At 38.4% G+C, this 57,671-nt stretch carries 53 protein-coding genes (2 of these 53 cut by a window edge); 12 read left to right on the top strand and 41 right to left on the bottom strand.

What is annotated here, in order from left to right; translation table 11 throughout:
- From RE409_RS07645 to RE409_RS07580, 14 genes are all read right to left on the bottom strand, one after another.
- Positions 1 to 100: the beginning of a quinone oxidoreductase family protein gene (locus tag RE409_RS07645; RefSeq protein WP_201221549.1), read on the bottom strand. Its footprint begins 878 nt before the window's first position; only the first 100 of its 978 coding nucleotides appear in the window; it begins with the start codon at positions 98 to 100; the stop codon falls past the left edge of the window.
- Between the two features lie 15 nt (positions 101 to 115).
- Positions 116 to 895: an enoyl-CoA hydratase/isomerase family protein gene (locus tag RE409_RS07640; RefSeq protein ID WP_201181663.1), complete on the bottom strand. Its 780-nt coding sequence runs from the start codon at positions 893 to 895 to the stop codon at positions 116 to 118.
- A gap of 16 nt (positions 896 to 911) precedes the next feature.
- Positions 912 to 1,691 carry an SDR family NAD(P)-dependent oxidoreductase gene (locus tag RE409_RS07635; protein WP_053345118.1) on the bottom strand — a complete coding sequence of 260 codons (780 nt, stop codon included), beginning with the start codon at positions 1,689 to 1,691 and terminating at the stop codon, positions 912 to 914.
- Positions 1,692 to 1,727: 36 nt separating this feature from the next.
- Entirely contained in the window at positions 1,728 to 2,486 is a 759-nt protein-coding gene (locus RE409_RS07630) for a 2-phosphosulfolactate phosphatase (RefSeq protein WP_207196294.1), read from the bottom strand.
- Between the two features lie 4 nt (positions 2,487 to 2,490).
- The gene (locus tag RE409_RS07625; protein ID WP_201221551.1) at positions 2,491 to 3,552 is read right to left on the bottom strand and encodes a phosphotransferase family protein; all 1,062 of its coding nucleotides are present in this window, start codon (positions 3,550 to 3,552) and stop codon (positions 2,491 to 2,493) included.
- Between the two features lie 30 nt (positions 3,553 to 3,582).
- Positions 3,583 to 3,984, bottom strand: a complete 402-nt coding sequence (locus RE409_RS07620; protein WP_201181666.1) for an acyl-CoA thioesterase — start codon at positions 3,982 to 3,984, stop codon at positions 3,583 to 3,585.
- Between the two features lie 16 nt (positions 3,985 to 4,000).
- A complete protein-coding gene (locus RE409_RS07615; RefSeq protein WP_116821739.1) occupies positions 4,001 to 4,780 on the bottom strand; it encodes an enoyl-CoA hydratase/isomerase family protein in 780 nt (259 codons plus the stop codon).
- On the bottom strand, positions 4,777 to 5,661 hold the full coding sequence (locus RE409_RS07610) for a 3-hydroxyacyl-CoA dehydrogenase family protein (protein WP_201181667.1): 885 nt from the start codon (positions 5,659 to 5,661) through the stop codon (positions 4,777 to 4,779). Before RE409_RS07610 ends, RE409_RS07615 begins: the two co-directional genes overlap by 4 nt.
- A gap of 39 nt (positions 5,662 to 5,700) precedes the next feature.
- Entirely contained in the window at positions 5,701 to 6,270 is a 570-nt protein-coding gene (locus RE409_RS07605) for a TetR/AcrR family transcriptional regulator (protein WP_201181668.1), read from the bottom strand.
- A gap of 72 nt (positions 6,271 to 6,342) precedes the next feature.
- Positions 6,343 to 7,953 (bottom strand): long-chain-fatty-acid--CoA ligase, encoded by a 1,611-nt coding sequence (locus tag RE409_RS07600; protein WP_274606932.1) that lies wholly within the window; start codon positions 7,951 to 7,953, stop codon positions 6,343 to 6,345.
- Positions 7,954 to 7,990: 37 nt separating this feature from the next.
- On the bottom strand, positions 7,991 to 8,764 hold the full coding sequence (locus RE409_RS07595; protein ID WP_201181671.1) for an SDR family oxidoreductase: 774 nt from the start codon (positions 8,762 to 8,764) through the stop codon (positions 7,991 to 7,993).
- Positions 8,761 to 9,987, bottom strand: a complete 1,227-nt coding sequence (locus tag RE409_RS07590; protein ID WP_057213375.1) for an acyl-CoA dehydrogenase — start codon at positions 9,985 to 9,987, stop codon at positions 8,761 to 8,763. Before RE409_RS07590 ends, RE409_RS07595 begins: the two co-directional genes overlap by 4 nt.
- A 97-nt stretch (positions 9,988 to 10,084) precedes the next feature.
- Positions 10,085 to 11,338, bottom strand: coding sequence for an ATP-binding protein (locus RE409_RS07585; protein ID WP_309558788.1), 1,254 nt, complete (start codon positions 11,336 to 11,338; stop codon positions 10,085 to 10,087).
- Positions 11,339 to 11,609: 271 nt separating this feature from the next.
- The gene (locus RE409_RS07580; RefSeq protein WP_201181675.1) at positions 11,610 to 12,962 is read right to left on the bottom strand and encodes a TrkH family potassium uptake protein; all 1,353 of its coding nucleotides are present in this window, start codon (positions 12,960 to 12,962) and stop codon (positions 11,610 to 11,612) included.
- Positions 12,963 to 13,195: 233 nt separating this feature from the next.
- On the opposite strand from RE409_RS07580, the gene RE409_RS07575 reads away from it, so the two are divergent.
- Positions 13,196 to 13,387, top strand: a complete 192-nt coding sequence (locus RE409_RS07575) for an alpha/beta-type small acid-soluble spore protein (RefSeq protein ID WP_034314196.1) — start codon at positions 13,196 to 13,198, stop codon at positions 13,385 to 13,387.
- A gap of 41 nt (positions 13,388 to 13,428) precedes the next feature.
- Here the strand turns inward: RE409_RS07575 and RE409_RS07570 are convergent, their stop codons facing one another.
- From RE409_RS07570 to RE409_RS07550, 5 genes are all read right to left on the bottom strand, one after another.
- On the bottom strand, positions 13,429 to 14,757 hold the full coding sequence (locus RE409_RS07570; RefSeq protein WP_309558787.1) for an anti-sigma factor domain-containing protein: 1,329 nt from the start codon (positions 14,755 to 14,757) through the stop codon (positions 13,429 to 13,431).
- Positions 14,754 to 15,497 (bottom strand): RNA polymerase sigma factor SigI, encoded by a 744-nt coding sequence (gene sigI, locus RE409_RS07565; protein WP_201181679.1) that lies wholly within the window; start codon positions 15,495 to 15,497, stop codon positions 14,754 to 14,756. The genes RE409_RS07570 and sigI overlap by 4 nt, the downstream gene beginning before the upstream one ends.
- 368 nt (positions 15,498 to 15,865) lie before the next feature.
- The gene (locus RE409_RS07560) at positions 15,866 to 16,642 is read right to left on the bottom strand and encodes a TerC family protein (protein WP_309558786.1); all 777 of its coding nucleotides are present in this window, start codon (positions 16,640 to 16,642) and stop codon (positions 15,866 to 15,868) included.
- A gap of 275 nt (positions 16,643 to 16,917) precedes the next feature.
- On the bottom strand, positions 16,918 to 18,477 hold the full coding sequence (locus RE409_RS07555; RefSeq protein ID WP_309558785.1) for an aldehyde dehydrogenase family protein: 1,560 nt from the start codon (positions 18,475 to 18,477) through the stop codon (positions 16,918 to 16,920).
- Between the two features lie 16 nt (positions 18,478 to 18,493).
- The gene (locus RE409_RS07550; protein WP_201221561.1) at positions 18,494 to 19,594 is read right to left on the bottom strand and encodes an SDR family oxidoreductase; all 1,101 of its coding nucleotides are present in this window, start codon (positions 19,592 to 19,594) and stop codon (positions 18,494 to 18,496) included.
- Between the two features lie 318 nt (positions 19,595 to 19,912).
- On the opposite strand from RE409_RS07550, the gene RE409_RS07545 reads away from it, so the two are divergent.
- The gene (locus RE409_RS07545) at positions 19,913 to 21,106 is read left to right on the top strand and encodes an FtsW/RodA/SpoVE family cell cycle protein (RefSeq protein WP_309558783.1); all 1,194 of its coding nucleotides are present in this window, start codon (positions 19,913 to 19,915) and stop codon (positions 21,104 to 21,106) included.
- A 163-nt stretch (positions 21,107 to 21,269) separates the two neighbouring features.
- On the opposite strand, the gene nhaC is transcribed toward RE409_RS07545, so the two are convergent.
- Entirely contained in the window at positions 21,270 to 22,670 is a 1,401-nt protein-coding gene (gene nhaC, locus RE409_RS07540; RefSeq protein WP_242486115.1) for a Na+/H+ antiporter NhaC, read from the bottom strand.
- Between the two features lie 536 nt (positions 22,671 to 23,206).
- The gene (locus RE409_RS07535; protein ID WP_053345100.1) at positions 23,207 to 24,781 is read right to left on the bottom strand and encodes a peptide chain release factor 3; all 1,575 of its coding nucleotides are present in this window, start codon (positions 24,779 to 24,781) and stop codon (positions 23,207 to 23,209) included.
- 968 nt (positions 24,782 to 25,749) lie between these two features.
- Here RE409_RS07535 and RE409_RS07530 point away from each other — a divergent pair.
- A complete protein-coding gene (locus RE409_RS07530) occupies positions 25,750 to 25,953 on the top strand; it encodes a cold-shock protein (RefSeq protein ID WP_201181683.1) in 204 nt (67 codons plus the stop codon).
- Between the two features lie 57 nt (positions 25,954 to 26,010).
- Here the strand turns inward: RE409_RS07530 and RE409_RS07525 are convergent, their stop codons facing one another.
- From RE409_RS07525 to RE409_RS07510, 4 genes are read right to left on the bottom strand one after another with little or no spacing between them, the layout of a single operon-like run.
- Positions 26,011 to 26,547 carry an RNA polymerase sigma factor gene (locus tag RE409_RS07525; protein WP_201181684.1) on the bottom strand — a complete coding sequence of 179 codons (537 nt, stop codon included), beginning with the start codon at positions 26,545 to 26,547 and terminating at the stop codon, positions 26,011 to 26,013.
- A gap of 19 nt (positions 26,548 to 26,566) precedes the next feature.
- Complete coding sequence (locus RE409_RS07520) at positions 26,567 to 28,531, bottom strand: DUF6449 domain-containing protein (RefSeq protein WP_201249860.1); 1,965 nt, start codon at positions 28,529 to 28,531, stop codon at positions 26,567 to 26,569.
- Positions 28,506 to 29,405, bottom strand: coding sequence for an ABC transporter ATP-binding protein (locus RE409_RS07515; protein ID WP_053345096.1), 900 nt, complete (start codon positions 29,403 to 29,405; stop codon positions 28,506 to 28,508). The genes RE409_RS07520 and RE409_RS07515 overlap by 26 nt, the downstream gene beginning before the upstream one ends.
- Positions 29,402 to 29,785 (bottom strand): GntR family transcriptional regulator, encoded by a 384-nt coding sequence (locus RE409_RS07510; protein WP_053345095.1) that lies wholly within the window; start codon positions 29,783 to 29,785, stop codon positions 29,402 to 29,404. The genes RE409_RS07515 and RE409_RS07510 overlap by 4 nt, the downstream gene beginning before the upstream one ends.
- 195 nt (positions 29,786 to 29,980) lie before the next feature.
- Between RE409_RS07510 and RE409_RS07505 the strand changes: the two genes are divergently transcribed.
- Positions 29,981 to 30,397: an organic hydroperoxide resistance protein gene (locus tag RE409_RS07505; protein WP_053345094.1), complete on the top strand. Its 417-nt coding sequence runs from the start codon at positions 29,981 to 29,983 to the stop codon at positions 30,395 to 30,397.
- A gap of 54 nt (positions 30,398 to 30,451) precedes the next feature.
- Here RE409_RS07505 and RE409_RS07500 read toward each other — a convergent pair whose 3' ends face one another.
- Positions 30,452 to 31,768: an MFS transporter gene (locus RE409_RS07500; protein WP_201221568.1), complete on the bottom strand. Its 1,317-nt coding sequence runs from the start codon at positions 31,766 to 31,768 to the stop codon at positions 30,452 to 30,454.
- A 243-nt stretch (positions 31,769 to 32,011) separates the two neighbouring features.
- Here RE409_RS07500 and RE409_RS07495 point away from each other — a divergent pair, with 243 nt between their 5' ends.
- Positions 32,012 to 32,830, top strand: coding sequence for a glycerophosphodiester phosphodiesterase family protein (locus RE409_RS07495; RefSeq protein WP_201221570.1), 819 nt, complete (start codon positions 32,012 to 32,014; stop codon positions 32,828 to 32,830).
- 57 nt (positions 32,831 to 32,887) lie between these two features.
- Here the strand turns inward: RE409_RS07495 and RE409_RS07490 are convergent, their stop codons facing one another.
- Positions 32,888 to 33,457: a transporter gene (locus RE409_RS07490; protein ID WP_242486114.1), complete on the bottom strand. Its 570-nt coding sequence runs from the start codon at positions 33,455 to 33,457 to the stop codon at positions 32,888 to 32,890.
- A 314-nt stretch (positions 33,458 to 33,771) separates the two neighbouring features.
- Between RE409_RS07490 and RE409_RS07485 the strand changes: the two genes are divergently transcribed.
- From RE409_RS07485 to RE409_RS07475, 3 genes are all read left to right on the top strand, one after another.
- Positions 33,772 to 34,059, top strand: a complete 288-nt coding sequence (locus RE409_RS07485) for a hypothetical protein (protein ID WP_201181692.1) — start codon at positions 33,772 to 33,774, stop codon at positions 34,057 to 34,059.
- A 28-nt stretch (positions 34,060 to 34,087) separates the two neighbouring features.
- A complete protein-coding gene (gene yidC / locus RE409_RS07480; RefSeq protein ID WP_056530728.1) occupies positions 34,088 to 34,873 on the top strand; it encodes a membrane protein insertase YidC in 786 nt (261 codons plus the stop codon).
- 462 nt (positions 34,874 to 35,335) lie between these two features.
- Positions 35,336 to 39,664 carry a S8 family serine peptidase gene (locus tag RE409_RS07475; RefSeq protein ID WP_309558782.1) on the top strand — a complete coding sequence of 1,443 codons (4,329 nt, stop codon included), beginning with the start codon at positions 35,336 to 35,338 and terminating at the stop codon, positions 39,662 to 39,664.
- Positions 39,665 to 39,870: 206 nt separating this feature from the next.
- On the opposite strand, the gene cphA is transcribed toward RE409_RS07475, so the two are convergent.
- Positions 39,871 to 42,492, bottom strand: coding sequence for a cyanophycin synthetase (gene cphA / locus RE409_RS07470; RefSeq protein ID WP_201221576.1), 2,622 nt, complete (start codon positions 42,490 to 42,492; stop codon positions 39,871 to 39,873).
- Complete coding sequence (locus RE409_RS07465; protein WP_053345089.1) at positions 42,489 to 43,301, bottom strand: cyanophycinase; 813 nt, start codon at positions 43,299 to 43,301, stop codon at positions 42,489 to 42,491. The genes cphA and RE409_RS07465 overlap by 4 nt, the downstream gene beginning before the upstream one ends.
- A gap of 183 nt (positions 43,302 to 43,484) precedes the next feature.
- Between RE409_RS07465 and RE409_RS07460 the strand changes: the two genes are divergently transcribed.
- Positions 43,485 to 43,907 carry a pyridoxamine 5'-phosphate oxidase family protein gene (locus RE409_RS07460; protein WP_056530738.1) on the top strand — a complete coding sequence of 141 codons (423 nt, stop codon included), beginning with the start codon at positions 43,485 to 43,487 and terminating at the stop codon, positions 43,905 to 43,907.
- Positions 43,908 to 44,120: 213 nt separating this feature from the next.
- Here RE409_RS07460 and RE409_RS07455 read toward each other — a convergent pair whose 3' ends face one another.
- From RE409_RS07455 to RE409_RS07420, 8 genes are all read right to left on the bottom strand, one after another.
- Positions 44,121 to 45,167 (bottom strand): M42 family metallopeptidase, encoded by a 1,047-nt coding sequence (locus tag RE409_RS07455; protein ID WP_201181696.1) that lies wholly within the window; start codon positions 45,165 to 45,167, stop codon positions 44,121 to 44,123.
- A 91-nt stretch (positions 45,168 to 45,258) separates the two neighbouring features.
- Positions 45,259 to 45,396 (bottom strand): hypothetical protein, encoded by a 138-nt coding sequence (locus RE409_RS07450; protein WP_201181697.1) that lies wholly within the window; start codon positions 45,394 to 45,396, stop codon positions 45,259 to 45,261.
- 30 nt (positions 45,397 to 45,426) lie between these two features.
- Positions 45,427 to 45,615 (bottom strand): hypothetical protein, encoded by a 189-nt coding sequence (locus tag RE409_RS07445; protein WP_201181698.1) that lies wholly within the window; start codon positions 45,613 to 45,615, stop codon positions 45,427 to 45,429.
- Positions 45,616 to 45,715: 100 nt separating this feature from the next.
- Positions 45,716 to 47,488: an oligopeptide ABC transporter substrate-binding protein gene (gene opp4A, locus RE409_RS07440; protein ID WP_201221578.1), complete on the bottom strand. Its 1,773-nt coding sequence runs from the start codon at positions 47,486 to 47,488 to the stop codon at positions 45,716 to 45,718.
- A gap of 18 nt (positions 47,489 to 47,506) precedes the next feature.
- Complete coding sequence (locus tag RE409_RS07435; RefSeq protein WP_201183392.1) at positions 47,507 to 48,406, bottom strand: ABC transporter permease; 900 nt, start codon at positions 48,404 to 48,406, stop codon at positions 47,507 to 47,509.
- Positions 48,407 to 48,427: 21 nt separating this feature from the next.
- Positions 48,428 to 49,393 carry an oligopeptide ABC transporter permease gene (gene opp4B / locus RE409_RS07430; RefSeq protein WP_201181702.1) on the bottom strand — a complete coding sequence of 322 codons (966 nt, stop codon included), beginning with the start codon at positions 49,391 to 49,393 and terminating at the stop codon, positions 48,428 to 48,430.
- 15 nt (positions 49,394 to 49,408) lie between these two features.
- Positions 49,409 to 50,335 (bottom strand): ABC transporter ATP-binding protein, encoded by a 927-nt coding sequence (locus tag RE409_RS07425; RefSeq protein WP_056530750.1) that lies wholly within the window; start codon positions 50,333 to 50,335, stop codon positions 49,409 to 49,411.
- Positions 50,313 to 51,338 (bottom strand): ABC transporter ATP-binding protein, encoded by a 1,026-nt coding sequence (locus RE409_RS07420; RefSeq protein WP_201221580.1) that lies wholly within the window; start codon positions 51,336 to 51,338, stop codon positions 50,313 to 50,315. The genes RE409_RS07425 and RE409_RS07420 overlap by 23 nt, the downstream gene beginning before the upstream one ends.
- 506 nt (positions 51,339 to 51,844) lie before the next feature.
- On the opposite strand from RE409_RS07420, the gene RE409_RS07415 reads away from it, so the two are divergent.
- Complete coding sequence (locus RE409_RS07415) at positions 51,845 to 52,480, top strand: Bax inhibitor-1/YccA family protein (protein ID WP_053345082.1); 636 nt, start codon at positions 51,845 to 51,847, stop codon at positions 52,478 to 52,480.
- Between the two features lie 28 nt (positions 52,481 to 52,508).
- On the opposite strand, the gene RE409_RS07410 is transcribed toward RE409_RS07415, so the two are convergent.
- From RE409_RS07410 to RE409_RS07400, 3 genes are all read right to left on the bottom strand, one after another.
- Positions 52,509 to 53,051 carry an acyl-CoA thioesterase gene (locus tag RE409_RS07410; RefSeq protein WP_201221582.1) on the bottom strand — a complete coding sequence of 181 codons (543 nt, stop codon included), beginning with the start codon at positions 53,049 to 53,051 and terminating at the stop codon, positions 52,509 to 52,511.
- 127 nt (positions 53,052 to 53,178) lie between these two features.
- Positions 53,179 to 53,727, bottom strand: a complete 549-nt coding sequence (locus RE409_RS07405; protein ID WP_397444157.1) for a M15 family metallopeptidase — start codon at positions 53,725 to 53,727, stop codon at positions 53,179 to 53,181.
- Positions 53,728 to 53,801: 74 nt separating this feature from the next.
- The gene (locus RE409_RS07400; protein ID WP_309558779.1) at positions 53,802 to 54,284 is read right to left on the bottom strand and encodes a DinB family protein; all 483 of its coding nucleotides are present in this window, start codon (positions 54,282 to 54,284) and stop codon (positions 53,802 to 53,804) included.
- A gap of 213 nt (positions 54,285 to 54,497) precedes the next feature.
- Between RE409_RS07400 and RE409_RS07395 the strand changes: the two genes are divergently transcribed.
- Complete coding sequence (locus RE409_RS07395; RefSeq protein WP_201249863.1) at positions 54,498 to 56,312, top strand: ABC transporter ATP-binding protein; 1,815 nt, start codon at positions 54,498 to 54,500, stop codon at positions 56,310 to 56,312.
- A gap of 93 nt (positions 56,313 to 56,405) precedes the next feature.
- Here RE409_RS07395 and RE409_RS07390 read toward each other — a convergent pair whose 3' ends face one another.
- Positions 56,406 to 57,098: a DUF459 domain-containing protein gene (locus RE409_RS07390; RefSeq protein WP_201254377.1), complete on the bottom strand. Its 693-nt coding sequence runs from the start codon at positions 57,096 to 57,098 to the stop codon at positions 56,406 to 56,408.
- A gap of 234 nt (positions 57,099 to 57,332) precedes the next feature.
- Between RE409_RS07390 and RE409_RS07385 the strand changes: the two genes are divergently transcribed.
- On the top strand, positions 57,333 to 57,671 hold the 5' portion of the coding sequence (locus RE409_RS07385; protein WP_201221588.1) for a GNAT family N-acetyltransferase. Its footprint extends 168 nt past the window's final position; the window shows 339 of its 507 coding nt (coding positions 1–339); its start codon is at positions 57,333 to 57,335; its stop codon lies beyond the right edge, outside the window.

Genomic DNA, 57,671 nt, shown 5'->3' with positions numbered 1-57,671 from the left:
TTTCAATCAGCACTTCATGTCCAGTTGGCACCGGCTTTTCTTTATCAGTCATTTTCAGTACTTCCGGTCCACCGTATTCTTCAAATTGAATGGCTTTCATCACTGTTCCCCCTTGTTAGTTTCCAGTAAATTCAGGTTTACGTTTTTCTTTGAATGCCGCAACTCCTTCTAGATGATCTTCTGTAGACGCCATCAAGGTTTGGGTAATTCGTTCCTGTTCGAGCATTTCATCTAGTGTGGCCGTAAATGAATGACTAACGAGTTTTTTCATCATTCCAAATGCCTTTGTCGGTCCATTGGCAAGGTTGTCAGCAAGTTTCAACGTTTCTTCTTCTAGTTGATTTAGTGGAAATAAATAATTAATGACACCTAACTGATATAAGCGCTCGGCCGAAATCGGTTCAGCCGAAAAGAACAGCTGCTTTGCAAGATGAGGACCTACTAATTTTGGTAAAAAGTACGAACCTCCTCCGTCTGAAATCAAGCCCACCTGTGAAAAACTCATTGCAAATTGACTATCATCGGAAGCCACAATTAAATCGCATGCGAGTGCCAAATTGAAACCAGCTCCTGCCGCAAATCCATGAACTGCAGCAATAATAGGAACCTCAGAAGAATCCATCGCCAAAATGCAATCATTCATTTTACCAACATGATCATACAATTGTCCTGCCGAGGCTTGACCCATCGACTTAACGTCTCCTCCTGCAGTAAAAGAACGTCCAGCCCCTTTGATGACAACGGCCCTTATATGAGGCTTGTGCTTAACATCGGTAATCGTTTTCGTTAAGTTTGAGATCATATCTGGGCTAAAGGCATTCAAGCTTTCAGGACGATTCAAAGTCACGATTAATACATTATTATTTACTTCTGTTAATAAGTGTTCTTTTAACATTTACCCATCCCCTTTTCTACTTAATCAACCAGCCGCCGTCAACCAAAATATCGGTTCCTGTCATATAGGAAGCTTCCGGCGAAGCAGCAAACGTAATGACATTACTAATTTCCTCCGCTTTACCTACTCTTTCCAGGGCCGTGTTCCGTTGAATGGACTTTACGAATTTTTCATTCTGCAGACCATCCTCTGTTAAGGGTGTTTCAATAAACCCAGGTGAAACGGAATTGACACGTATGCCAACTCCAGCTAATTCCAGTGCTAGAGATTTAGTCAAACTGATTACTCCTGCTTTAGCGGAGCTGTAATGTGGGATAAATGCTCCAGCTTGATGTCCTGAGAGTGAAGCAACATTCACGATTGCCCGGTTTACGGAGTCACCATTCCCATTTCTAGCACCTTCTTCCATCACTTTTCCTAAGTACTTCGAAACAAGAAAGACACTTTTTAAATTGACATCTTGAATCATATCCCAATCATCTGTAGAGGTATCCAGAAGCTTCGAGGATTTCGATCCACCTGCGTTGTTGATTAAAATATGAAGATCCCGATATTGTTCTTTTACATACAGCGCCAACTCTTTTATATCTTCCTCTTCCGTCACATCTGCAGGAAAAATATCGGCCACGGGAATTGTGTGCCGGGCATTGATTTCAGCAGCTACTCCCTTCAGCTTTCCTTTCGTCCGGCCCACTAATAAAACCTTTGCTCCTTCGTCCGATAAGCGCATTGCTGTAGCCTTTCCAATTCCAGATCCTGCACCTGTTACCACCGCTATTGACTGTAAAAACCTCATTCCTTCACCTCTTCAACTGGATTTGATAACATGTTATTACGTTTCCTGCCTTTTCAATTCAGCTTCGATTCTCCCATCTATCAACTCAGGAACAAGATTTATCGAACCTTTTTGAGAAGCCAATTTCAAATCATCAATCAAGTCATGTTTATCAAACAGCTGCCCGACATGTGATGATTGCAGAATATCAAAAGTATTGTCGGTATTCGTCTGATAAAAAGTGCAAGCAGCAATTGCTGCATCATTCAGACTGAACGTTCCATGTGCTCCAGTAATCAAGCACTCTATCAAATGACCTGCTCCGTAAAAGTCTTCCAAACTAAATTCACCCGAATTCCCCGAACAAACGATAATTATCGTTTCGGTCTGATGATCTTTTTTTATTTTTTCAGCAACAGAGGGATTATTTAACAAGGACGCTATATACACCTTTTTGGCTGCAGCAGAGTTTCTCAGTGCAACCGTCCCATTAGTCGTAGATAATACAAGCGTTTTATTGAGAACTAATTTACTCAAAAGCGTCGGACTCGGATACATGAATCCATCAACCGGCTTAGCCTTAAGTTCTCCTGCCAATAAATAATCCTCATGATCCAATTCCTTGCTTCTCAATAGGGCGTCTACAGGGTTAAGGACAGGAATTACTTGTCGGGCTCCATTATGAAGAGATGAAATGATAGTTGTAGTCGCTAATAAAACATCCAGGATGATGGCCACTTTCTCTCCTTCTAAAAGCTTTTCCCTATCTATCTCTTCTTTTTTTAATAGCAAATGTATGTTTTGTATATGTCCCATATTCTCAAGCTTCCTTCGCCGCAACATGGGCTGCATGGGTGATTAAGCTTTTGACCGTTATTCCAAGTTTAGAAAAGCGGAGATCATTGGTCTGTCCTTTTTTATAACGGTAATAGATTTGCTGAAGGATGACAGCTAACTTAAAGTATCCAAAGGTTAAATAAAAATCGATGTTGGAAACATTCCTGCCACTTCTCACTGCATAGGCTTCAATAAATTCTTGTCGGGTCAGAAAACCATCCAAGGTTGTAACTGACGCTTGTCCCAAACCGAATTTAATCAATTCTGGGTCGCTGCTTTCAGTCCAATAGCTCAAAGCAACTCCTAAATCTGCCAGCGGATCGCCAACGGTGGACATTTCCCAATCAAATAATCCTACCATTTCGCTTAGGTTTTGGTTAAACATTGCATTATTAATCTTGTAGTCATAATGGATAATGGAAGTTTGGCTATACTGTGGTATATTCTTTTGCAAATAATCGATAAGTGGCCCTACTTCTTCGATTTCATCTGTCTTTGCCCGCTCATATCGGGAAATCCAACCGTGTACTTGTCGCTCGATAAACCCTTCAGGCTTGGAGATTTCCGCTAATCCCGTCTTCTCATATGGAATTGAATGGAGGTCAGCAAGCTGATTAACCATGACATAAGAAAGCTGACGACACCTCTCTGAAGTCGGTTCGACTCCTTCGGGAAACTTAGAATCTATTACAACTCCATGTTTTCTTTCCATTAGAAAAAAGGGAGATCCGACGATTGAATCATCATCCGAAAACAGTATAGGTTCAGGAGCTGCTTGAAAATACGGGTTGATTGATGAAAGAATATGGTGTTCCCGTTTCATATCATGTGCCTTTGGAGCAACAGGACCAAGCGGCGGTCTCCTTAATACAGCTTCCCACTCTCCCATCTTCAACTGATAGGTCAAATTGGAATACCCTGTAGAAAACTGTTGCAGTTCTAACGGTTCATTTGGTAGGTCCAAAACATTTTTTCTCAGAAAATCTTCTAATGTACTTAAATTCAGTTCCTCACCGGAACGAACAGGAATCGTATCATCAACCAATTTCCTTCACTCCTTTACACTTTAGTGAATCTAGGTATGAACAAGATGTGAGATAAGCGTATCTTTTATCATTACAGGAATAGGTTCACTTTTCTGTTCAGTAAAATTGAAACAAACTAAGACCGCACTCCCCTTTGCAATGGCCTCTCCAGTTTGTGAACAATAGATGTCATGGACCATTTCACAGCTTTTCGTGCCTACCTTTGTCAAATATGTCCGAATAGTTAAAAGCTGGTTAAAGTACCCCTGAGAAATAAAATCGCATTTTGTGGAAGCAAGCAAAAAATTCCACTCTTCGACATTTGTCGCTAATCCCAACGCTTCAAAAAATTTCATGCGGGCTTCTTCGAGGTAAATAAAATAACTTGTGTTATTGATATGGCCCAAGGCATCCGTTTCTGAAAAGCGGACGTTAACTTTTAATTCATGCATTATGTCCCTCCTTGTTTTATCGATGTAAGAAAGCAGGTTTCCGCTTATCTAAGAATGCTGAAACTCCTTCTTTCACATCTTCAGTTTGGAAGATTTCTTCAAAAAGATTTGTTTCAATCTCTAATCCTTGTTCAAGTGTCGATTCGCTTCCTTCATTTATAGCCTTTTTAATTCTCGAAAGCGCCTGAAGTGAATGTCTCGTCATTCGTGAGGCTAAATTTTTTGCCTCTGTTAACCCGCATCCCTGCTCGACGACTTTATTGACGAGCCCTATCTTTTCTGCTTCTTTTGCATTAAGTGAATCACCGGTAAAAATAATTTCCTTTGCTTTTGCATTCCCAACAAGTCTAGACAAACGCTGTGTACCCCCAGCTCCTGGAAATAAGCCTAATTTCACTTCCGGCAGGCCGATTTGCACCTGTGCTTCGGCTACCCGCAAATCGCAGGCCAGAGCTAGTTCGCATCCGCCTCCTAAAGTCATACCGTTTAAGACAGCAATCGTCGGTTTAGGAAAATGATCAATTTTATTTAAGATTGCATGACTTTCCCTTACAGTTTCTTTCATATTCGGATTTCCCATCATTTGTGGAAATTCTTTTATATCCGCACCTGCAGCAAATGCAATATCGCCTGCACCAGTAATGAGTACTGCTACCGTTTCATTATCTTCTTCAAGCTCAGTAAATACTTCCAACAAACCCTTAAATACATTTTTACTGATTACGTTTAATGGAGGATTATCAATGGTTACAATAGCAAGCTTATTTTCCTTTTCCACTCTCACTAAATTTCTCATTTTTTCACTCCTTTGTTTGGATAGTCATACCAGCCCTTACCTGTTTTCCTTCCTAAATGTCCTTGTTTCACCTTTTCTTCAATACAAACATTTGGTTTATCTTCAGGATTTCCAGTTTCGTCATATCGCTGTTGCATGACGAAATAACTTACATCAATACCTGATAAGTCCATCAGTTCAAACGGGCCGATTGGATGGCTTAATGCTTTTCGACAAATTAAATCGATATCCTTGTAATCAACGATTCCTTCTTCATACAGAAATAATGCTTCACGCTGTAATGCACCTAAAATTCGATTGGCAACAAAACCTGATATTTCTTTCCGTAATAAAATGCCTGTCCTGTTCATTTTCTGAGTTACTTCCATTGCAAGCTTTGCTGTTTCTTCAGATGTTTGATCACTCATGACAACTTCAACACAATCCATTACTAAAGGTGGAAAAAAGAAATGCATATTAATAAACTTATCTGGACGATTTGTCACACCCGAAAGGAGACTATTGACGATAGTTGAACTATTAGTCGCAAAAATTGTTTCTGCTGGTGCCAACACCTCTAGTTTGGCGAAGACTTCCTGTTTCACATCAAGTTTTTCTACAATCGCTTCGATGATAAGATCCGCCCGGCTTGCCGCCTTTTCCAAATTGGTAGTATATTGAAGGCGACTGAAGGCTGCCAGTTTACGATCTTCAGTCAATTTTCCTTTTTGGACCCACTTAGCCAAAATATCTTCCAATTTTTCCTTAGCTGTTATTAAAGCATTTTCTTGAACATCCTGGAGAACTGTCTCGAATCCTCCAAGTGCTGCAAGCATCGCAATCTGATGCCCCATCTGGCCGGCTCCAATTACGGTTATAGAATTAATTTGCTTGTTCGGCATAACGTCATTCTCCCTTCTACTAACTAGTTAGTATGTAATTTATCTTCCTTCTTCAATTCCCTGTAAAATCATTCCCATAAAAATCCTTGCCACTTCCTGATCTGTTTTTTCCCCATCTGGATCAAACCAATGATAGCTCCAATTGGCCACACCCAAAATCGCAAACGAGATGATAGATGTATCGAGATTGGAGCGAAACTCTCCACTCTCGATACCTTTTTTAAGCAACTGCTCAATTCTATTACGGAATTCATCACGCTTAGGAAGGATCTGAGCCAGTTTTTCTTCACTTAGATTTTTCATTTCACGAAAAAAGACCGTAGCGCTTGATTTTTTTGTTTTGATACTCTTTAAAAGCATATAAACCATTTCGAAAAGCTTATCTTTGCAGCTTTTTTCAAGAACCTGAATGATTTTTTCCTGCTCATTTAGGAGCTCATCTATGTAAGCCAGATGAATATCCATAAGCAACTGTTCTTTGCTCGTAAAGTAATAATAAAACGTTCCCTTCGTCACACCAATCGATTCAACAATATCCTGAATAGACGTCTCACTAAAGCCCTTCTTTTCGAATAAACGTATGCTATTTTCTGTCATTTTTTCTTTCATGTAAGCATCCTCGCATTCTGTTTAAAATTTCAGGTGAATTGATATCATACGCTTTCGTATTATCAAGCCATATTATTTTTTAGAAAATTCTTCTCTTAAAGCTCGCCTTAAAATCTTTCCGACGTTTGTTTTCGGAAGCACTTCACGAAATTCTACAAGTTGCGGGACCTTATAGGCCGATAGGTTTGCACGGCAATAATCGATGATATCCTGTTCGCTTGCCTTCTGATTACTTTTAAGAACAAGCACTGCTTTAACGGACTCTCCTCTATAGGTATCCGGAACTCCGATAACAACCGCTTCCTGAACAGCTGGATGTTCATAAAGCACTTCTTCTACATCACGCGGATAAATATTATAGCCACTTGCAATAATCAAATCTTTTTTCCTGTCGACAATATAGAGATACCCGCCTTCATCAACCTTGGCAATATCACCTGTATAAAGCCAGCCATCCTTCAGAGTCACCGCCGTTTCCTCAGGCATATTCCAATAACCTTTCATCACTTGCGGTCCTTTGATAATTAACTCTCCCATTTCACCCGTAGCTACTTCCTTTGTTCCGTCTCCTAGATCCACCACTTTATAATCAGTGGAAGGGAAACCAATCCCGACACTACCGGTCTTTCTTTCAGCAAATATAGGGTTACAATGCGTTGATGGGGAAGCTTCCGAAAGACCATAGCCTTCCATTATTTTCGCCCCTGATTTTCGTTCAAACTCACGAAGCAGTTCCATCGGCATCGGGGCACTCCCGCTGTTACAGACCCGAATCGAACCCATACCGTATTCTTCAGCCTTAGGGTGGTTCGTTAACGCGACGTACATAGTAGGTACACCAGGGAAAATGGTAGGCTGTTCACGCTTAATTGTTTCTAATACTTCCTCTATTTCAAACCGTGGCAGTATAATTGAATCACCCGCAATATACACCGATAAATTCATTGCAGACGTCATTCCAAACACATGAAAAAGTGGTATGACCGTCAGAGTTCGTTCACAACCTATTTTTAGTTCATGCTTGAAGAACTCATAAGATTGAACTACGTTTGCCAGAATATTGCTGTGTGTCAGCATTGCACCCTTCGAACGTCCCGTTGTGCCTCCTGTATACTGAAGTACGGCTATATCATTTCCCGGATCAATTGTTACTGGAGTAATGTTGCCATCGCCTGTTTTTATAAATTGATCAAATGAAATATCAGGTTGGAAATCTGCATCAGATGGTTGTAGGCTGACTACTATAATATTTTTCACATTTACATTCTGCTGCACACTTTTCACTTTTGGATATAGTCCGTCTAACACCACAATTGTTTCGGCACCAGAGTCCTGTAAAATATGCTGCAACTCTCTTTCAACCAACATTGGATTGATTTGTGTAATAATGGCACCTGTAGTCAATGAGCCATAGTAAGCTATGACGTATTGCGGACAGTTAGGGAGCATTATTGCTACACGATCACCCTTTTGGACACTCTTTTGTTGAAGAGCTGAAGCGAAAGCTTGTGATGCAAAGAAAAGCTCCTGATAAGAAATCTTTCGACCATAAAAAGTAATTGCTGTATTGTTTGGATAGGACTGAAATGTGTTTTTAAGGATCTGCTGCATCGGAAACTCAGGAACTTTTATTTCCTTAGGTATTGAATCAGGATACATTGACAGCCACTTTTTTTCATTCATCATTACATACCCTCCAGCCATATTTAATTACTTTTCATTACATTGCATGCGAACCCCCATCAACTATTAAGATATTCCCCGTCACATAATCGGAGGCTTTCGAGGCTAGGAAAATCGCAGCTCCTTTTAAATCATCATCACTCCCTAACCTTTTAAGCGGAGTGGATTCCAAGATAGGATTTTTTCCTTTCTCAAGAACGCCTTTGGTCATTTTTGTCGGAAAGAATCCAGGTGCTATCGCATTTACATTAATATTATGCTGGCCCCATTTAACGGCTAAATCCTTTGTTAAGGTAATTACTGCCCCTTTGCTCGTATTATAGCCGACTGTATCAAGGACCCTTGGGTCCGTCCCGCCAAGTCCCGCGACAGAAGCAATGTTTATGATTTTTCCATACCCCTGATCGATCATGATCCTACCTACAGTCTGACTCATGATGAAGGTTCCAGTCACATTGACATTCATTACCTTCTGCCAGGCTTCAAGGGGCATATCAACGGCAGGAGCTCCCCAGGATGCCCCGCTATTATTTACTAAAATATCTATAGATCCGAATGCTCTGTAAGTTACGTTCACTACTTCCTGTACATCTACCGGGTTGGTAATATCACATTTGATGGAAAGCGCCCTCACTCCCAGCTTCTCGATATGCGATGCAACTTCATCACATGCCTCCTTCTTTCTGGAACAAAGAACCACATTGGCCCCTGCTTCGGCAAAGCCAGTCGCTATTTGTTCTCCAAGCCCTCTTCCTCCACCTGTAATAATCGCTGTCTTTCCGGTTAAATCAAATAGATCAGTCGCTTTCATATTTTCACCTCATGCTTTTGGTGTTTGCGAAGTTCAATTTTAGCGATTTGCGAACGGTGTACCTCATCCGGACCATCGGCAAGCCTCAATGTCCTGGCATTTGCCCAATGAGCCGCAAAAGGGAAATCATCAGATATACCTGCTGCGCCAAACCCTTGGATGGCACGATCCAGCACTTTTAATGCCATGTTAGGTGCAACCACTTTTATCATGGCAATTTCCGCCTTCGCTTCCTTGTTTCCTACAGTATCCATCATATATGCAGCTTTTAAAGTCAAAAGCCTGGCTTGCTCAATTTCAATACGGGAATCTGCCACCCATTCCATAATCACACCTTGTCTCGCCAAAGGTTTTCCAAAAGCGACACGATTTTGAATACGCTTACATAATTCTTCAAGCGCTCTTTCTGCAGCTCCGATAAGCCTCATACAGTGATGTATTCTTCCAGGACCAAGCCTTCCTTGAGCAATAGCAAACCCTTTCCCTTCACCCAAAAGAATATTCTCGCTTGAGACCCTCACGTTTTCAAAAGTTATTTCAGCATGTCCATGAGGTGCATGATCATAACCGAAAACAGGGAGCATTCTCTCAATTTTGACTCCCGGTGTATCCAGCGGTACGAGAATCATAGATTGTTGTTCATGCTTAGAGGCGTCTGGATCGGTCTTACCCATAACAATAGCAATTTTACATCGTGGATCACCAGCTCCAGAAGACCACCATTTCCGACCGTTTATTACATATTCACTACCGCTTTTTTCAATTCGGCACTCAATATTGGTTGCATCAGAAGATGCCACTTCTGGCTCTGTCATTGAAAAGCATGAGCGGATTTCCCCAGCAAGCAACGGCTTCAACCAGCGCTCTTTATGTTCATCAGTACCATAACGAACCAATACTTCCATATTCCCAGTGTCAGGCGCATTACAGTTAAAAATTTCGGGTCCTATCATCGATCTTCCCATAATTTCACAAAGCGGCGCATATTCAAGATTGGTTAAACCAGCTCCATAATTGCTTTCCGGTAAAAATAAATTCCAGAGTCCTTCTTCCTTTGCTTTTGCAGTTAATTCAGATAAAACCGGCGGTATTTCACTCCAGCGGCTTTTCTGTTTTTCGAGCTGCTTATGATACACCGATTCATTTGGGTATACGTATTTCTCCATAAATTCTGTTAACTTCTTTTCCAGATTTTTTACTTTTTGTGTATGTTCAAAGTTCAAATTAATTCCTCCCTTTCAACTCACTAACCGGTTAGTATGTTAACTTTCTTTTTACAGTATACAACTATTTTTCCTTTTTTTTCAATTATTAAATAAATTAATTTCCTGCTAATCCACTTCCTTGCTTCAGAACATCCATATCTCTTGGTTCAACTATCGGGAAGACACAAACGATTTTCGTACCTTTTTTTAGTTCGCTAGTAATGAATACTTTACCACCATGTTTCTCAATGATTTTAAAACATACTGAAAGTCCTAATCCTGTTCCCGTTGATTTCGTAGTGAAGAATGGTTCACCAACTTTTTGAAGAGAGTTTTCTGGAATCCCCTCCCCCTCATCCAAAATGCTTATATAAACTTCATTGTCTTTTTCATATATATTCACAAAAATATTTCCGCCATCTGTCATTGATTCAATGGAGTTTTTTATAAGGTTTATTAGTACTTGTTTGATTTGATTTTCATCACAATATATATAAATCGACTGTTCATTATAATTTTTATGAATTTGAATATTATTAAGTACGGCATTGGTTTCCAACAAAGTAATCACATGATTGCAGGTTTTTTTTATATCTTTCTTAAGAAACTCCTCTTCACTTGGCTTTGAAAGCAGCAATAGTTCATTTAGGACTTGCTCGATTCGATTTATTTCCGAAAAAATAATGTCATAGTATTCCTGTTTATCGGCACCCCCGTCTCTGATCAGTTTTACAAAACCTAAAATCGCTGTCATGGGATTTCTAACTTCATGAGCAATCCCTGCAGCAAGTTGGGCAGCCGTAGATAATTTACTGGAAGTAATCGCTAAATTTTCATTCAAACTTACAAGCTTTTCCTCTGCATGCTTCCGTTCATTAATTTCTGATAATATTCCTGCCGTTCCGATGAATTTCCCTGCCTCGTCATGAATTAATTTGACAAATGCTTCGACCCAGGTCGTCTCCTTTTTCGAATTATTCAATTTAATATCCACACGAAAATATTTTTTTCCTTGATGAAAGGATTCTGCAAACGTTTTCAAAACTTCTTGATACGATGTATTATCCATACTTTTAGAAAAGTGAAGCCCGAGAGTTTCGTTAACAGTAGTACCACTCATCAATTTCCAGGCAGGATTTAAATATAGCCATTTTCCTTTCTCATCTGTTTGGAATATAACTTCATTGAAGCTATTGACCAATTCTTTCGAGTACTTAGAGAAAATTCGATAACGCCCTTCACTATCCTTCAATAACTCAATCATTTTTCGGTTTTTATCATAGGTAGCGCCTAATAACCAAGCTATAGATACAATTGCGACTATATATATTCCTGCAAAGGTGGAAACTTTATGTACTTCAATATACATCCATCCTATAAATGGCAATATTAATATAAAAAATAGTGCAGGAACAAAAATCCTTCCAACGTATTTCTTTATTTCCTCCACCTCCTTACCAAAATAATTAAAAAAATAATCGATTAAATTCCAGCAAGTTAGGATTTGAATTTAGCATATACCTTACATTAAAATGGTAATTAATTATCTTATAGGTACATTTCAACATAATTACTTCGATTCCTGCAAACAACTCAAAAAACCTTTCCACAATGGAAAGGTCTCTGATATAGCTAAAACATTATCCAATAATGACGCGTTCTTTTGGATAATGGTAATTCTCCGTAACTTCTTTATGACCAATGATATAGAGAAGGGACGTAATCCCGACCCGGCCAATAAACATGATAATCATAATTACAATTTTACCGATATTACTGAGTTCGGGAGTGATACCCATTGAAAGACCCACAGAACCGAAAGCCGAACATACTTCAAAAATGATTTGCATCAAAGTAAAATTCTCAGTAATTGCTAAAATGAATACTGCCATAATGCATAATAGGGATCCCATGATCATAACTGCTGTCGCCTTACGAATATCATCAGGATGAATCTCGCGTTTGAATACTTTAATAGATCGCCTTCCCCTCATAAAATTCCATAAAAAGAGAATCATTATAGCCAGGGTTGTTGTCCGGATACCTCCTCCCACTGAGCTAGGAGATGCTCCAATAAACATCAATATGCTCATCAATAAAAGGGTTGGTTCCGAGAAATCGCTCACATTCATCGTTGTTAGGCCACCACTTCTCGTATTCGAAGACATAAATAGAGAGTAGAAAAATGATTCATGCCAGCTCTTATCTTTTAAAAACCCGTTCATCTCTAGCAGGAAGATAAGGATAGTTCCCCCAATTATAAGACACAAGAAAGTGACTGATGTCAGTTTTGTAAACAAAGAAAAATGAAACTTATAAGTACGTGCACTATTGGATACAAATTCTTTCAACTCAATTAAAACCGGAAATCCAATTGCTCCAAGGGTAAGTAGGATAATCGTGATAAACTGTACAAAATAATCGCCTTTAAATGGAATCATTGAAATACCGGTAATATCAAAACCAGCATTCGTGGTGGCACTTACAGCTAAAAATAAGCCATTTAAAAAGGCTTCTTTCCAGTTTGGATAATAATTCAGAAAGTAAATGCCTAAAACAAGAGCCCCAATCATTTCAATTACGACAAATATCTGAATGATTTGAATTAATAATTTAACAAGCCCCGATAGATTCGATTGGTTTTGATCGGTCATGATCAATTGTCTTTCCTTCAAGCCGATTTTCTTACCCAAAATCAACCAGAAAAAGGTTCCAAGTGTCATAATGCCAATACCACCAAATTGGAGAACAAACATTAGAATGAAATAGCCTACCTCATTAAACACTTCGGGCATACTAACAACTGTTAGACCTGTCACACTAACTGCACTTACGGCTGTGAATAAAGCATCCATGAATCCCCATTTTACGCCTGGCTTAAGAGCAACCGGCAGACTCAACAGTATGGTCGAGATACTGACAGCTAAAAAGTAATAACCGACGATAAGCTGTGCTGGTGTTAATTTTGCTAATAGTTTTTTGATAGCAAACATACAGAGCTTTCCTTTCTTACTCCTTTATAATTATGTGAATCACATAACCATTAAAAATCTAGTGTACCCTTTTTTCATTCTTTTTTCCATTCTCTTTTGAAACTGTCTTACTTGCAACAATAAGGCAGGTTTACCAATAAGTTTGATACTGCTTACATAAGTAAAACTCCTTTTTCTACTTATACTATCATTACAGCGGCAAAAGCCGTTGAAAACGTAAAGGGGAGATTCAAATGGCTAACAGCAGTAACAACCTTCTTGTTCCTGGAATCGAACAAGCACTTGAACAAATTAAATATGAAATAGCATCAGAATTTGGTGTACAATTAGGTTCCGATACATCCGCACGTGCCAATGGTTCAGTTGGTGGAGAAATTACAAAACGTCTTGTTCAGCAAGCTCAATCTCAACTTAAAGGTCAATAAATCCTATTACAATTGAATATCAATGGCTAAGAGTCCAGCTTTTAAGCTGGACTCTTTTTAATATTCCGTTCATTACCGTTTTCTTTATTATTCATTTCCCTCTTATTCCGTTCTGTCTTATTCCGTTCTGTCTTATTGCCCTTTTTAGTTTCGTGCTTTATACGATGGTCTTTACTTTTTTCACTTTCTTTTGCCTTTTCTTTGACTGATGGGTGTCTTTGCTTATCAATTCTCTGTTCAGTCTTTTCATTTGATTTGACCCACTTCCGCTCTTTCGATTGCTTGTCTTTTGAATGGTTGCTATGGTCTCTATTTGATTTCCCGTTCGGTTTTTTGTTTTTTTCTTGAAAGGTATTTTTCTCTTTGTTTTTTTCTTGAAAGGTATTTTTCTCTTTGTTTTTTCCGTTATATGGTCTATATTGTCCATTTTTTTCTTTTTTATCTGATGTTTCCTTCTTTTGCTTATATTGTTTTTGCATTTCCCTTTTTTCGGTTAGTTCGTCTTTGATAACTGTTTTTTCCTTTTTCTCACTTGGAATGTTCACTTTTTCCTTTTTCTCACTTGGATTGTTCACTTTTTCCTTTTCTTGATTCGACTTGTTTTTATTGCTCTGCGATTCTCTCTTCTCTTCCAAGGTTTCGGTATTACCCTCGACATTTTTATCCGTTGCAGGTTCCCTTGTGTTCACTTTAACTTTCTCTTTATCCTCATTCAACTTCTTTTCAACATATTTTCCGGTAGACATGCCTTGTTTCCTAGCCTGCTTCCGATCAGTTTTCGTTGCTTGAATAACTTTCATCTTTGTTTGTGAAACATTTCCCTGCTCTGAAATTTCTTTAATCTCTTCTTTTAAATTCTTATCCAGTTTTTTATCTTTATCCAATAACGTTGTAGAAACAACTATTTGTTTATTTCCTTTCAAATAACCGAGTTTCTTTGTTGTTTCAACAATTCGGTTTGTGACCGTCTTAATTTCTTTACCTTTCCAGTTCGTCAACTTATTAATAACAAGCTTACCATCTTCGTTTAAGCCGGTAAGTTTGAGAACCTCTAATTGATCATTCAGCTCTAGTTCAATACTTGGATTCACATCAATTGTCATATATGCAGAGACATGCTCAGAAGAATACGATGGCAGAATAGAAAAGAGAATCAGAAGGGCAGCTGTTACACTAAGCACCGCCTTTTTTTTGAAAGATAAATGAAGGCTAGAAAAAGATAAAGTTACTTTTGGTTTAAAAGGTGAAAAAGTTATTTCTTCGCCCACTTCATACGTTCTTTCCTGTCTTTTGGTTTTTAGAAACTCGCCTTCGGGGGTTAATAGGGTTACAAAACGCTTATTTATTGAAAGAATAACTCCTTTTTTCATCCATTAATAACCCCTTTTATATAATCATTCAAATACAAAAAATCCCCGTTTATTATTATTGCAACAGCAATGATGTACTTTCGATTCCGTTCGATTGTTTTTCTGCTTACATCTACCTTTCCCTCAAGCTGTTTTACTGGCAGCCGCTTTTTTGTAAACAGGATTTCTTTCAAGTCGTCATCGTCCATTAACAATTTAGCAATCATTATCGCTCCCTTCCTAGCATCTGCATGTTTTGGAGAGTTTTCAACGAGATCATCAAACGACAGACCAAAATCCTGTAGATGGCTTATATAAAGTTGAATTTCTTCTTTTCTTTTTTCTGATTCCTTTTGTATTTCGTATTCCTGTATGGAATTTTCATTATCCAGATATATTTGGCTTTGATCATTTTCTTCGTTTTGAGAAAAATCCAGAATAATTTCTTTGCTTCTTGATTGGCTTCTTAAGTAATCAATAACCCTTCGCTTAACAAGGGTTTCGGCAAATGCCAACAAAGAACGGCCTTTTTCCGGGGAATATTTATCTATCGCCTCATTAAAAGCAATCAATCCAATACTGAATTCATCATCTGATTCGTATATGTAGCGTCTGCATACTGACGAGACGGCTTTGGCTATAAAAGGCTTAAATGATTCTATAATATCGTTACGAAGGCTAATATCGCCTTGTTGAATTTTCAAAACGGTTTCTTCTAAAGAACGCTTTTTTTTGAATGCTGTAAACAACAAACCAAGCATTTGCTCACCTCGCTCCTGTTGAACGGAAAAACGATCAACATATTTATCTTAAGCGGAGGGAGTCTAAAAGACAGTACCAAAAGAACTATTTTTCAATGATATCGAAATCACAAAATATATCCACATGAAAAAATACTTAGTTTTTTCTCGTTTATTACAGTGTAATTACAGTAAAATAACTTTTTTCTAGTTATTTCACAAATCAATGGGGCAATTGTCATTTTTTTTACCCAAATTTAATATTTACTTCTTTTAACATATCGTTCGTAAAAGCGTCTGAATTTTTGTGGGTCACACCCCAAAACCCATATAATGGATTTTTATTTACAATTAAAAAAACCAGGCGCGACTTGCACGCCTGATTTTTTTTATGCTTCTTGTATTTGTTTTTCTTTTTCTTTTTCTTTTTTGCTTGAAACGATCCATGCACTTATGACAATACCGATTAATACAACCCAGAAAATCGATTTCCAAAGTGTTGATTCCGGGAAATGGTGATCGATGACAGCTAACGAAGGGTGTGCAAGTGTGTATACCGCTAACTTTACCCCAACCCAACCTACAATTAAAAATGCTCCAGTTTCAAGTGAAGGACGCTGATGAAGCAATTTCACAAATCCATTAGCTGCAAATCGCATAATAATCAACCCGATCATACCACCGAGGAACATTACAGCGAATTGCCCCCCGTCAATTCCGCCAACTTTCATCCAACCTGTTGCAGGAAGTGTAACGGCCAGTGCAACAGCAGCCAACATGGAATCAATCGCAAATGCAATATCAGCAGCCTCTACCTTTACCACTGTCATCCAGAAGCCAGATTGTTTCTTAGGTTTAGTGACTTCCTTCTCACCTTTCCTAGCGTATTTTTTGTAAATATGCTGAAAAGCAATGAAAAGTAAGTAAATGGAACCGATTGCTTGAACTTGCCACACGTCGACAAGAAAGGAAATAAGGAATAAACTTGCAAAGCGGAAAACAAAAGCTCCCATCAGACCGTAAAACAAGGCTTTTCGTTGTTGTTCTTTTGGTAAATGTTTAACCATGACAGCCATAACGACTGCATTATCTGCAGCGAGTATTCCTTCTAATCCAACCAAGATAAGAAGGACCCAGCCATATTCCAATAATATTGATGCTTCCATGCATTCAACCTCCAATAGTTTGTATTTCCCTCGCTATCGGCATTGGCAAAATAAAAAGACCTCTGCCGTATAGGCAAAGGTCTTGCTGAACATGAAAACATGTCAACAAAGCCGATGAATGTCTCCACTCACGTAATGACGACTTTGTTTTAGGGCGAACCCTAACGCTACTCCCCTTTGTAAAAGGAAAATCAGTTATTAAGTATATTAATAGTATACGTGCTAATGGTGAAAATTACAATCTTTTTTTCTATAAGATAAAAATTCTAGAATTTCTATTTTCGTTTTTCCTTGGATATCTTAATTAATTGTAAATATTCTTTACCAAATTGAATCCAGTTGGTTTTTTCAGAAAAGTAGTGTTGGAACAGTGATAAAAACTTCGTATACTTCCCTTCATATGGATACCATTGAATTTCCGAATTCTTTTTTCCATTGTCTTTCATGATTGCTTTTTCATGACAAAAAATCCGCATTCCTTGTTCGCCATGATAACGGCCGATACCACTTTGCTTTGTACCACCAAAGGGTAAGTAATGATTAGCAACAGTAATCAGAACATCATTGATCGTTACCGCTCCTGTCACTAACTGGGATGCTACCCGATTTGCTTTTACCGTATCCATTGTCCAAACGCTCGAATTAAGTCCGTACTCAGTATCATTTGCTAGCCGGACGACCTCTTCCTCCGTATCGAATGGTACAACTGGCAGAACTGGACCGAACGTTTCTTCTTTCATAATTTTCATTGTATGATTGACATTGGACAATATCGTCGGCGGAATAAAATAGGTCTTACCCGTTTTCCAATCATTCGGTGAGGTTCCATATTCAAGTATGGCACCCTTATTAAGCGCATCCTCTAGGTGTCCAGCAACAATATCAATCTGAGCCGGGAAGGTCATTGAACCAATATCATCCGTTAATCGTGTCCCCTGTTTTAAAGAATTAGACTTTTCTTTAAGCAAAGACAGAAACTCCTTATAAACGGGACGTTCCACATATATTCGTTCAACACTCATACACACCTGCCCGCTATTTGTAAAAGCCCCCCAAAGCGCTCCATTAACAGCCCGTTCCAAGTTCGCATCACGCAGGACAATCATCGGATCCTTTCCACCAAGCTCCAAAGTACTTGGAATTAGCTGTTTTGCTGCAACTTCACCAATTATTTTTCCGGTCCTGACAGAACCAGTGAAAAAAATATAGTCCGGTTTCTGCTCAGTTAATGACGCACCTAAATCTTTCCCTCCATGAGCAAACTGAACGGTCCCCTCTGGAAAACCTGCTTCATGGAATAAATTTTCTATGCACATTCCCACTAAAGGTGTCACCTCTGAAGGTTTGGCAATAACGGTATTCCCACCGGCAAGAGCATTCAGGATCGGGACCATTGCTAGTTGAAGCGGATAATTCCAAGGTGAAATGACGAGAACAGTTCCACGGGGCATATAATCAATATAAGATTTTTTCCCAATTAACATTAATGGTGTGGGAACCTTCTGTCTAGAAAGAGCTTTCACTGCATGTTTTTCAATATGCTTAATTGCATCAATAGTTGGCATGATATCCGCGACAAGCGCTTCAATTTTAACTTTGCCTGTATCTTTTGAAATAACCTCTGCTATTTCATCCATTTTGTTAACCATCAGTAAACGAAGGCGCTTTAAATATTGCAGACGTTCTTTGATAGGAAGTTTTGACCAGGTCTGAAACACTTGTCTTGATTTCGTATATAAATGAGGAATAGACTCCAGTGGCGTTTCATCAAGTTCGGCAATCTTCTCACCTGTTGCCGGAGAATACACTTCCCACTTGGTATGTAATTCTTCCATAACTTCTCCCCTTGTTTTACCTTATTTTAATCTGATACTCTTTATCATTTTTATACCTTAAATAAAAATCAACCATAGCCGGAACACCTTTCCTGAAATTAGGGCAAACGATTCCAGAACCAGCTAAGTCTTTTTGGGCTTCCTTGCTATCAAACCGCCCCTTCCAAGTAAAATAATCCAAGGCTTCTTTTTCAACTCCTAAATACGCCCGCACCGGACGAATTGATAAAAACGCCTGACTCAATACCATTGGTACATAACCTTTTGGTTTTTTCTTATATAATTCTCCAACAAATAGTTCATAAACTTCAGTAGCCGTACATGGATTAGGATCGGTTAAATGATACGTTTTTCCAGCACTTTCTTTATATAATGCCAGATATGCAGTAGCCTGTATAATATAATCAATTGGAACCAGGTTCACGACTGTTTCCCTTTCTGAAGAAATATATGGAAATAAAGGGAGAAAGCTTAACCGATCAAGAAAATTAAGGATAAAATAGGGTCCATCAAATTTAATTGTTTGCCCTGTTTGAGAATGCCCCTTTACGATACCAGGTCGAATGATGGTAGTCGGAACCTCTTTTTTAAGCTCCTCGACCAATAATTCGGCGTCAAATTTAGTACGTTCATAATGGTTCTTAAAGCTTTTTGGAAAGACCATTTCATGCTCGTACAGATTTCCTTCCCGGTTACCCGCAACATAAGCCGTGCTAAAATAGGTATATCGCTTAAGTTTAGTTAACCCTTTAACCCATTCATTTACATGTTTCGTACCCACGACATTAACTAGCTGAGCAATTTTTTCAGGGACAGCTAAATCGTATATCGCTGCAAGATGAAAAACATGGGTAATTTCTTGTTGAAGATTATGAATTAAATCAAATGGAATATCCAGATTTTCTTTCGTTATATCGCCTATCACCATTTCAAATACTATTTTTGCTCCATCCAGTTCATTTTCTATAGATTTGATTTCTGCTTCTGCTTTTATCTTTTGTTCAGGCAAAACAAGCAGGTAGATTTTATTTAAGGCATCATCACGCCTTAAAAGCTCCATGATCAACTGATTACTGATGAAACCCGGAAATCCTGTGAATAAATAAACATGCTCCATAGATTATTCCCCCTCAGTTTACCTACCTTGATTGTAAGTTACTTTACATATTATTACTATTTAAATGGAATATAATAGAAAAAAATACTTCCATTTTGAAGGAGTATTTGCATTTTCTATCGAAGGTACCTAGTAGGATTCTTCTTTAAAGAGTAATCTAGTAGATTGTCTAGAAATTTATCAGATTAGGGGTTTAATAATAAGATTTAGAGGGTAAATTCATATATTGAATAAAAATTATTATCTATATAGGCGATTTTCCGTTACTATATAAGAAGGCGATTTTTTCGCGCATACATATTTGAGGTGAGCGCACAAGTGAAAAGAATAATTAAAGCATACGACTTCCCTATTTTTATCGCTGTCGTATTACTCTGTCTATTTGGTTTAGTCATGATTTATAGTGCGAGCATGATTACTGCAGTTGCTCGATACGGCCAGTCCATGGATTTCTTCTTTGAGAAACAAAAAATGGCCTTTATCATTTCTTTCTTAGCAATGATTGTGACGATGATTCTTCCTTATAAGATGTACAAAAACAAAAACTTTTTAATGTTAATGATGTTTGGAATGGCAGGTATCCTTTTGATGCTCTTCATCTTTGGCCATACTGCAGGAAATGCCACAAGCTGGTTTAAATTAGGTTCAAAATCTATTCAGCCCGCAGAATTTTCAAAGCTAGTCATGATTATTTACCTGGCAGCCATTTACGGAAAAAGACAGGATCGAATCAATAGTATTGATAAAGCTGTTATTCCTCCGATTTTCTTTTTAGTATTTATTTGTTTTTTAATCGGGATACAACCGGACTATGGAACGGCAGCCGTCATTTTCCTAATTTCAAGTACCATGATCATTTCCTCTGGAATGTCTTTTAAAAGCATCTTCAAACTCTCTTTAATAACACTAGTGTTCGTAGCTATTTTTGCTTTAGGAGTTCTTGTGACAGGTAATTTCTCATCCGTTTTATCTGAAAATAAAGTGTCTCGTTTTACCGGCTTTGCAGACCCTTTTGGTACAGCAGGAGAAGACGGATATCAGCTCGTGAATTCATTGTTCGCAATAGGTTCAGGTGGTGTAACAGGTGTCGGACTTGGGGACAGTGTACAAAAATACGGGTACCTGCCTGAATCACATACAGATTTTATCATGGCCATAATTGCGGAAGAGCTCGGAATATTCGGAGTAGCTTTCGTTCTTTTGACACTCGGTTTTATCGTCTTGAGGGGTTTTGTGCTTTCTGCCAAATGTAAAGATCCATTCGGAAGCCTGCTATTAATCGGCATATCATCCATGATTGGCATTCAAGTAGGCATCAACGTTGGCGGAGTGACTGGGCTTATTCCAATTACCGGGATTACCCTTCCATTTATCAGCTATGGAGGTTCTTCCTTACTACTGCTTATGATTTCAATGGGAATCTTCCAAAATGTCGTAATGCGAATGAATATACTTGAACAGAAAGAAAAGATTACTACCATCCCAAAAGAAGAGATATCCTCTTCAAAATAAAACTCTAGTTTTTTATCCCCTGGCATTCTGTTTATCAGTATGTTGGGGGTTTTTAATTTACAGCAATTTAACTAAATATAGAATACTGCTGTGTCTGTGATTAATATAACCTGGAATCAAATTCAACTAAAAAACAGGCGGTCGAAATCGACCGCCTGTTTTTTTACTTATAGTGTATCCCGATTTTCGTAAAGCCAGCAATTAAACTAAGTAAAGGACAAAGCAGACAGAAGAATGCAAATGGAGCATATTCCAAGGTTGAAACACCCAATACCTGTGTCAAGAATACACCGCAGACCCCCCAAGGAACCAAAGGATTCACAACTGTTCCCGCATCTTCAAGTACCCTCCCAAGCGTTTTTGGCTGCAAGCCTAAATCTTCATATTTCTGCTGAAAGGCTTTCCCAGGCAGTATAACTGATAAATACTGTTCCCCCACTAGGAAATTCACGCTGATTCCTGCAAATACGGTAGCTGAAATCACTTTCGCTACACTCGTCAATGAATCCTGGACCGCATTTAAAATAGAAGGGATGACCCCTAATTCAAACAATAGTCCGCCCATCGCCAATGCCAACAACACCATCGAAACGGAGAACATCATACTTTCAATGCCGCCCCGCGATAGGATTGAGTCAAGTTGATCCATTCCACTCTTCAGTACAAAACCGCCGTATAAGATATCCGCTAGCTTTGCAACGGTCAAACTTGGCGTTTGTATGAAAGCAATGACAGCGGCCGAAACAATTCCTGCTGACAAAGTCGGAATCGCCGACACCTTTTTCAAAGCCATGACTAGAACGATGACAAACGGAATCAAACTCCATATGCTAATGTTCGTTTCCATTTCCAAGGCTTTTGTCATTGCTTCAACCTCCTCAACACGAGCCAGTTTGACATTCGGTGAAAGGAAATAAAAGATAATAAGTGATATTAAAAAACCTGGAATCGTTGTCCAAAGCATATTATTAATATGTTCAAATAATGGTACTCCAACCGTTCCCGAAGCAAGGTTGGTCGAGTCGGATAATGGAGACATTTTATCCCCAAGAAATGCACCGGAAATGATTGCACCGGCTGTAATCGCCAACGATAAATCCATCGCCGCCGCCATACCTATGAAAGCAACTCCGATCGTGGCTGATGTTGTAAGTGAACTCCCGATACAGAGCCCAATTAGCGAACACACCAGAAATGTGACCGCATAGAAATATTCACCAGAAATCCAGTCAAACCCATAGTACATGATGGTAGGGATTGTCCCGCTTGCCATCCAGATCGAAATTAGCATTCCAATGAAAAAGAATATATAGATAGCTCCCATACCAGAAACTGCACCTTTGACGATAGCCGCCTCCATAATCGAAAATGGCAACTTCTTGAACTTTCCATAAACAAATAGAAATAGGATAGCAGCTATTATTGGAATATGGGGGGCAAGTCCATAATGTATGATACCAGTTGCAATGATTAAGAAAAGAATTGCCAAAACCCCAATTGCTTCAGGTAAGGAGAGTTTTAGCTTTGCATCTTCCAGACGCATGATGTATTTCCCCGCTTTCATGTTGTGTATTCTCTGAGGTAAGGATGGACCTTTTAATTCCTCACAATTGCTGAAACGCTTTTAAGTACTAAAGCACTAGATAAATATAAATGAGTTTCTTAAGATTGTCAAAGGAATAATAATCTTTTTTAGTAGATTTTGATTCTTAATAAAATCGACATTCTTCTCATAAAACGAAAACCCATACTTCGATTAGTACAGGTTCATAAATATCCTAAGATAACAAGGGAAATTACCCCACATTCCCAACGACTGACAGAATCAGCTTCCAAGTTCACCTTCACCAACCATTTCCATTCATTAAAGGCTCCTCTGATACAAAGAACTTTTCTCATAAAATTGAATATCAGTTCTCACGAGATACATAAATTATTGATCATGAAGTTCCTCCATTAATCTGCTCTTTAGGTGATTTCACATAAGAACAGGTAAATACAGCTATGGATACTTGGCTAAGCTACTATCAAAAAATCTTTCGATATTTAATAATGCTCCAGATAATAAAAAAAGCCCGCGTATATACACGGGCTTCTCCATTATTTCAAATCCATTGGATTATATAATTCCACGTCAGGATTTTTATCCTGGAACCAACGAAGTGCAAACTCATTTTCAAACAGGAATGCGTATTTCTCAAAACGGTCTTTAACTAGTATGCTTCTTGAGCTGTGAAGGTTTTCATCAAGCTTTTCATCTTCGGCCCAGCGAGTGATTTTACTACCCATACGCTCCATCATGACCTCAACATTGTACTCATTTCTCATCCGATGCTCAAATACTTCAAATTGAAGTTGACCAACCGCACCAAGCAGGTATTCTTCCATCCGAACTGTTTTGAAGAGCTGAATGGCCCCTTCTTGTACTAGTTGGTTAATTCCTTTATGGAAATGCTTCTGTTTCATAACGTTTTTAGCTGTTACCCGCATGAATAGTTCTGGGGTAAACTGAGGTAACCGTTCGAACTGAAACATATCTTTACTTGTCGTTATAGTATCACCAATTTGGTAGTTCCCGGTATCATACAAACCAATAATATCTCCGCTTACTGCTTCATTTACCGTGTTCCGATCATCAGCCATGAATTGAGTTGAAGAAGAAAGATTAATTGGTTTACCTGTTCTGCTCAAGTTTACACTCATTCCACGCTCAAATTTACCAGAACAGATACGAAGAAAAGCAATCCGATCACGGTGTTTTGGGTTCATATTCGCTTGAATCTTGAAAATGAAACCAGAAAAATCATTGCTGACAGGACTCATTTCACCTGAAGTTGTCATACGGGCTTGAGGAGCAGGTGCAAACTGCAGATAAGCATCCAAAAACGTCTGAACCCCAAATGTTGTTAAAGCACTTCCGAAAAATACAGGGCTAAGTTTACCATTCGCAATGTTTTCTTCAGAGAATTGGTTCCCCGCTTCCGTCAACAGCATAATTTCTTCTAAAGTTTGCTCATACAACTGTGAATCTTTAAGTTCATGATCCACCTCGAGTTCACCCTCGTCATTTAATGGAAGGAAGCGCTCATCGCCTTCTGTTTTGAACTGTTCGATCCGATTATTAAACCTGTCGTAAATGCCGACAAAATCTTTTCCCATCCCAATTGGCCAGTTCATTGGGTATGTTTCAATGCCCAGTACTTCTTCAAGTTCAGCAAGCAATTCGAGCGGCATTTTCCCTTGGCGGTCCATTTTGTTGATAAATGTAAAAATCGGAATTCCTCTCATCCGGCACACTTTGAATAATTTAACCGTCTGATCCTCGATCCCTTTTGCCGAATCGATAATCATCACGGCGCTGTCAACAGCCATCAATGTACGATATGTGTCTTCACTGAAATCTTGGTGACCTGGTGTATCGAGGATATTCACACGGAAATCATCATAATCAAACTGCATGACTGAAGATGTAACGGAAATTCCCCGTTGCTTTTCAATCTCCATCCAATCACTTGTTGCATATTTCCCTGTTTTTCTAGCTTTAACTGTCCCGGCATCACGAATGGCGCCACCAAACAGTAATAATTTTTCTGTCAAAGTTGTTTTCCCGGCATCCGGGTGGGAGATAATTGCGAAGGTCCGTCGGGATTGAACCTCGTCTTTTAATGTAGTCATAAAATGTTCCTTTCATTATTGGAGTCATCACTAAATATATTTATAGGAAGGCTAATTAGATTTTTCACATTGGAATGTCAACCTTTCTTTGTATGTAAACCAACATACACAATATATGTATGAAAAAATATATCATAAGGCTTAAGCCTTGGCTACTCAGCATTCATTTCAATCAACCTTACTATTTTAACACGATATGAAGGAAAGATGTAGAGGTGAATGAATCACCTTAAGCGGATTTGATGTTATAGCAAAACAAAAGACGCTATATCAGCGCCTCTTATCCAAGTTCATATGGTTATCGTTCATTTACTCATAGTTTAACCAACTTATCTTGCTGTCTTCATTGCTTTTTGATTACGTTTGTTTTTCCAACGTTTCTTTACTTGTCTGAATATTATAGGAGCAGCAAAAACGACAGCTCTTTTTAATAATTTCTTCATTATTGATCAGTCCTTTCTTTCTTATCCTATACCCGAATATCTTTATAAAAAACTTTGATTCCAAGAGTTATTTTTCCTCTTTCAGCTTAAGTAAATCAATACTAGCTTTTGCTTACACCATTTTGACGTGAATTTTTTTACGCCAGGACTAAGGAAAGCTTAGATTCATCTCATTTTCAAGCACCTCATAGTTCAATATAATCCTCCTCATCATTAGGATTGGACCTCTCCCTCATTAAACAACCATAATATTAATTTCCCCAAATGAATATGTATAAATTACATCCTCTTGTTTTATCCTTTATAAAGGTGGGTATATACTAAAAAACTAGAAATTGTTCCAGAAGGTTCCGATACAGAACACCCCAGCTAAATACTTCCAGTAAAGATTCACATATTATCAAGTATCTTCGTATGATATTTCAACTTAAATGAGGGTATTTGATAATGTGTGAAATTGATTTTTTCCTGTAAGGAAAAACAGTCACCATTAATATTTTTAAAATTATTAGGAGGATTCATCGAATGACAGTAACAGGTAAAGTAAAATGGTTTAACAGTGACAAAGGGTTTGGATTTATAGAAGTACCAAACGAAGATGATGTATTCGTACATTTTTCCGCTATTCAGGGCGATGGTTTCAAGACTCTTGATGAAGGTCAAGAAGTACAATTTGAAATTGAAGATGGAAATCGCGGACCTCAAGCTAAGAACGTCATTAAACTATAAAGAATAGAAACCATATGCAAATGGATGCCGCCCAACCTGGACGGCATCCATTCCTTTTTAAGCAACTGCCTGCATTTGTAATGCGTACTTCAACTGTTTTCTAGCTCGAAATAGATTAACTTTGACAGTTGCTTGATTTATCTCAAGTATAGCGGCAATTTCACGTTCTTTTAATCCTCCATTTACCTTCAGCAGCAATATCTCCCTTTGTTTTTGAGTCAATTTACATAAGAGATTGGAGACATCTTCTTTTAAAGTCCAAATATCAATACCGTTCTCCTCTACCACTTGTCTGCATGCCTGGCTCTCTACCCAATCCACCATCTCCTGCTGAATTAATTGGCATCCCCTTTTTTGCTTACGGGAAAAATCAATTGCTGTTCTCGTAGCGATGCATGCTAGCCATGCTCCTATCTTCTCCCTATTGTTGATCGTATGAAGTTTATTATAGGCTTTTATATAGGTTTCTTGGGTAATATCCTCTGCCAGAAAAGGACATTTAATAATCGCTAAGGCTATATAATAAATCCGCTTATAAAAGGATTGATAAACCAAAGTGAAATCTTGCGTTTGGCAATAACGCTTTTCTTTCACACTCGTTCCTCCTCGCATCTCATTCGTTAAAGTGCTCCAAAATAAAGCCGGGAACATGATCACCAGAAAAGCTCTTGATATCAATATTTCTGCTATCTTTATAATAAAAGGCAGCTAAATAATCTCCTCCCCAATCGATTTGAGCGTTATCAATTGCCGACTCGATTTCCGAGGTCTGATCAAGCTTTAAGCGATTTGACTGCTTCTCAATTCGCTGTACAACTTCACTTTCAGAAATCGAATTAAAAATTTGTGGATCAGTCTTTGCTACTAGAATATAAGAGATTTCATCAGCCGTTAACCTAGCCTCTTTTGCTTGCCCAGTTTGTTCCATCCAATTCGAAAACTGAGTATAAGAAGAATCCCAATTCAAATAAATAATATTGTTATTCTTCAAAAGAATGTCAATCGACGCATAATCTCCAATAGAATTTGTCATTTGAGCCAGCGACTGATTTTTCAGGTCTTCCGATAATGCCTGTATAGCTTCTTTAAGCTCCTGACTGTCCGTAATGTTTACAGATTTGTCCAATTCTCCGCTCGCAGTTATATTGATTTTAGAAACATCCTCAGTTGACACATTTAATAACTCATTAACGTTTTTTTTATATTCACTAGACTCATAGATTTTCGCCAGTAGTGGCAGGTATGAATCGTAGTTTTGCAAATGATACTCTCTTGCTATTCGTTTTCCATCCTTAAGTTCATACATAAGAAATACAGAGTGATTTATATTTAAATCACCAATGGAAGCCTTTTTACCTTTTTCGATAATTTGCTGATGCAATAACCTCAGCGCTTCTATATTTTCTTTTTCTTTCAAATAATTGAACTCACCATTTGAAGAGTTATCTTCATAATAGAGTAGTGGATTGTTTCCAATATAAATTTGGTTAATCATCTTTATATCAGGAACCTTTGACTCATAATGAACAGGATCTAATTTTAGGATGACAGCAAGCAAAATAATAACCGCCGCAAATGATACAAATCCTTTCAAATTGACACGGATTCGCCATGTCTTTTGCAGGACGATTTCACCTAGATAATATCCAATCAATGATCCGACAATATAGCCGAAAAATATCCATCCTAGTTTCCCTGTAGTTTCGCTAAAATAAAATCCTGTAAACAACATCATGCTTATCGTCAATCCGAACTTAAATAGCGGTTTTATCATAGGAAAAACAAATGCCTGTGAGACATGCTCCAACTTTCTCCGCTCATAGAGAAACAGCGAAATCAGTAGAAAAAGCAAGATTAATAGTCCATAGATTAATATATTAACTGAAAAAAATTCCATTTTTTCCATCTCAGTTGCAGCTAATAATGGAGAAATGCTATTGATATTGGCACTTAAATAATAATCTGCAGAAAATCCCGCTAGCAATAACTTCACATTAGCAACAAACAAAACAAATAAGCCAACCGGTAAAGCAAGCAAGATATAAGTTAGTAGGCCTTGCAAGGCAGATAATCCCGTAACCATTCCTACTAAAACAGCCACAGAAAAGATCATTGCTTCCATGAAAAATGTAATTCCCATCCAGGACCAAATATCTGCAAGGGTATACAGCCTCTCTACATCTATTGCCGAGTGGAACAATATCAATATTAAGCCTGTAAGTAAAATAGGCAGTATAATAAAGCCAATTCCCGTTCCAATCATATGAAAATAAATGCTGCGTCTAGTAATCGGTAAACTATGTATAAAGTCCGAAGCTTGTTTTATCTGCAAAAACCGAAATAGGAAGATGGCAAGCAACACTGGGATACCTATGACTAAGACGAATTGTATCATCTGCTGACTGGAAAAAAGATTTTCGAATTTTACATATTCACTATTTTCATTTAAAACAATCGTCAAAATTTCTAAAGGCAACGCAAAGATGAGGCCGATAAAATAAAGGAAACCTATCCAGCCGGAACATCTGAAAATATAGATAATCAGTTCTCTATTAAACAAGGTTATTCTGGATGACATAACCTATATCCCCCATTTCATAAATGAATATTTCCTCTAAAGTAAGGGGTAGCATATCGAATATTTCTGGTTGAAACTGATTAAAGTGGGATTCAATCTCGGATTTCTTACCCTTAACAATGCATACAATCACGCTGCCTCGCCTCTCCTTATTAAGAACTTGAACTCCGCGATAAATCCCGTAAGGAATCTTATTTTTGAAGGCAATCTGTACTTTATGTACATCCGCTTTTAAATCGTCCAAATCTTTTTGGATAATAAGTTCCCCTTTGTGTAATATTCCCACATGATCGGCTAAATCTTCAATTTCCCGGAGGTTGTGGGACGAAATCAAAATTGTCATTTTCCGTTCAGATACATCCTGAATCAACAACTGTTTCACGTTTTTGCGCATAACCGGATCCAGCCCATCAAAGGGTTCATCAAGAATGAGAACTTCCGGCATGGTTGAGAGAGCCAACCAAAAAGCAACCTGTCTCTGCATCCCCTTTGACAATTTATGTATTTTATTTTGAAAGGGAATGGGAAACACTTCCTGTAATTGATAGAAACGTTCTTGATTCCAGTCACTATAAATATGACTATAAAAGCCTGCCATTTGCATAATAGTATAGTTAGCCAAGAAATAAGGTGTGTCAGGAAGGAAGAAACAACGATTTTTCACTTCTCGGTTTTCAAAGACATGGGATTGATCAATAAGTACCTCGCCGCAATCCTGAATTAAATTGCCCGAAAGCATTTTTAAAAGGGTCGTTTTTCCGGCACCATTAGATCCTAACAACCCAAAAATTGAGCCTTCATGAATAACCAAGGTTACATCCTTGATTGCTTCTTTTCCTTCATATAATTTACTCACCTGTTTTATTTCAATCATGACTCTCCCCCCTTGGCTAAAGCACTAATTTCTTTAACTAACTTGTAGATTTCATTTTTATCAATTCCAATATACAGTGCTTCAGCAAGAACCTTTGTAAGTTCGGATTTTATCTTCTCTTCTTTTAAGGAATTCTTCAAAGTTTTAGGAGGTGCCACAAAGTTTCCTTTGCCCGGCAATGTATAAATATATCCGTCCAATTCAAGCTGTTTGTAAGCTTTTTGAATCGTATTAGGATTGATGGTCAATTTCTGTGCCAATATTCTAACAGAAGGAAGTTGATTATGTTCTTGCAAAACTTCATTAATCATAAGTTCCTTAATCTTATCCATCAATTGCTCATAAATAGGTTTTCTACTTTGCACATCCAACTCGAACATCATCACCCCCCTCTCTGCACATAGTGTATTACTCTTCCTAATACAGTTCATTATAAAACATTTTCTTCCAATTTAAAACCATTTTTTTGAAGTATTACATAGTTCATATTCTTATCCTACCTCTCATTCTTTTGTTTAATTAGCCTTGTATTAGGGAACTAAAGAATTTAAGAATATAAAAAGGAGTTGTTTTCATTGAAACCATTATATACAGCAGTCGTTACTGTACACGGTGGTCGTGAAGGACATGTGAAATCAGAGGATGGTATTCTTGATTTTGATGTAAGATCACCGAAGGAATTAGGTGGATCCGGTGAGAAAGCAACCAACCCGGAACAGTTATTCGCCGCCGGATATGCTGCCTGTTTTGACAGTGCATTGAATCTTGTCCTGCAGAAAGCAAAAAAGAAAGTTGATACTTCTGTGACCGCAAATGTCACAATTGGGAAAGATGAAGAAGACGGTGGTTTCAAATTGGCTGTCAGGCTGGATATCTCCATCCCTGATCTTAGCCGGGAAGAAGCAGAAGACTTTGCAAAAAAAGCTCACATGACCTGTCCCTATTCAAAATCAATTCGTGGGAATCTCGACGTGACATTGAATTTGGTATAAACATTCATTTTTTTTTAAAAGAATGGGCCCAGCCTTTGCTGAGCTCATTCTTTTTTATTTAACTCCTTCTAAATTCTTCATTTTCAATAGGAAGCATAGCCCGATTACTGTCATGATAATCAGTGAGCCTAATGCCATCCGGCTAGCCAGTGTGCCGAGGTCATGGAAAATTAACGTAATTGTTCCATACATAAGAGGACCTATTATTGAAGAAACTTTTCCTGAGAATGCAAAGAGTCCAAAAAACTGCCCCCTTTTCTCCACTGGTGTCAATTCAATAATGAATGTCCGGGATGTTACCCACATCGACCCGAGTGCAATGCCAAACATGCTCCCGGCAATCCAGAACCAAAGAGGCGTTTGGGCAAAGACCGCCACAAATAAGGCGACTAGGAGCAGAATACCCACATATGTAACCGCAAGCCGTGGGCCCTTTGCCTGAGTTATATACCCAAATAGAAACGAACCAATAATACTGGATACCGTTGAGACCAGATAAAGTAAAATGAATCCACCTGAAGAAAATCCAACAACGGTCTTCGCGTAAACGGCCATCATGCCAATTGTTGTCGCAATTGCATCATTTAAGAAAAAATACGCAATCATAAATGTGAATACTAATTGATAAGATCTCATCTCTTTAAATGTTGCTATAATTTCCTTATAACCTGAAAAAAAAGGTTGTTTTACCTTTTGCTGTTTTGGCGTATCTTTTAGAAAAAAGAATAATGGAAGGGAAAAAATCAGAAATAAGATAGAGGTGGGGATAAAGGCTTCATGTGAACTCCCTTTACTAATAAATGGATAGATGGACAGACCGACAAGCGTTCCAATGTAGCCTACAGCGACACCAAACCCTGATATTAGCGGCAATTGCTGCTTCGTGCCTAGATCGCTCATCATCGTATCATAGAAAACAAGACTTGAATGATAGAAAAACTTTGCTATCACAAATAAAATAATGACAATCACTAAGGAAATTGGGATACCAAGAAGATTTCCTTCCAACGATAGACCACCAAAAATCCCCATTAAAAAAGTCGCTGCAACTGAAACCAATGTGAAAATTATGATATATTTCTTCATCTTTCCTGTTCGGTCAATCATTACACCAAATAGTGGAGAAAACAGAACAAGAAATAAACTGGCAATCGCATTCGCATAAGAAATGAAGGTACTAGCAATCTGATCAAGAACAGCATTTTCTCCGATTTGTTCCTGAAGAAAGAAGGGAAAGAAAATTGTATTAATATTAGAAGAAAAAATCGTGTTGGCAAAATCGTAAAAGGCCCAAGAGAGAATTGGAAGGGAAAAATATAAACTTAGATTACCCTTCCATTTTTTAGAATTCGGTTTCAATTGCAGTTGCATCTGCCTTCCCCCTTATCATAGACTTAATTTATAAGTATTCCATACATACCTATAAAATCCTTTTAAGATAAAAAAACAATAATTAGCTGCATAATGAAAGCCAGATCCAATTCATGATTTCTTACCACTTAAAATACATGATTAAAAGAGGTTATCAGTATACAGAGGTCTTTTATTTTATTTATCATAGGGGTAAAAGATTGCAAAAAGTTTTGATTAATGTTAGCAAAGGGAGTGTGCAAGGTGATAGCATTTTTTCTTATCTTGGTAACTATACTGGTCCTGTTGGTGCTCTACTTAAAAAAAACGAAAAGTAACTTCCCAGACAACTTCACTATGCAGCATTCCCCCCTCAAGATTGGACATCGCGGGGCATCTGGATATTGCCCTGAGAATACGATGGCATCCTATTATAAAGCGATTGAATTGGGCGCTGATTTCCTAGAAGTCGATATTCATCTTAGTAAAGATGGTATCCTAGTGGTTCATCATGATTCTACACTCGATCGAACTACAAACGGAAAAGGAAACCTTCGAGATTACACAGTAGCTGAATTAAAGGAATTGGATGCTGGAAGCTGGTTTCATGCTCGTTTTAAGGACGAAAGAGTTCCTTTACTTAGCGAGATATTTGAAAATTTCCGGTCTGAGGTTGGAATATTAATAGAAATAAAGCATCCATCTCTTTACCCTGGAGTTGAAAAGAAACTTGCAGAAGAATTAAGCAAAAGAGAGGATTATACATCAGATAAAAAAAGAATTCTGGTTCATTCGTTTGATATGGAATCCATGAAAAGGTTTCATCAATTAATGCCAGACATTCCAGTCGGGGTATTGATAAAGCGGCGTATTTCTGATCAAAAATTGAAAGAAATAGCAGAGTTTGCTTCGTTTTTAAATCCAAAACAAACCATTTTGAGTACCAAGCTGCAAATGCGAATCCAAGAGCACGGGATGAAAGTATTTACATGGACCGTCAACAATAAAAAACAAATTCACATGTTAAAGAAGATGAAATTGGATGGAATCATATCCGATTTCCCAGATTATTTTATAGATTAAACCTCATAGGTAAATTAGTTTACAAAAAAACCAATCCACTTTTGTGGATTGGTTTTTTTAATAACATTGAAAAGAGCGTATTTCACTCGCGTCCGTTCCATAGTAGGCCCAACGTTGCTGACTTGGTCTCCATCGATATCCAGCCACAGAATTATAGCCAACATAGGTAGGGTAAAACCAAAATGAGCGGCCATTTATTAACCATACATACGTATTTTGGTATAAACATCCTTTCATTGAACCAGCGTCAATGGCCTTAATCATTCCACCAGGAAACTGTGGAATAAATAGCGGCGGCGCTTTGTGAGGAGGTCCTCCTCCTTGTGGTGGTCGAGGCGGTTGACCTCCTCCTCCTTGCGGTGGTCGCGGCGGCGGTTGACCTCCTCCCCCTTGTGGTGGCCGCGGCGGCGGTTGACCTCCTCCCCCTTGTGGTGGTCGCGGCGGCGGTTGACCTCCTCCTTGCGGTGGTCCTGGTGGCCGCTGTCTTTCTCCTAAAACCTGATTTCCTAAATGATATGGGTCCGACAAGAAACCATTGTCAATATATGTGGTATATTCATTTGGATAAAGGTTATTTTCAATACCGTTATAGTCGTTTTGTTGATTAGATGGTTCGTATGATTTCATACCTTTTCACCTCATATTTGAACTTCATTTATCCATATGTAGACGAATGACCATGTGTGCTTTATTTACCTCTCTTAATGCAGCTTTCTAATGATGTATTAATGATCAGAATTATATATCAGAAAAAATTACCTGTTTATTTTTTGAAAAAATCCCTATATTTTTAGCATTCTTGGCCTAGAATTTGTTATAGTGTTACTAGTGATTTATATTTTGAAAAATTATATAGTCGCTATTTGGCTCTAAAGCGTTTCTCTTGTTAGCCGAGAACCAATCTTACAATTTTTTTATCTTAGAAAAAACGAGGGATTCCTATGTGGGAATTATTGTTAGAATTTGATTATCAAACCGTTCGCCATGCGGTATGGGCAGGATACTTGTTTACCTTTGTCTTTCCACTGGCAGCGTTTTACTTCTTAAATAAAAAGCAGTCACTCTTAAACGATAAATATCAAGCTTCTGTTCATTCAGGTCATGGTGAATCCGCTGTTTATACAGGTAGCATTTATGACTGGCGTGGAGCACAGCGCTTTTTCACTTATATTCGTCAAAAGGACTCGCCTGATGATTCAGATGAGCCAAGCCTCCTTTCCATTGTTTAATTAAAAACAATTCGAGGAGGAAATTATTTTGAAAAAGAAAAATATTTTACTTATTTCAGCTCTATTTTTATCAACCATCCTGTTGACAGGATGTTCGGCAGCTACAAGCGGCCCATTTCATACTGCATTGGTTAACCCAATGACAAAGATGCTTGAATTTAATGCTAATTTATTTAACGGGAACTATGGTCTAAGCATCATTATGATGACATTTTTCATACGTCTCGTTTTGCTTCCATTGACTGCCAAGCAATATAAAACACAGCTCAGTATGAAAACCAAAATGAATGGGCTAAAACCAGAAATGACAGCAATACAACAGAAAATTAAAGAAACAAAGGATCCAGCAAAACAAAAGGCTCTGCAACAGGAAATGATGCAGCTTTATCAAAAACATGGAGTCAATCCTTTAAATATGGGCTGTCTTCCACTTTTGATTCAAATGCCAATCTTAATGGGCTTTTATTATGCGATTCAAGGTTCTCATGAAATTGCGACACATAGCTTCCTGTGGTTCAGCCTTGGCCAACCGAATATCGCCATGGCAATCATCGCCGGCGTCATCTATTATTTCCAATCGGTCATTTCAATGAGACAAATGCCAGAGGAACAGCAGAAACAAATGAAAATGATGAGCCTGCTCTCACCAGCAATGATTTTATTCATTTCTTTCTCTGCGCCTGCTGCATTACCTCTTTATTGGTCAATAGGTGGATTATTTATGATTGTTCAGTCTATTGTACTTCAGCGAGTATATAAGAAAGATCAACCCGCTGTCACTGTCGTAAAAGAAACGATTATGAAAAAAAGCTAATCCAAATTGGATTAGCTTTTTTTTCGTTTATTTAACCATAATAAATACAAAAATTGTAGGTTCATTCTTTCTTTCCAAAAAAATAAAAAATAATAAACATGTCAATAAATTTCTGCAGCATGTATTTTTAATTCTTTATTACCATTTTTAATAATCTAATACAAAGAAAGTTCTTTTGACACTCGTATAATAGTATATTTTTTCTATAATTTACCATTATATTTATCACGAAGAAAGGTATAATTCCTTATTTTCCCAAAATATACATTCCTACAATATGTTCATTTTCGATAATCCGAGTTTTACATCCCAAAATATGACAATTTTCTTGTTTACCTGTTCGTTATCATTAAAGGAACATCAGTGTTCTACATACTGGCCATCTAGAAAGAATGGAGGTGCATTGTACCTGTAGACTGGTCGAATTTTTTGTTCTTTGAAAATAGAATAGGGGGAAAAAAATTGCAAAAAAAACGAAGAACGAAATGGTTAGCGTTAATATTCGCTATCATGCTTATTGGATCGCTGATAATTCAAACAAACTCTATCGCAGCAACTTCAAACAAAATCCATACCTCCGCTAAAGATGAATTAACGGGGAAGAATCAAAAGAAAGTCGCCTCAAAAGTACTTACTCAGTTTAAAAAAAATGATCAGGTAACGTTTCTCGTTAAATTCAAAGAGCAAGTAGACACCAAAGACGTATCCTCAAAGGCTGCAAAAACAGCAAAATCACAAAAGTTATCTGCGAGTAATTCAAAGTTACTTAAACGATCAAGTGTAGTATCTGAGCTTCGTGCTACAGCTCTTCAAACACAAGCGAATATTAAAAACTACTTAGATAAGCAAGAAAAAGCTGGTAAGGCGAAAGATTTTCAATCCTTTTATATTGTTAATGCGATTGCCGTGACAGCTACAAAGGATGTTATGGAGCAAATCGCTGCTTTTCCTGAAGTAGAAAAAATTATGCCAAATGAGACTAGGCAGCTAATTCAGCCGGCAAGTAAGACTGCAGCTGCAAAGACCCTTAAAGGCTCAGAAGCGAGCAAAACAAAAGCCGATACCTCTTCAATTGAGTGGAATATTGAAAAAATCGGTGCTCCTGCTGTATGGAACATGGGCATTGATGGAGCAGGAACGGTTATTGCTTCTATCGATACAGGTGTCCAATGGAACCACCCGGCCTTGAAAACAAAGTACCGCGGGTATAACCCTGCCAATCCAGATGTTCCAAATAATGAATATAACTGGTTTGATGCTGTAAGCGGACAAGCTTCACCATATGATGATTTAGATCATGGAACTCACACAATTGGTACGATGGTGGGCTCTGAACCAAATGGTGCAAATCAAATCGGAGTTGCTCCAGGTGCCACATTCATTTCAGTTAAAGCCTTTTCTAACGATGGCGGTTCAGACATTGATTTATTAGAAGCAGGCGAATGGGTTATCGCTCCAAAAGATGCTGCTGGTAATCCTCATCCTGAGAAAGCACCAGATGTTGTCAATAACTCTTGGGGCGGCGGAGCTGGACTCGACGAGTGGTATCGCCCAATGGTACAAGCATGGAAAGCTGCCGAGATATTTCCTGAATTCTCTGCTGGAAATACCACATTGTCTAATCCCGGCGGTGCTGGTTCAGTAGCAAATCCAGCAAACTATCCAGAGGCCTTTGCCACTGGAGCAACAGATCTTAACAACCAAGTTGGCAGTTTCTCTTTACGTGGTCCATCTCCATATGGAGAAATTAAACCTGACATCTCCGCACCAGGCGTTAACATTCGTTCTGCCATTCCTGGCGGTGCATATGAAGGCGGCTGGAATGGCACTTCAATGGCAGGTCCTCACATTTCAGCGGTTGCTGCTCTATTACGACAAGCAAATGCCAGCTTAACTGTTGACCAGCTTGAGGAAATCTTACTTACAACTTCCACTCCTTTGACAGACAATAATTATCCGACAAGTCCCAACCATGCTTACGGCTATGGCCTTGTTAATGCATTTGATGCAGTTTCCTCTGTTGTAAGCGGACTTGGGAAAATTGAGGGTAAAGTTACCAAAGCTGGAGATGACTCAGAAGCAGCTGTCATTTCCCATAAGGCACCAAAAAATTCGTATAAAAAAATGGATATAACACTTCAAGCTGAAGTGTCAGATAATGTAAGTGTCACTACCGTTAAACTTAGCTACCAAAAAGCCGACGGAACTTGGGTTGAAGTCAAGGCTGAGAGAACGAGCGGTGACTATAAATCAGGAACGTATGAAGCCACGATTCCAGGCTCAGAGCTGACTGAAGATTCAGTCTCTTATAAATGGACCGCAACTGACTTCGGAGGCTCAGTAACAGCTACTGACTCTTATACCGTTGAGCTATTGCCAGGAATCAGTGTGGGTTATACAGAGGACTTTGAACAAGATCCTATTGGATGGACCTCTTCCGGCACAAACAATAACTGGGAATGGGGTATTCCGACAAGTGGACCTGGCTCTGCAGCATCAGGTCAAAAGGTTTATGCTACAAACCTGGCTGGAAACTATGCTAATAGTGCCAATATGAGCCTATCCATGCCTCCAGTCGATGTTCCTGAAGGCACAAGCTATTTACAATTTAAACATTGGTTCGAACTTGAAAAAAATTATGATTTCGGACATGTATTTATCTCTACAAACGGAACAAACTGGGTACAAGCGGCTCGTTTTAATGATAAGTCAAATAGTTGGATCGATGGTGAAGTTAACTTAAGCCAATATGCTGGAGAAAGAATCTATATTGCCTTTAATGTCACATCTGATGGTTCAGTCCAAAAACCTGGCTGGTATATTGATGATGTTAAATTGGCTGATACTTCCCTGCAGCCGGCTGCAAAAGCTAAAACAGGACTAGGCGTTATCAAGTCTGACTCTTCTGTTTCAGCTAAGCCAAAAGTTGACCCTGATAAAATTAAGCCAATTGCAGATAAAGTGAAAAAAGCACCTGAAAAAGACCAGCCTGCCCCAGTACTTCTTCCATTACAGGCACAGGTCAGTGTTTTAGAAACTGGAAGATCTGTTTATACAAACCCGCAAGATGGATCTTACCAACTTACGCATGCATCAGGTTCATACACATTGCAAGCAGAAACATACGGTTATCGATCACAAACAGCAACAGTCAACGTCGAACAAGATGCAACATCAACTGCTAACTTTACGCTTCAAGAAATTCCAAAAGGAACAATCAACGGTACAATCACCAACAAAATTACTGGCGAACCAGTCTCTGGTGCTACCGTATACTTTCTTGAGGATGCCGCTATTAAGCCAGTGACTACAAATTCGGACGGTGAATACACTCTATCCGCTTATGAAGGAAAATATACTTTGAAAGTCATGGCTCCTTCTTATTACGGCAGTGAAGCATCCGTAACGATTTCGGACGGTAACAGCTCTAGGAAAGATATTAAACTGAAACCGTTCATCGGGTACCCAGATGAGATTAAGTATGACGACGGAACAGCAGAAAACGCCCGAGCCTTTAATACGGCAGGCAATAGCTGGGCTGTGAAAATGTCGTTAGCTTCGGGAAATAAAACGGCAAATGTAACCGGCGCCCTTTTACGTTTCTGGGATACCACATGGCCTGCTCCAGGCGGGACTGAATTCCAAGTTTCGGTGTATGATGCATCGGGAACAGATGGGTCGCCAGGCAAAAAAATCGCAGGTCCTTTTAATGAGACTGCGTTGCGCGACGGTCAATGGACACATGTTGATTTGAGCGAACATGGAATCATGGTTGAAGGTGATTTCTTTATTGTTTATACCCAAACAAAGGCCAATCCGAATGCACCAGGATTAGCTACTGATGAAGATGGACCAAATGCAGGACGAAGCTGGCAGGGAGTCAGCGATTCATGGTCGCAATCCCCAACTGAGGAAGGAAATTATATGATTCGTGCCACTGTCGATTACGAAGTGAAGGAACCTGTAATTATCTCACCTAAAGACGGTGCTTATTCAAATCAAAAAGAAGTAACGGTTGAAGGTACATCTGCACCTACAACAAAAGTAGATATTTTTAACAAAGGGGAGAAAGTAGCAAGTACGGATTCTACTGATAAAGGAACCTTCGCTGTTCCGGTCACATTAAGCAACGGTGAAAATACTTTGACAGCAAAAGCTCGGACAAGCCAAGGTTCAACTGAGGCCTCTTTGCCTGTAAAGGTGATATTGGATACCGCTAATCCGGAACTAGCAATTACTTCACCTACAGATGGCAGCAAAGTAAATCGTGAAACAGTTACTGTTAAGGGAACAGTTTCGGATGATAATCTTAATTCAGTTAAAGTAAACGGACAGAAGGCCGATGTGAAAGATAACACCTTCTCCTATCGCCTTCTACTGGACAAAGGAATCAATAAAATTAAGGTGGTTGCTCAAGATAAGGCAGGCAATAAAGTCACTAAATCTGTCTCCATCGATGTAAAATATACCGCTCCAGAAATTTCCGATTTAGTGCCAAATGAGGATAAAATCTTAAAAAGCGGTGAATCGGTTAAAATCGAATTCGACAGTGAACCTGGCTTGGCAGCAAATTTCTCCATTTTGATGCCTCTGACAAATGCAGGAGGCATTGCGAATGCAACTGAATTACCAATGAAAGAAACATCTTCAGGACATTATGTCGGCTACTATACCGCCACAACGAATGTAAAGGCACCTGGTGCTGTTGTGGAAGTAAAAGCAGCAGATAGCTATGGTAATATTACAACACAAAGAGCGGCAGGTAAGCTTTGGATTAACGCTAAAAAGTAAAATGCAAAAGCCATGCTTTCTATGCCTAACGGCCGGAAGCATGGCTTTTTTAATACAAATATTAGTGCAATTTTCTTTGACTCTATAAAATGCCTCACATCTTCCCTGCTTTGAAAAGGACATTTATCTAATTCCATAGATAGAAAAAGGGAAGTTTATATAATTAAAAAGTAAATCCCCCTCAAGATTGAGCGGAATTTACTTTTTTATTTCTTCGGCAATAGATTTTTTGAAACTGTTTCGAAAAACTGATCTACATAGTCGAAATCCGTGTAAAAGAATAATAAAAGATCACCCGGTTGTGATACTTCCCACGCTTTTACGAATGCGTCTAATTCATTAGGTACGATATATGTCTTATCTTTATGTAATCCTTCTTCTATCGCAGCTTCCCGAAGCAGCTCGGCTACCTCCAACGGTACTCTTCCCCGTAAATCATCGTCTTCTTTAATGATGAACAGATCTGAATGTTTTGCTACGACCTCTGACAATCTGATGATTTCTTCGTCAATACGGTCTCCTGGTCCCGCCAAAACAGTGATAATGCGATTTCTGTTATAGGCACTAACCGTATCGAAAATGGCCTGCAACCCTGCTACGTTATGGGCGTAATCGATAATAACGGTTCGTTCTTTTAGTTTTTTTAAATTGAAACGTCCTTTAGACAATTTTTTATCAGGCATAAACGCAATAGCCTTCTTTCGTAATTCTTCCATTGAAATACCTTGCGTATGTGCCGCGGCTAACGCTTGAAGTAAATTAGCGATATTATGTCGCGCCATGCCAGAAATCGTTATTGGGATTTGAGTGCAATCCATAAATTGATGTATCACACCATCTGATGAATAACTGATTATACCTTGTTCATCAACAAACCAAACCTTACGTCCTTCATTAATCGCGGCTTTCACCAATGGCTGAGTGGCATATGTAGAGGTGTATATAACCTCTCCATCAGTATACTCTGCCATAGCAGCTACATTCGGATCATCGGCATTCAAAACACAATAACCCGTTTTTTGAACGACCTCAGCTACTAGCCTCTTTAATTTAACGAGATCGTCTAGTGTTTCAATACCATCACAGCCAAGGTGATCTTCACTCACATTTGTAATAATACCAACATCACATTGACGAAAAGCTAGACCTTCACGAAGAATTCCTCCTCGTGCTGTTTCTAAAACAGCTACATCGACTTCAGGATGGGCCAATATCGTTCTTGCACTAATAGGGCCACTGCAGTCACCTTGTACCAATACCTCTTCGCCGATATACACTCCATCTGAATTCGTCATTCCAACCTTTGTTTTCACATCTGAAAGAAAATAATGAACCAATCGGGTTGTTGTTGTCTTTCCATTTGTTCCAGTTACTGCAATAATCGGGATAGTGGCCTCTTCTTGAGTTGGGAATAAATAATCTACGATGGCTTTGCCAACATCCCTTTTTTTTCCTTCACTTGGATAATGATGCATTCGAATCCCTGGTGCAGCATTCACTTCAATGATTGCCGTTTTTAAATGATTGAAAGGTTTTGATATATCCTGACAGATTAAATCTATTCCCGCAATATCCAATCCGATAGCTTTGGCAGCAGCTATCGCCATATTCCTAATAGTTGGATGAACCTGGTCCGTTACATCAATTGCCTTTCCACCAGTTGAAAGGTTCGCATTACCGACAACTTGGACCAGCTCACCTTGTTTCGGAATAGTATCAAGGTTCCGGTTCGATTTCTCCAAGTAACACGTTACCGTATGTGTAAGTGGAATTTTTGACATCGGCTTTTCATGTCCGTCTCCCCGCAACGAATTGAGGTTTTCCTTTTCTATCAATCTGCGTAACGTCTCTTTTCCATTCCCAATAACATAGGGAGGAAGCCGCAAACTTGTAGCTGTTAGCTCTCCGTTGACTATCAGTAACCGATAATCATGTCCTTCAAAATGACGTTCCACAATGTATTTTTCCACATGAGAATCCAAACAATGGATCACATTAAACAACTCATCCTTATTTTTGATATGGGTTATTACACCCTGGCCCTGTCTGCCGTTATACGGTTTTATAACAAGCGGGAAACCAAGCCTGTCGGCTGAGTCAAATATACCTTCTATTGAGTAGGCGATTTCTCCTTCTGGTACTGGGAGACTGCAACCTTTTAAAATAGCCTTGGTCAATGATTTATCACAGGAATTCTCAACGGCGATATTTGAAGTTTGGCTTGAAATTGTCGCCTGGACATACTTCTGCCTTGAACCAGTTCCTAAGCGCAGTAAACTCTCTTCGCCTATTCGTTCGACAGGGATTTTTTTTGAGTGAGCCGCCTGATAAATGGCTTCGGTACTAGGACCAAGTTTATTTTTATAATATAACTGTTCAATTTGGTTCACATATAATTGTACATTAATATGTTTTTCATCATTCAGGATAGCTTCTACGATTTCTTTTGCAGCTAAAAATGCTTGAAGACCTGACTTAGGCTCCTGATAGTCATAGGTAACATAATAAAGCCCTTGTTTTTTCATCATAATCGTTTTTCCACGAATGGCATTGATTCCAGCCATATTTTGGAGTTCAATCGTCATATGCTCCAAAATATGGCCCATCCAAGTACCCCGTTTCAGCCTCTCAGTGAATCCGCCTTGATATCCTTGTGAACAAGTATGGCTGCCAAGGTTAGGGAGAGTCTTTAACAACTTTTCATTAAACCCAGGAATAGCATCAGATGGCTGTTTTTCCAGTTCCTCTATATCTAATTCTATACAGATCGTTGGTGTATAAGAAAAATAATTTGGCCCTTTTAAAAAACGGACTCGATTGATTATCATGATTGGATCCCCTTTTTCATCAACAATTTTCTTGTATGCAAGTCAAAACGATAGCCTCTTGTAAGTGTATGAAGCTGAAACCCTGAGAGGGTCAACTCTTCACTGCCATTTTCAGAAGACGTGATATTGATATAATCACTTTTGCTTCCATCAAGCACTAAAACCTGATGTTGACCAAATACTTCAAATTGTCCATCTTTCACTAATATTGCTGTATTTTCATCAATACCTATACCAATAATTTCTTTATTTTCTGCTATCGCACTTAAAAGTCGATCAAAGCGACCACGCTGCGAAAAATGTTGATCAATAAGCAGGCCGTCTAGAAAGCCGAACCCTTTTCCAATCTCCACTTTTAATTTATCATCATTCAGCATCGTGTCAGCTGCGACAATCATTTGCTTACCCATAATTGAAGCACCCGCACTTGTCCCAGCTAGAACCATTCCATTATGCCAGGCCTTTGATAGAGTATTGTGAAATTTTGACTGCCCAATAAGCTCGGATAATCGGCTTTGGTTTCCTCCGGTTATAAAGATAGCTGAAAAAGAGGCCAGTTGTTCACAAATGGCCTGTTCCTCTGCATCCTTTCTTGAATTCAACTTGATAACTTCAACCTTGCTCACGCCTAAGTCTCTAAAAATCCTGATATACTCTTTACTCACTTCTTCAGGAATTTCACTCGCTGTAGGCAGGATGCCAATTCCACCTTTAGCGCGTATCGCGAGTTCGACAAATTTATTTAATACTTCACCTTCAAGGCACTTATCCTCAGCCCCACCGATGATAAGTAATTCACCACAATTCATTGCTCATACTCACCTTTACATATGGATTAAAATCATGAAGTTTTTCTAAACAGAACACATAATGAATAGTATGGCCTTTTGTCATAGTCTTCATTCATAAATTTAGCAAACTGTAGAATTTTGTTTAACTTAATGACATTAGAGGAAAAGTAATAGAGAAAATAATAAAAGGAGTGTGTAAAAATGAGCCAAAACCAATTAAAAGAACAAGTATTGAATATCATCGGCGATCATAAAATAGGTGTTCTATCATCAGTAGAAGATAACAAACCACATTCACGTTATATGACATTTTTCAACGACGAATTAACTTTTTATACACCAACAAGTGCATCCACAGAAAAAATAGATGAAATTGAAAAGAATCCTAATGTTCATATCCTAATCGGCTATGAAGATAAAGGATTCGGCGATTCTTACGTGGAAATCTCAGGGACCTCGAAAATAAACGACTCACAGGAACTAAAGAAAAAATTATGGGATACGTCATTTAAAAATTGGTTTGACGGACCAGAAGATCCAAACTATCTATTCCTTCAAATTAAGCCTGAAAGCATCCGTTTGATGAATAACAATGGTGAACCTCCACAAGAATTACAATTATAAAAATTGTCGGGACGTAAGGTAATTTTAATTTACGAGTAAATCTCATGTACTTACGAGTAAATGATCAAAACTCACGAGTAAATTGGCAAAATTCACGAGTAAATGATTTAAAATCACGAGTAAAATTTGGATTATCGCTAAAATTTCAAAAAGGATTTGCTTCTGCCTAAAAAGCCCACACTCGGTACATAATGAGTGTGGGCTTTTTTTCAATCATACTAGCTCTGATTGTATATAATGCAAGATTAGATTGGCTGTATGCTTTAATGAAGAGATATGTGTTCTCTCAAAGGCGTGAGATGCGTCAATTCCCGGACCAATCAAGCCATGAACCAAATCGTATCCTGCTCGGATTGCTGCGGAAGCATCCGATCCATAATACGGATAAATATCGACGCGATAGTCAATACCGTTTGCTTTAGCAAGTGAGGCAAGATGCTGACGCAATTTATAGTGATACGGACCGGAAGAGTCTTTGGCGCAAATGGAAACGCTGTATTCATCCGTCGTTTGGCCATCACCGATCGCTCCCATATCAACGGCTAGATATTCAACTGTTTTCTCTGGGATATTAGAATTCCCACCATAGCCTATTTCTTCATTATTAGAAATCAAGAAATGAGTGGTATATGCCAATTTAATCTTACCTGCAGAAATCAGGTCAATGATATGAAGAAGAATGCCAACGCTTGCCTTATCATCCAAGTGCCTTGATTTCAAAAAGCCAGTCTCTGTTACTTCTACCCTTGGTTCAAATGATACAAAGTCTCCAACAGAGATGCCAATTGCCTCTGTTTCCGCTTTTGATTTCACAACTGCGTCAATGCGGACTTCAATTGTCTCCTCATCACGTTTGGCATCACCGGCATTTTTATACACATGCACAGACGTTTGATTGATTAGAATCGTCCCAGTGACAAAAGCTCCGTCAGCAGTATGAATTTTGCAGTATTCCCCTTCCACTGAATTCCAGCGGAAACCTCCGATCATCGTCAATTTCAGACGGCCATTCGACTTAATTTCCTTTACCATCGCTCCTAGTGTATCGACATGGGCTGTCAGTAAACGATGTCTGGTTTCATCTTCACCTTTTAACGTAGCTAGCAATGCTCCTTTATTCGTGATTTGATAGGGTACCTGCTTGCTCTCCATGAATTTAGCCGCATACTTAATTGCTTGATCGGTATAACCAGATGGGCTTGGTATTGATACTAACTCTTTTATGTAAGTAACGATCTCTTTTTCTTTGATAACACTCATGCCTATCTCTCCTTTCCTCTTTGTTTATTATATCTTTTTATGCCAACTTTTAACATACAAAGGACCGCCCTGAGACAGTCCTTTGATTGATTTAACTCATTTGGGCCAGAACAGGCAAGATTGCCATAACCAATGTAGTAATACCATATATCGCGAAATTTTCCATATTCATTTTCCTTTTCCACTTATCACGCCATACTTTATATCTGCTCATATCTTCGTTATTCATGAAAAATCCTCCTCATGACGAAATTTCAATTTACCTTATCTGTCTTTGCTTGTTGGACATTTCCTTCATATATTCCAAGAAGGCAATTCTCTTTTCGTCTGGATAGGCTACAATGTCAGCAATGATTGCCTCTTCAAGAGGTTTCAGTAATCGACCAACCGATTCAGTAAACAATATTTCTAACTCTCTCTTTGTTTCATTAGGATTTCTCACTTCCATCAAAATCACCCTTCCAATTACTTACTAATTGTATATATCCTTTATTCACATAGTGAAACGTAAAAAACCGGCCACCTACACAGGCAGCCGATTGGATTTATTATTTTGTTTCTTTTTCAGTGACACCAACATTGAACCATTTATATTGGCGCTCCGCAAGATAATCATAACCAGAGACACGCTTATTTACTCCAGTCGTAGTGTAACGGAATAATGTTGGAATAATTGGAACTTCTTCATGAATCAGTTCTTGCCACTCATTGTAGGTATCAATACGATATTGATCATCAAACGCTTCCTCTGAGATTCCTTTCGCAAGAAGCTCATCATTTTTGTCGTTCACCCAGCGAGTATAGTTAAATGCTGCGGATTTTGACCAAAGACCAGATGGATCTGGATCGGAAGCAACACCCCATGCCGCTTGATAGATATCAACCTCTTCATTATCTTTTTTCAACAGATCATAGAATGAATTGAACTCATGCAGCCTTCCATCTAGCATTTGAACGTCTAGGCCTACTTCCTGCCATTGTTGAATGTAATAATTGGTAAGCGGTTCAGCAATATCTCCGCCGCTCATGGAAGCGAAGTTGATTTTGAACTCTTTTCCATCTGGGTCTTCACGAAGTCCATCTTTATTTGTATCAACATATCCGGCTTCATCCAAAAGTTTTTTAGCTTTTTCAGGATCATATTCATATGGCTTAACATCTTTATTATTATACTTGAAGTTTGGTGTGATAACTGAGTTGGCAGGGAAACGAAGCCCTTTATACATCTTTTCGCCGACTTCTTCATTATTGATGGCATAAGCCATTGCCTGGCGAAGACGTTTGTCTTCGAATTTCGGGTTGTCCATAACATTTTCTGCTTTTTCCTTATCATAATGACCGAACTTGAAACCAATATAAGAATAAGCTAAATCGACTTTTCCTAATATTTCAACGTTGTCCAATGCTTTTGCCTGGTCATATTGATCAGCAGAAATACTAGCTACATCGATATCCCCATTTTCCAGTGACTTAACAGCAACGGACGGATTCACAACTTTTAAAGTAACGCTGTCCAACTTAGGCGCTCCACGGTGGTACCCTTCAAACGCTTCGAATTCAACTGCTTCACCTTGAACAATTTTCTTCACTTTAAATGGTCCATAACCAATCGGATTTTTACGAATTTTATCAGAAGATTCCAACTTTGAAATTGGAACATCACTTAAGTATTCTTTATGAAGCGGATATGTCCATAATCCAGTTGTTACAGATGGATTTGCTTTCTTAAAAGTAAAGGTGATTTTCTTACCATCTACTTTAATACCCGAAATACTATCCGCTTTTCCGGCATGATACTCTTCCATACCTTCAATTAAAGCCATTTGTTCATCATAGCGTACACCTTTGTAATCCTTGCTCCCCAAGACAAGGTATGCATACTCTAAATCAGCCCCAGTCACAGGCTTCCCATCTTGCCAATTAACATTGTCTTTAATTGTAAGTGTTACCGTTTTATTATCGTCTGAAATTTCATAAGAAGCAGCACCGTCATTTGTGAAAACATAGTTTTCGTCTGTATCCAGTAAATCTTCATCAAGGAATGTGATAACTTGGTTATCCGGATCTCCTTGATAGAAAACTTTGTTTAATATCCCTTCAAACGGGGTATCTGATACCAATCCGTAAGTCAGATGGCCGCCTTCAATCGGCTCTCCCTGATTTGTTGTTTTTGTCGGGAATAGCGATGTATCAACTTGTTCGACATCTTTCCCTTTTTTTTCTTTTGTTGACGATTTTTCCGTATCATTTGAACATGCGGCAAGCAGTAGAGACGATATAGCCAATGCACTTAATACCTTGCTATAACTTTTGATCTTCATGACATACACTCCCCTTTTTTATCCTCTTCTTTGTCTTGCATCTGCGGCGCGTTTTAACGCTTGACCAACAAAATTTATACTCAGCATCAACACTAAAATCATGAGCGATGCGGGTACCCATATCCACCATTTGTTTTCCAAAACATCTGGATTTCGAGCATAACTGATGAGCGTCCCTAGACTCGGGGTACTCTCTGGAAGACCGAATCCTAAGAAAGTCAAACTGGATTCTAGGCCAATATTACCTGCTAGATTCAAAATAAAATTAACTATAATCAGTGAACTGACATTAGGAAGAAGCTGAAAAAGGATGATTTTCCAATGTGGTGTACCAAGTGTTTGTGAGGCGTGAATATAGTCCAACTCACGCTCTGACAAAGCCTTTGAACGAATCAGCCGTGCCTTTCCTGTCCATAAAAACATCGTCATGATTAATATGAAAACATACACATTGAATACTGGTACAATCGTGACTACAACAATGATGAACATCAATTGCGGAAGGGCAATCACAAAATCGATTACACGCATGATCACATTGTCGGTGGCCCCGCCAAAATATCCAGCTAGAAGCCCGAAAGATAAACCAATGATAGCCGTAAATAAGGTAATGAACAAACTGATGGTAAATGAGTTTCTCGTACCGATGATCAGTTGTCCGAATACATCCCGTCCACCATAATCGGTTCCGAGCCAGTAGTCTGAAGATGGTTCCATATAAATGGAGAGGAAATCGACCTTAGCAATTTCCTTGGCATCCATAAAGAACGACGCGCCGTAAACGAAAACCAATATAGCTACTAATATAATCAATGAGCCCATAGCAAGTTTATCCTTTTTAATTTCCTGCCATATGATTTTCATACCTGATGGGCTCACATCTTTCGTTTGAATGATTTTTCCGGATTCTACTTTCATTTCCATACGCTCACCCCGCTCCTATTCTATCCGTATGCGCGGATCGACCGCACTTAGTATGATGTCTGAAAGAAGAGTGCCAAGCAGAGTGGCAAATCCCGTCATCATGACGATGGCCGTCACTACACTGAAATCCCGTAAACTGACGGAACTAAGGAAAAGCTGTCCAAGTCCTGGATAACTAAAAATAGTCTCTATTATGACAGCGCCGCCGATCAACCCAGTAATTTCATAGCCTAAGAATGCTGCAATTGGTAAAAAGGAGTTTCTTAGGATATGCCGTGAATATACGTTGGATTCAGGTACACCTTTTGAACGCGCAGTCCTTACGAAATCCTTTATTTTATTATCAATTATTTCATTTCGTAAATATTGAATTGTACTTGTTGTAGCTATTAAGGCCGTACTTAAAGCCGGTAAAATCAGGTGATTGATCTTACTTACAACATATGCGAATGTACCTTCATCCACTTTGGAATCGACACTGCCTCCAGACGGGAACCAATCCAGGGCAAATCCGAAAACAAATAACATAATTAACGCAAAGATAAATATCGGTGTACCAAATCCTATATAACTATAACCCGTAACGGTCTTATCCACCCAGGTATCATTATATCTGCCGCTAAGTATACCTAATGGAATGGCAAGCATATATGTAAAGATAAGTGTTACCAACGCAAGGAAAACCGTGTTCCAAAGCCTGTCTTCTATAACATCCATAACCGGCGTTTTATGTGTATAGGAAATACCAAAGTCCCCTTGTACAGCATTAGATGCCCACCTTATATATTGTTGATACCAAGGATCATTCAAGCCCAATTCTTCTCTGAGTCTTTCAAGCTCAGCAGGATTAGCCCTAGGATTGATTTCTTGACCAGACAAGGCATCTCCCGGCATTGCTTTTGCCATCATGAAAACGATAATGCTCAATAAAAAGAGCTGCGGGATCATAACTAAAAAACGCCTGAGGATAAACTTCCACATATCCTTTCCACCTCCTTATTGTAATGCGACTCTATGTGTTGATGAGATTGGCTTCAAGTCGTAAGCACGTCCATTTTCATCGAAAAATTTTGAATAAGACGACTCATACTCTGCTGATAATTTTTTTCTAAGCTGTACTTTTTCCTCACGAACTTCCGGCTCTAAATCCGGAATGGCAGCAATCAGACGCTTTGTGTAAATATGTTGGGGATTTTCATAGATTTCATCGCTATTGCCTTCCTCTACTAATCTACCGCGATACATAACGCCCATCCGATCACACATATGCCGGATTACACCGAGGTCATGACCAACAAATAAATAAGTTAAATTGAACTCCTGTTGGAGATCCTGAAGAAAATTCAACACCTGCGCCTGAACCGATACATCGAGGGCTGATACCGGTTCATCAGCAATAATCAGTTTGGGTTTTAATGTTAATGATCTAGCAATTCCAATCCGCTGGCGCTGCCCCCCTGAAAATTCATGAGGATACTTGTGAATCGATTCCGGACTGAGTCCGACTTTGTCCAAGAAGTCCTGAACGATTTTCTTTTCCTCTGCAGGTGATAACCGTTCAAAGTTCCTCAGCGGTTCGGCAATGATGTCCAGCACCCTCTTCTTGGGATTCAATGATGAATATGGGTCTTGGAAAATCATTTGGATATCTTTTCTGAATGGTTTAATCTCTTTTCTACTTAAAGCTGCTAAATCCCTGCCTTCAAACAGGATTTGTCCGGATGTCACATTATTCAGCTTGACAACTGCCTTACCTGTCGTTGACTTGCCGCTTCCTGATTCTCCTACCAAACCATATGTTTCCCCTTGCTGCAACTCAAAGGACACACCATCAACGGCTTTTACATGATCAACTACTCTTCGGAAAAAACCGCCTCTTATTGGAAAATGCACTTTTAAATTATCTACTTTGAGTAATGTCATGAGTCGATGCATCTCCTTCAGCTTGAAAATAAAATTCTTTATAGCAGGTGCACCGTACAAAGTGATCCTGACTTACCTCGTGAAGATGAGGCGACTCTTCATGAGCTTGTTTAGGAATCCATGGAATACGATCTTGGAACCGACATCCCTTCCTGTCCATTTTTGCTATCGATGGAACAATTCCCTCAATAACGTGCAAACGGTTTTTTTCATTGGTAGCCGAAGGGATTGAATTTAATAGCGACCTAGTATATGGATGAAGTGGATTGTTAAATATCTCTTTAACACTTCCCGTCTCTACTACTTGCCCAGCATACATGACAACAATCCGATCAGCTACCTCTGCTACAACGCTCAGATCATGGGTAATTAATATAATCCCCATTTTGGTTTTACTTTGAATATCTTTCAACAAATCAAGTATTTGCGCTTGAATGGTAACATCTAATGCTGTCGTTGGTTCATCAGCAATAACTAGTGCAGGATTGCAAGCAATGGCAATCGATATCATTGCTCTTTGACGCATTCCGCCTGATAGTTCATGCGGATATTGCTTGTACGTCCGTTCAGGATAAGGGATACCCACTTGTGTTAAGAGTTCGATTGTCCTGTTCTTTTTTTCATCTCTAGAAAGCTCAGTATGATAGTCAAGATTTTCCTCAATCTGTTTTCCGATTGTCATCAGCGGGTTCAATGCTGTCAAAGGTTCCTGAAATATCATCCCTAATTCCTTTCCGCGGACTTTATTCATTTGTGTATCATTCAGTGTAAGTAAATTTTGACCTTTATAATGTATTGTACCTTCTGACTTCGTTCTCTGTTTATTATGTAATTGCATGATAGAAAGGGCCAGTGCGCTCTTTCCACATCCTGATTCTCCAACCACCGCTACAATTTCATTTTCATTTACAGTAAACGAAACATCATCCACCGCTGCATGATATTTGCTCTGAATTCGAAATGAGGTAGTAAGGTTTTCAATTTGCAATATAGCTTTCTTCATCCCTGCTCCCCCTAAACTATTTTTTCGGGAAAATAATAAATCTTCTGATAATTATTTAAAATTTTAATCAATTTTTAACATTTATTCAATAGTTTTGTAGAAAATAATCACATTTTTTTCATATTTTATAACTTTAGGAATATTTTTCTGCAATATAAAAATAGTTTCCTTCATAACTTTTACACAGTAAAGTTATGAAGTCCTATTTATAGCATAGAATAAAACATTTTAATTTTCTTATTTTGAAATAATGATTAAATATTCCACTAAAAATATTAAATCACTTAATTTCACCTAGGGAAAAAGTACTTATTTTGTTACAGTTTGAAAATTTTAATATTTCAGAAAAATTAGCTTAATTGTAAGAATATCATAAAATTAGTAATACTATCATGTATATTTCATATCTCTTTAAAAAACACCTTAAATATTATTTTTAAATGCACTGAAACCTTTTTAAAACTCTTTCGTAGAAACCGGTAGACAATAAATAATGAGGTGATTGAATGTATTCACAAACTGTAAACACATATATGCCATCTGTTATGCGTACCTTTGCTCTTTCTCTCGCAATCTCTGTATTAGGGATGGCTGTTGGAACTCTAGTTCCACCATCCTTATTTCTTCCCTTAGCGATTCTGGAAATTGCTATGCTAATTGGCGCTTTTATCATGCGGAAGAAAAAATCTATTGGCTACACATTCCTGTATAGTTTTACGTTAATTTCTGGGATTACCACCTATCCGATTATTGCACACTATCTTGCCACTGCAGGGGCGAATGTTGTGATGTTAGCTGGGGTGACGACAACAGTTGTATTTGGGGGACTAGCTATTTATGCTACAACAACCAAGAGGGACCTTTCTTTCTTAAGAGGAATGTTGTTTGCCGCCTTGTTAGCTTTAGTAGCCATTAGTATTTTTAACCTTTTCTCACCTTTAAGTTCTACAGCAATGCTAATCTTTTCATTTATTGGGATTCTTGTATTCAGTGGATATATTTTATATGATTTTAATCGAATGAAGCATTACGGGGTTACAGCAGAGGAAGTACCACTTATGGCCTTAAATCTGTATCTTGATTTCATTAACCTTTTTATTAACATCCTACGTTTCTTTGGTATTTTATCTAGCGAAGATTAAAAAAACGGGCATTATCTGCCCGGTTTTTTTATTTATATAGTCCAGGCTCTGATTTTTCAGTCCACGGCTGTTTTACACCAAAGGTACTGGCAATGAACTGAGTATCTTCTCTTCTTTTTTTCCTTACTTGGGCCCGCTGTTTCGCTGATTCGTTTAAATTCATCTCCATTTCAGTCTCTGGAACCAAACGCGGAACCGGTATTGGTTTTCCATCTTCATTGATGGCAACAAAGGTCAAAAAGGAAATAACACATAAGTTCCGGTCTCCCGTAACTAAATCTTCCGCAATAACTTTTACAATGATTTCCATAGATGTTCTGCCCGTATAAGTTACGAAGCTTTCTAGACATACTGCATTTCCTTCGTGAATAGGGTGCAGAAAATCGACAGAATCAGTTGATGCCGTAACGACATTACTTCTCGCATGACGCATCGCAGATATAGCTGCAACATCATCAATGTAAGCCATCAATTTGCCTCCAAACATCGTGCCAATATTATTTGTATCCGGCGGGAGAACAAGGCTCGTTTTTATGACCAAAGAGTCCCGGCAATGTTTTATTTCTTCCATGGTGACTGCACTCCTTTATGTCTAATTTCTCACTAGTTAACTTTATCGAATTCTTCACTGTAAAGCAACACACATGCTTATTTTCCTGCTTTTAGTTGGAATTATTCGTCAAAAAATATTTCTACGTTTATTCACTTTTACTGTTCTGTAGGCTCTTTACCTGTTGTAGCTCTCGTAAGCTCAAGCCAAAGGTCATTTGTAGATGAGGATAATCTTTAAAACCTGACCAATCTCCTCCCCATTCAAATCCTAAATCTTTCGCGATAGAGACGACTTCCATCCAATCCGATTCCCCATTATCGTTGCCGTCATATTCCATATTCCAAATAGCCTCCCCTTGTTTGTTAAGGAGTGCAAAATCTATCGCCAATCCAAAATTATGAAGCGACTCCCCTCCTTTTGCATTAGTTACAATGCTTCCAGACTTTAAACGTCCTTTTTCATAGAGGTCATTTTGCTCTTCTAAAGTACGGAATCCAGCCGTTATGATTACCACGATACCTTTTTCATTAGCCTGTTGAATGAGCTTTTCTTTTTTTTCAGCGACTATCGGATGCAACTCGTCAGTCAGTTTAATTTTATCTAGATCGGGGGGGAGCAAATGCTTAAGCATGAACCCTAACAGTAACCCGAAAAAGCCTATTATCAGACATGCCTTTACCCAGTTAACCTTCACTGAACAATCCTTCCTTTACGAATAACTGTCTGAATGAGAAAAACTCAACCAAAAGCGGATGAGTTTTTCTTCTATTATAACTTTGACTTCAATTCTTCTATTTGCAGTAAATGTCGTTTTTCATGCAAACCCACAAACGGAATCCATTGCTTCAAGCTTAATTCTTTAAACAATGGATGAGGGAATGACTTTTGTTCAAGATCTTTTTCATTTGCTCTGTCAACAACTTGTATAAATGCCTGGCGGGATTCGGACAATTTATTCTTAACCTCGTCCAAAGTTTGAAATGCTTCTGATGGAATGACAAATGGCGGCGCCGAGACCTTCACTTCACGATTTAGAGTATACTCTATCGGTTTATCTTCTGCAGGGATACTCTCATCGCTTTTTAACTTGTCGGCAATACTCTTTGTTATCACTCGCTCCATTAAATATAAATGATTCAATACCTGGATAATGCTCCAGCGGCCTTCTTCTGGATGGGCATTCAGCTGTTCATCCGATAAATTGTTAACCGCTTCTAATAGTTCTTCCCTAATTTTTTTGTTATCTTCCATTTTAGCATCTCCTCCCGAAAGCTTAGTTAAACTCCATCAATTATTCCATGTTCTGTATAAAGGTGTAAAATAAAAACACTTTTAGATAGGAAGAAAACCGATTTAAAGTTGTCTATTTTTAGAAAAGCTCTATGATAGTCATAAAGGTACTATTCACCTAATACAAATGACTTTTAAAATTCATCAAAGATAGTCAAAATAGGAGTGATCGTTATGAGCGGAGGACATATCCCATTCAGCCACAAAGGACGTAGCGTCATTAATGCAAAGCCTTCCAAAGGAAGCATTTGGACGATGCTCAGGCAAATGTTTAATCGTGTCCCATCTAAATGGAAATTTTCTTCCTTGATATTATGTATAATGTTGTTCATTTCTTTACTTGAGTTCTCCATCCCACAGTTGACTCAGTATACGATTGATGAAATCATTCCCGAAAAAAAATACGACTCCTTGATTTGGGTAGGCACAGGAATTCTTGGAGCTGCTATTTTATTAGCTTTACTAAACTACTTTAACAGCTATATCGTTTCCAAAGTCGGTCAAAAAGCGATTATGGATTTACGAAATAGCATGTATGAACATATTCAAAGGCTGGATATGAAATTCTTTGATAAAAACCGAACGGGTGACTTAATGTCACGGCTGACTAATGATGTCAATTTACTACAACAACTCATCTCTTCAAGCATGCTGCAAGTCGTAACAGACATGGTAACTTTTGTTGCAGTCGCTGTCTATATGCTTTTCATTAATTGGAAACTGACCATTGTCCTTCTTTTTACATTCCCGTTCATGTTCTATATCACAAGGGTATTTGGAAAACGTATTCGAATGTCGTTTAGATCTGTTCAAAGTTCTGCAGGAGATGTCAGCAACCAGTTACAGGATTCTATCTCAGGAATGCGACTCATTCAATCTTTTACCAATGAAGAATTTGAATCGAAACGTTTCGCAGAACGTAATCATGAAAACATGGTAGCTAACATTAAATCGGTTCGCTTGCGATCCATGTTTGGTCCGGTTATCGATTTATTGAACAATATTGGTCTTGTTGCTGTTATTGTATTTGGGGCTTGGCAAGTGATGGAAGGTGCATTTACAGTGGGATTAATAGTAGCTTTCCTCGCCTATTTGAGATTACTGCAGAGTCCTGTTCGCAATTTCAGCCGAGTAATCAGCATTGTCCAGCAGTCAGCTGCAGCTTTTGAGCGTATTACAGAAATTATGGAAACACAACCTGAAATCAGAGACAAAGGAAATGCAATTGAGCTTCCTTCAATAAAAAAACAAATTGAATTTCAATCAGTTGATTTTGCTTATGATGAAAGTGTTCCGGTTCTTAGCAATCTAAACCTAACGATGAAAGCTGGTCAAATAACAGCTCTCGTCGGCTCTTCTGGTGCAGGGAAATCGACAATTACAAACCTTTTAATCCGATTTTATGATCCACAACAAGGAACAATCAAAATGGACGGTCTTGATATCCGTGATGTGTCGTTGAAATCTATACGTAGCCAAATGGGGATTGTTTCTCAGGATATCATTTTATTCAATGGTTCAATCCGCGATAACATCGTTTATGGAAAACTTGATGCAACAGACGATGAAATCACTGAATCCGCTAAAGCAGCCAATGCTCATGACTTTATCAGGGCCTTTCCAAATGGTTACGATTCTCAAATTGGAGAGCGAGGCGTCAAACTTTCAGGAGGACAAAAGCAGCGAATCGCCATTGCTAGGGCACTTTTGAAGAATCCACAAATCATCATTCTCGATGAAGCGACAGCAGCATTAGATACGGAATCCGAGCATTTAATCCAGGAAGCATTGTCACGTTTATTAGTAAATCGGACTTCAATTGTCATTGCGCATAGATTATCAACCGTTCAAAATGCTGACCAAATAATCGTTCTTGAAAAAGGCAGTGTCCATGAAAAAGGAACGCATGAACAGTTATTGACAAGTAACGGCAGATATAGGCAGCTTCATGACTTGCAATTCCCTCAATTGAAGGCGGCTATTACATAACAACTGCACAACCGCCTTCAATGAAACAGGGTCCGATTTATATATAATAAGCCATGTGCACAGAAGTATTACTTCTGTGCACTTTTATTGAATTTATTTGAAATCATAGCTCTCTAAAATCCGATTGGTAATGAGCTGATACCCTTTTTCATTTGGATGAATTTTATCACTGAAATACTCTTTTTTCTTTTTATTTTCAAATAAATCATTAGTAGGGATAAATATCATTCTTTTATCCTCTTCTACTACCTCGTTTACTGATTGGTTATAATCATGAACGTGCTTTTCAAGTCGTTGATCATCTTTTTTTGGATTATACAGCCCAACTACAAGTATATCCGCTTTTTTGTTTTTCTTTAATAGTGTAGAAAGAATCTTATTTAGATGGTCGATATACTCTCGTTTACCATCATTTATTTTTTGATCACTTATTTTTTTCAAGTTACCTCCATTACTGTTAATCAAGTCGTTTGTTCCAATATAAACAATAAACGTGTCGGCTTTGTCCAATTTCGTGTTAATTTGATTATCTTCAAGCTGATCAATGACACCATCTGTTTCCTGGCCTTTAATACCGTAATTCCAAAAACGGACCTTTTTTTCAGAATCAGGGTTATTCAATTCATCCTCCAGACCTTCTACATAACCTTCCCCATCCTTATCACCTTTTCCATAGGTTAACGAATCTCCAAAAGCCATCACATCTTCCGACTCTGAAGCCTGAAACTTATATGCAGCAAAACAAATAACTAGTACAATTACAAATAAACCTACTATTTTTTTCATTTGTTTCTCCTTATGTAATGTATTTACTATGAAGTATTTTATCTTGTAATTACCCCAAAAATGAACATACTTAACATGCAAAAAAATGAATTGTCAGATAAACTGTAAAAAGTGTATGATACAATAAAAGCATTCAATGGAACGGATTTTCGTCAACCTCCTTTTATTCATAAATAGGGTGGGAATCCCATGTTTCTGGAGATTGTATACATAGTAAGGATAGGAGTTAAAATGATGGATCAGTATATAGATTTTAGGGATGCAGAACTAACAGATTTACCAAGAGTAGTCGAAATATATAATTCGACTATTGCTTCAAGGATGGTCACTGCAGATACAGAACCTGTTTCAGTGCAATCGAGGCTTAAATGGTTTGAGGAACATCATTCAGAAAAACGACCGCTTTATATTATTACATTCGAAGGAAAAACTGCTGGATGGATGAGTTTTCAATCTTTCTATGGTAGGCCAGCCTATGATTCCACTGCCGAGATCAGCATATATATTGATGATTATTTCCGGGGAAAAGGAATTGGACAAATTTCGATTCAAAAGGCAATTGAAGTGAGTCCA

The organism is Peribacillus sp. R9-11 (genome assembly GCF_031345095.1).
Lineage (GTDB): Bacteria > Bacillota > Bacilli > Bacillales > DSM-1321 > Peribacillus > Peribacillus butanolivorans.
This window is presented reverse-complemented; position numbering and strand designations above follow the sequence as displayed.

Coding starts and splice junctions, on each gene's coding strand:
- opp4A (WP_201221578.1), bottom strand. CDS start 47,488: ATGAAGATCAAAAGTTATAGCAAGGTATTAAGTGCATTGGCTATATCG.
- RE409_RS07530 (WP_201181683.1), top strand. CDS start 25,750: ATGACAGTAACAGGTAAAGTAAAATGGTTTAACAGTGACAAAGGGTTT.
- RE409_RS07500 (WP_201221568.1), bottom strand. CDS start 31,768: ATGCAACTGCAATTGAAACCGAATTCTAAAAAATGGAAGGGTAATCTA.
- RE409_RS07460 (WP_056530738.1), top strand. CDS start 43,485: ATGAGCCAAAACCAATTAAAAGAACAAGTATTGAATATCATCGGCGAT.
- sigI (WP_201181679.1), bottom strand. CDS start 15,497: ATGCTTGGTTTGTTGTTTACAGCATTCAAAAAAAAGCGTTCTTTAGAA.
- RE409_RS07415 (WP_053345082.1), top strand. CDS start 51,845: ATGTATTCACAAACTGTAAACACATATATGCCATCTGTTATGCGTACC.
- RE409_RS07585 (WP_309558788.1), bottom strand. CDS start 11,338: ATGTATATTGAAGTACATAAAGTTTCCACCTTTGCAGGAATATATATA.
- RE409_RS07420 (WP_201221580.1), bottom strand. CDS start 51,338: ATGAAGAAAGCTATATTGCAAATTGAAAACCTTACTACCTCATTTCGA.
- RE409_RS07570 (WP_309558787.1), bottom strand. CDS start 14,757: ATGAAAAAAGGAGTTATTCTTTCAATAAATAAGCGTTTTGTAACCCTA.
- RE409_RS07485 (WP_201181692.1), top strand. CDS start 33,772: ATGTGGGAATTATTGTTAGAATTTGATTATCAAACCGTTCGCCATGCG.
- RE409_RS07640 (WP_201181663.1), bottom strand. CDS start 895: ATGTTAAAAGAACACTTATTAACAGAAGTAAATAATAATGTATTAATC.
- opp4B (WP_201181702.1), bottom strand. CDS start 49,393: ATGTGGAAGTTTATCCTCAGGCGTTTTTTAGTTATGATCCCGCAGCTC.
- RE409_RS07550 (WP_201221561.1), bottom strand. CDS start 19,594: ATGGAGCATGTTTATTTATTCACAGGATTTCCGGGTTTCATCAGTAAT.
- RE409_RS07580 (WP_201181675.1), bottom strand. CDS start 12,962: ATGTTTGCTATCAAAAAACTATTAGCAAAATTAACACCAGCACAGCTT.
- RE409_RS07610 (WP_201181667.1), bottom strand. CDS start 5,661: ATGCCGAACAAGCAAATTAATTCTATAACCGTAATTGGAGCCGGCCAG.
- RE409_RS07620 (WP_201181666.1), bottom strand. CDS start 3,984: ATGCATGAATTAAAAGTTAACGTCCGCTTTTCAGAAACGGATGCCTTG.
- RE409_RS07520 (WP_201249860.1), bottom strand. CDS start 28,531: ATGTCATCCAGAATAACCTTGTTTAATAGAGAACTGATTATCTATATT.
- RE409_RS07515 (WP_053345096.1), bottom strand. CDS start 29,405: ATGATTGAAATAAAACAGGTGAGTAAATTATATGAAGGAAAAGAAGCA.
- RE409_RS07435 (WP_201183392.1), bottom strand. CDS start 48,406: ATGAAAGTAGAATCCGGAAAAATCATTCAAACGAAAGATGTGAGCCCA.
- RE409_RS07535 (WP_053345100.1), bottom strand. CDS start 24,781: ATGACTACATTAAAAGACGAGGTTCAATCCCGACGGACCTTCGCAATT.
- RE409_RS07465 (WP_053345089.1), bottom strand. CDS start 43,301: ATGAATTGTGGTGAATTACTTATCATCGGTGGGGCTGAGGATAAGTGC.
- cphA (WP_201221576.1), bottom strand. CDS start 42,492: ATGATAATCAATCGAGTCCGTTTTTTAAAAGGGCCAAATTATTTTTCT.
- RE409_RS07605 (WP_201181668.1), bottom strand. CDS start 6,270: ATGAAAGAAAAAATGACAGAAAATAGCATACGTTTATTCGAAAAGAAG.
- RE409_RS07615 (WP_116821739.1), bottom strand. CDS start 4,780: ATGAGAAATTTAGTGAGAGTGGAAAAGGAAAATAAGCTTGCTATTGTA.
- RE409_RS07390 (WP_201254377.1), bottom strand. CDS start 57,098: ATGAAAAAAATAGTAGGTTTATTTGTAATTGTACTAGTTATTTGTTTT.
- RE409_RS07560 (WP_309558786.1), bottom strand. CDS start 16,642: ATGGAAGCATCAATATTATTGGAATATGGCTGGGTCCTTCTTATCTTG.
- RE409_RS07410 (WP_201221582.1), bottom strand. CDS start 53,051: ATGGAAGAAATAAAACATTGCCGGGACTCTTTGGTCATAAAAACGAGC.
- RE409_RS07450 (WP_201181697.1), bottom strand. CDS start 45,396: ATGAATAACGAAGATATGAGCAGATATAAAGTATGGCGTGATAAGTGG.
- RE409_RS07555 (WP_309558785.1), bottom strand. CDS start 18,477: ATGGAAGAATTACATACCAAGTGGGAAGTGTATTCTCCGGCAACAGGT.
- RE409_RS07490 (WP_242486114.1), bottom strand. CDS start 33,457: ATGAAATCATACGAACCATCTAATCAACAAAACGACTATAACGGTATT.
- RE409_RS07510 (WP_053345095.1), bottom strand. CDS start 29,785: ATGTTCGAGTTGGATGTGCAAAGTAGAAAACCTATTTATGAGCAATTG.
- RE409_RS07425 (WP_056530750.1), bottom strand. CDS start 50,335: ATGACATTACTCAAAGTAGATAATTTAAAAGTGCATTTTCCAATAAGA.
- RE409_RS07595 (WP_201181671.1), bottom strand. CDS start 8,764: ATGAAAGCGACTGATCTATTTGATTTAACCGGAAAGACAGCGATTATT.
- RE409_RS07575 (WP_034314196.1), top strand. CDS start 13,196: ATGGCTAACAGCAGTAACAACCTTCTTGTTCCTGGAATCGAACAAGCA.
- RE409_RS07635 (WP_053345118.1), bottom strand. CDS start 1,691: ATGAGGTTTTTACAGTCAATAGCGGTGGTAACAGGTGCAGGATCTGGA.
- RE409_RS07395 (WP_201249863.1), top strand. CDS start 54,498: ATGAGCGGAGGACATATCCCATTCAGCCACAAAGGACGTAGCGTCATT.
- nhaC (WP_242486115.1), bottom strand. CDS start 22,670: ATGAAAGCGGGGAAATACATCATGCGTCTGGAAGATGCAAAGCTAAAA.
- RE409_RS07455 (WP_201181696.1), bottom strand. CDS start 45,167: ATGAGTGTTATCAAAGAAAAAGAGATCGTTACTTACATAAAAGAGTTA.
- RE409_RS07445 (WP_201181698.1), bottom strand. CDS start 45,615: ATGGAAGTGAGAAATCCTAATGAAACAAAGAGAGAGTTAGAAATATTG.
- RE409_RS07600 (WP_274606932.1), bottom strand. CDS start 7,953: ATGAATGAAAAAAAGTGGCTGTCAATGTATCCTGATTCAATACCTAAG.
- RE409_RS07400 (WP_309558779.1), bottom strand. CDS start 54,284: ATGGAAGATAACAAAAAAATTAGGGAAGAACTATTAGAAGCGGTTAAC.
- RE409_RS07630 (WP_207196294.1), bottom strand. CDS start 2,486: ATGGGACATATACAAAACATACATTTGCTATTAAAAAAAGAAGAGATA.